This window comes from Domibacillus epiphyticus, assembly GCF_001975785.1.
Taxonomy (GTDB): domain Bacteria; phylum Bacillota; class Bacilli; order Bacillales; family Domibacillaceae; genus Domibacillus; species Domibacillus epiphyticus.
In genome coordinates, this window is the sequence record NZ_MSFI01000026.1 from 57,672 (window position 1) to 115,206 (window position 57,535).

The 57,535-nt window shown below is 42.5% G+C and carries 60 protein-coding genes and 1 riboswitch (2 of these 61 only partly in view); of the genes, 19 read left to right on the forward strand and 41 right to left on the reverse strand.

Annotation, left to right across the window (positions count from 1 at the left end):
• Positions 1 to 42, forward strand: the end of a protein-coding gene (locus tag BTO28_RS14505) for a potassium channel protein (RefSeq protein ID WP_076767531.1). The gene continues 1,014 nt to the left of window position 1, outside the view; 42 of the gene's 1,056 nt are visible here — the last part of the coding sequence; its start codon lies beyond the left edge, outside the window; it ends in the stop codon at positions 40 to 42.
• Positions 43 to 214: 172 nt separating this feature from the next.
• Here the strand turns inward: BTO28_RS14505 and BTO28_RS14510 are convergent, their stop codons facing one another.
• From BTO28_RS14510 to BTO28_RS14520, 3 genes are read right to left on the reverse strand one after another with little or no spacing between them, the layout of a single operon-like run.
• The gene (locus BTO28_RS14510; protein ID WP_076767532.1) at positions 215 to 1,327 is read right to left on the reverse strand and encodes a cupin domain-containing protein; all 1,113 of its coding nucleotides are present in this window, start codon (positions 1,325 to 1,327) and stop codon (positions 215 to 217) included.
• 18 nt (positions 1,328 to 1,345) lie between these two features.
• Positions 1,346 to 1,828 carry a DinB family protein gene (locus BTO28_RS14515; protein ID WP_083711645.1) on the reverse strand — a complete coding sequence of 161 codons (483 nt, stop codon included), beginning with the start codon at positions 1,826 to 1,828 and terminating at the stop codon, positions 1,346 to 1,348.
• A gap of 5 nt (positions 1,829 to 1,833) precedes the next feature.
• A complete protein-coding gene (locus BTO28_RS14520; protein ID WP_076767536.1) occupies positions 1,834 to 2,772 on the reverse strand; it encodes a fumarylacetoacetate hydrolase family protein in 939 nt (312 codons plus the stop codon).
• Between the two features lie 167 nt (positions 2,773 to 2,939).
• Here BTO28_RS14520 and BTO28_RS14525 point away from each other — a divergent pair, with 167 nt between their 5' ends.
• Positions 2,940 to 3,698: an IclR family transcriptional regulator gene (locus BTO28_RS14525; protein ID WP_076767538.1), complete on the forward strand. Its 759-nt coding sequence runs from the start codon at positions 2,940 to 2,942 to the stop codon at positions 3,696 to 3,698.
• Here BTO28_RS14525 and BTO28_RS14530 read toward each other — a convergent pair.
• Entirely contained in the window at positions 3,695 to 4,861 is a 1,167-nt protein-coding gene (locus tag BTO28_RS14530; RefSeq protein WP_076767540.1) for an MFS transporter, read from the reverse strand. The two genes, BTO28_RS14525 and BTO28_RS14530, sit on opposite strands and share 4 nt — an antisense overlap.
• 122 nt (positions 4,862 to 4,983) lie before the next feature.
• Between BTO28_RS14530 and BTO28_RS14535 the strand changes: the two genes are divergently transcribed.
• The gene (locus tag BTO28_RS14535) at positions 4,984 to 6,267 is read left to right on the forward strand and encodes a phenylacetate--CoA ligase family protein (RefSeq protein ID WP_076767542.1); all 1,284 of its coding nucleotides are present in this window, start codon (positions 4,984 to 4,986) and stop codon (positions 6,265 to 6,267) included.
• Positions 6,268 to 6,366: 99 nt separating this feature from the next.
• On the opposite strand, the gene BTO28_RS14540 is transcribed toward BTO28_RS14535, so the two are convergent.
• Both BTO28_RS14540 and BTO28_RS14545 read right to left on the reverse strand, forming a co-directional pair.
• Positions 6,367 to 6,918 carry a hypothetical protein gene (locus tag BTO28_RS14540; protein WP_076767544.1) on the reverse strand — a complete coding sequence of 184 codons (552 nt, stop codon included), beginning with the start codon at positions 6,916 to 6,918 and terminating at the stop codon, positions 6,367 to 6,369.
• A gap of 20 nt (positions 6,919 to 6,938) precedes the next feature.
• A complete protein-coding gene (locus BTO28_RS14545) occupies positions 6,939 to 8,168 on the reverse strand; it encodes an FAD-dependent oxidoreductase (protein ID WP_076767546.1) in 1,230 nt (409 codons plus the stop codon).
• Positions 8,169 to 8,388: 220 nt separating this feature from the next.
• On the opposite strand from BTO28_RS14545, the gene BTO28_RS14550 reads away from it, so the two are divergent.
• Positions 8,389 to 9,153 (forward strand): IclR family transcriptional regulator, encoded by a 765-nt coding sequence (locus BTO28_RS14550; protein ID WP_076767548.1) that lies wholly within the window; start codon positions 8,389 to 8,391, stop codon positions 9,151 to 9,153.
• 44 nt (positions 9,154 to 9,197) lie between these two features.
• Here BTO28_RS14550 and BTO28_RS14555 read toward each other — a convergent pair whose 3' ends face one another.
• The 5 genes from BTO28_RS14555 to BTO28_RS14575 form a co-directional block, all read right to left on the reverse strand.
• A complete protein-coding gene (locus BTO28_RS14555; protein WP_076767550.1) occupies positions 9,198 to 10,787 on the reverse strand; it encodes a class I adenylate-forming enzyme family protein in 1,590 nt (529 codons plus the stop codon).
• 17 nt (positions 10,788 to 10,804) lie between these two features.
• Positions 10,805 to 11,221, reverse strand: coding sequence for an acyl-CoA thioesterase (locus BTO28_RS14560; protein ID WP_076767552.1), 417 nt, complete (start codon positions 11,219 to 11,221; stop codon positions 10,805 to 10,807).
• 12 nt (positions 11,222 to 11,233) lie between these two features.
• The gene (locus BTO28_RS14565; RefSeq protein WP_076767554.1) at positions 11,234 to 12,082 is read right to left on the reverse strand and encodes a fumarylacetoacetate hydrolase family protein; all 849 of its coding nucleotides are present in this window, start codon (positions 12,080 to 12,082) and stop codon (positions 11,234 to 11,236) included.
• Between the two features lie 18 nt (positions 12,083 to 12,100).
• Complete coding sequence (locus BTO28_RS14570; protein WP_076767556.1) at positions 12,101 to 13,219, reverse strand: cupin domain-containing protein; 1,119 nt, start codon at positions 13,217 to 13,219, stop codon at positions 12,101 to 12,103.
• 228 nt (positions 13,220 to 13,447) lie between these two features.
• Positions 13,448 to 14,908 (reverse strand): aldehyde dehydrogenase family protein, encoded by a 1,461-nt coding sequence (locus BTO28_RS14575; RefSeq protein ID WP_076767558.1) that lies wholly within the window; start codon positions 14,906 to 14,908, stop codon positions 13,448 to 13,450.
• A 268-nt stretch (positions 14,909 to 15,176) separates the two neighbouring features.
• On the opposite strand from BTO28_RS14575, the gene BTO28_RS14580 reads away from it, so the two are divergent.
• Positions 15,177 to 16,112, forward strand: a complete 936-nt coding sequence (locus BTO28_RS14580) for an aldo/keto reductase (protein ID WP_076767560.1) — start codon at positions 15,177 to 15,179, stop codon at positions 16,110 to 16,112.
• Positions 16,113 to 16,233: 121 nt separating this feature from the next.
• On the opposite strand, the gene BTO28_RS14585 is transcribed toward BTO28_RS14580, so the two are convergent.
• From BTO28_RS14585 to BTO28_RS14595, 3 genes are all read right to left on the reverse strand, one after another.
• Positions 16,234 to 16,689, reverse strand: coding sequence for a CPBP family intramembrane glutamic endopeptidase (locus BTO28_RS14585; RefSeq protein ID WP_076767562.1), 456 nt, complete (start codon positions 16,687 to 16,689; stop codon positions 16,234 to 16,236).
• Between the two features lie 130 nt (positions 16,690 to 16,819).
• On the reverse strand, positions 16,820 to 17,329 hold the full coding sequence (locus tag BTO28_RS14590; protein ID WP_076767564.1) for a DUF2812 domain-containing protein: 510 nt from the start codon (positions 17,327 to 17,329) through the stop codon (positions 16,820 to 16,822).
• Positions 17,319 to 17,666 carry a PadR family transcriptional regulator gene (locus BTO28_RS14595; protein WP_076767566.1) on the reverse strand — a complete coding sequence of 116 codons (348 nt, stop codon included), beginning with the start codon at positions 17,664 to 17,666 and terminating at the stop codon, positions 17,319 to 17,321. Before BTO28_RS14595 ends, BTO28_RS14590 begins: the two co-directional genes overlap by 11 nt.
• A 205-nt stretch (positions 17,667 to 17,871) precedes the next feature.
• Between BTO28_RS14595 and BTO28_RS14600 the strand changes: the two genes are divergently transcribed.
• The gene (locus BTO28_RS14600) at positions 17,872 to 18,093 is read left to right on the forward strand and encodes a hypothetical protein (RefSeq protein ID WP_233129894.1); all 222 of its coding nucleotides are present in this window, start codon (positions 17,872 to 17,874) and stop codon (positions 18,091 to 18,093) included.
• 196 nt (positions 18,094 to 18,289) lie between these two features.
• On the opposite strand, the gene BTO28_RS14605 is transcribed toward BTO28_RS14600, so the two are convergent.
• From BTO28_RS14605 to BTO28_RS14640, 8 genes are all read right to left on the reverse strand, one after another.
• Entirely contained in the window at positions 18,290 to 19,264 is a 975-nt protein-coding gene (locus tag BTO28_RS14605) for a bile acid:sodium symporter family protein (RefSeq protein WP_076767571.1), read from the reverse strand.
• A gap of 91 nt (positions 19,265 to 19,355) precedes the next feature.
• On the reverse strand, positions 19,356 to 19,967 hold the full coding sequence (gene wrbA / locus BTO28_RS14610) for an NAD(P)H:quinone oxidoreductase (protein ID WP_233129895.1): 612 nt from the start codon (positions 19,965 to 19,967) through the stop codon (positions 19,356 to 19,358).
• Between the two features lie 132 nt (positions 19,968 to 20,099).
• Entirely contained in the window at positions 20,100 to 20,501 is a 402-nt protein-coding gene (locus BTO28_RS14615) for a DoxX family protein (RefSeq protein ID WP_076767575.1), read from the reverse strand.
• Between the two features lie 66 nt (positions 20,502 to 20,567).
• Complete coding sequence (locus BTO28_RS14620) at positions 20,568 to 21,506, reverse strand: ring-cleaving dioxygenase (RefSeq protein ID WP_076767577.1); 939 nt, start codon at positions 21,504 to 21,506, stop codon at positions 20,568 to 20,570.
• 45 nt (positions 21,507 to 21,551) lie between these two features.
• Positions 21,552 to 21,950 carry a DoxX family protein gene (locus tag BTO28_RS14625; RefSeq protein WP_076767579.1) on the reverse strand — a complete coding sequence of 133 codons (399 nt, stop codon included), beginning with the start codon at positions 21,948 to 21,950 and terminating at the stop codon, positions 21,552 to 21,554.
• 274 nt (positions 21,951 to 22,224) lie between these two features.
• Positions 22,225 to 23,670 (reverse strand): SulP family inorganic anion transporter, encoded by a 1,446-nt coding sequence (locus BTO28_RS14630; protein WP_076767581.1) that lies wholly within the window; start codon positions 23,668 to 23,670, stop codon positions 22,225 to 22,227.
• A gap of 197 nt (positions 23,671 to 23,867) precedes the next feature.
• Positions 23,868 to 24,536 (reverse strand): response regulator, encoded by a 669-nt coding sequence (locus BTO28_RS14635; protein ID WP_076767583.1) that lies wholly within the window; start codon positions 24,534 to 24,536, stop codon positions 23,868 to 23,870.
• On the reverse strand, positions 24,529 to 26,136 hold the full coding sequence (locus BTO28_RS14640; RefSeq protein WP_076767585.1) for an ATP-binding protein: 1,608 nt from the start codon (positions 26,134 to 26,136) through the stop codon (positions 24,529 to 24,531). The genes BTO28_RS14635 and BTO28_RS14640 overlap by 8 nt, the downstream gene beginning before the upstream one ends.
• 127 nt (positions 26,137 to 26,263) lie before the next feature.
• On the opposite strand from BTO28_RS14640, the gene BTO28_RS14645 reads away from it, so the two are divergent.
• Both BTO28_RS14645 and BTO28_RS14650 read left to right on the forward strand, forming a co-directional pair.
• Complete coding sequence (locus BTO28_RS14645; RefSeq protein WP_076767587.1) at positions 26,264 to 27,319, forward strand: DctP family TRAP transporter solute-binding subunit; 1,056 nt, start codon at positions 26,264 to 26,266, stop codon at positions 27,317 to 27,319.
• Positions 27,320 to 27,450: 131 nt separating this feature from the next.
• A complete protein-coding gene (locus BTO28_RS14650; protein WP_076767589.1) occupies positions 27,451 to 28,710 on the forward strand; it encodes a dicarboxylate/amino acid:cation symporter in 1,260 nt (419 codons plus the stop codon).
• Positions 28,711 to 28,766: 56 nt separating this feature from the next.
• Here BTO28_RS14650 and BTO28_RS14655 read toward each other — a convergent pair whose 3' ends face one another.
• From BTO28_RS14655 to BTO28_RS17730, 5 genes are all read right to left on the reverse strand, one after another.
• On the reverse strand, positions 28,767 to 29,309 hold the full coding sequence (locus BTO28_RS14655) for a GNAT family N-acetyltransferase (RefSeq protein WP_076767590.1): 543 nt from the start codon (positions 29,307 to 29,309) through the stop codon (positions 28,767 to 28,769).
• 723 nt (positions 29,310 to 30,032) lie between these two features.
• Entirely contained in the window at positions 30,033 to 31,484 is a 1,452-nt protein-coding gene (locus BTO28_RS14660) for a nicotinate phosphoribosyltransferase (RefSeq protein ID WP_076767593.1), read from the reverse strand.
• A gap of 2 nt (positions 31,485 to 31,486) precedes the next feature.
• Positions 31,487 to 32,038 carry a cysteine hydrolase family protein gene (locus BTO28_RS14665; protein ID WP_076767595.1) on the reverse strand — a complete coding sequence of 184 codons (552 nt, stop codon included), beginning with the start codon at positions 32,036 to 32,038 and terminating at the stop codon, positions 31,487 to 31,489.
• A 21-nt stretch (positions 32,039 to 32,059) separates the two neighbouring features.
• On the reverse strand, positions 32,060 to 32,824 hold the full coding sequence (locus BTO28_RS14670; protein WP_083711651.1) for an NUDIX domain-containing protein: 765 nt from the start codon (positions 32,822 to 32,824) through the stop codon (positions 32,060 to 32,062).
• A 105-nt stretch (positions 32,825 to 32,929) separates the two neighbouring features.
• Entirely contained in the window at positions 32,930 to 33,061 is a 132-nt protein-coding gene (locus BTO28_RS17730; RefSeq protein ID WP_269843879.1) for a hypothetical protein, read from the reverse strand.
• 85 nt (positions 33,062 to 33,146) lie between these two features.
• Between BTO28_RS17730 and BTO28_RS14675 the strand changes: the two genes are divergently transcribed.
• On the forward strand, positions 33,147 to 34,097 hold the full coding sequence (locus BTO28_RS14675; protein WP_076767599.1) for a LacI family DNA-binding transcriptional regulator: 951 nt from the start codon (positions 33,147 to 33,149) through the stop codon (positions 34,095 to 34,097).
• Positions 34,098 to 34,171: 74 nt separating this feature from the next.
• On the opposite strand, the gene BTO28_RS14680 is transcribed toward BTO28_RS14675, so the two are convergent.
• From BTO28_RS14680 to BTO28_RS14690, 3 genes are all read right to left on the reverse strand, one after another.
• Complete coding sequence (locus BTO28_RS14680) at positions 34,172 to 34,996, reverse strand: aldo/keto reductase (protein WP_076767601.1); 825 nt, start codon at positions 34,994 to 34,996, stop codon at positions 34,172 to 34,174.
• Positions 34,997 to 35,072: 76 nt separating this feature from the next.
• Complete coding sequence (gene crcB / locus BTO28_RS14685) at positions 35,073 to 35,384, reverse strand: fluoride efflux transporter CrcB (protein ID WP_076767603.1); 312 nt, start codon at positions 35,382 to 35,384, stop codon at positions 35,073 to 35,075.
• Complete coding sequence (locus tag BTO28_RS14690) at positions 35,381 to 35,749, reverse strand: fluoride efflux transporter FluC (RefSeq protein WP_083711653.1); 369 nt, start codon at positions 35,747 to 35,749, stop codon at positions 35,381 to 35,383. The genes crcB and BTO28_RS14690 overlap by 4 nt, the downstream gene beginning before the upstream one ends.
• 106 nt (positions 35,750 to 35,855) lie before the next feature.
• Here BTO28_RS14690 and BTO28_RS14695 point away from each other — a divergent pair, with 106 nt between their 5' ends.
• Positions 35,856 to 36,239: a VOC family protein gene (locus BTO28_RS14695; RefSeq protein ID WP_076767608.1), complete on the forward strand. Its 384-nt coding sequence runs from the start codon at positions 35,856 to 35,858 to the stop codon at positions 36,237 to 36,239.
• A gap of 24 nt (positions 36,240 to 36,263) precedes the next feature.
• On the opposite strand, the gene BTO28_RS14700 is transcribed toward BTO28_RS14695, so the two are convergent.
• A complete protein-coding gene (locus BTO28_RS14700; protein ID WP_076767610.1) occupies positions 36,264 to 37,004 on the reverse strand; it encodes a YwaF family protein in 741 nt (246 codons plus the stop codon).
• Positions 37,005 to 37,438: 434 nt separating this feature from the next.
• On the opposite strand from BTO28_RS14700, the gene BTO28_RS14705 reads away from it, so the two are divergent.
• From BTO28_RS14705 to BTO28_RS14715, 3 genes are all read left to right on the forward strand, one after another.
• A complete protein-coding gene (locus BTO28_RS14705; RefSeq protein ID WP_076767612.1) occupies positions 37,439 to 38,737 on the forward strand; it encodes an ammonium transporter in 1,299 nt (432 codons plus the stop codon).
• A 73-nt stretch (positions 38,738 to 38,810) separates the two neighbouring features.
• The gene (locus tag BTO28_RS14710) at positions 38,811 to 39,791 is read left to right on the forward strand and encodes a DUF294 nucleotidyltransferase-like domain-containing protein (protein WP_083711655.1); all 981 of its coding nucleotides are present in this window, start codon (positions 38,811 to 38,813) and stop codon (positions 39,789 to 39,791) included.
• Between the two features lie 6 nt (positions 39,792 to 39,797).
• Entirely contained in the window at positions 39,798 to 40,499 is a 702-nt protein-coding gene (locus BTO28_RS14715) for an exonuclease domain-containing protein (RefSeq protein WP_076767614.1), read from the forward strand.
• A 46-nt stretch (positions 40,500 to 40,545) separates the two neighbouring features.
• On the opposite strand, the gene BTO28_RS14720 is transcribed toward BTO28_RS14715, so the two are convergent.
• Together BTO28_RS14720 and BTO28_RS14725 are read right to left on the reverse strand one after the other, a co-directional pair.
• Positions 40,546 to 41,157, reverse strand: coding sequence for a YczE/YyaS/YitT family protein (locus tag BTO28_RS14720; protein WP_076767617.1), 612 nt, complete (start codon positions 41,155 to 41,157; stop codon positions 40,546 to 40,548).
• A 6-nt stretch (positions 41,158 to 41,163) separates the two neighbouring features.
• Positions 41,164 to 42,405: a multidrug effflux MFS transporter gene (locus BTO28_RS14725; protein WP_083711657.1), complete on the reverse strand. Its 1,242-nt coding sequence runs from the start codon at positions 42,403 to 42,405 to the stop codon at positions 41,164 to 41,166.
• Between the two features lie 142 nt (positions 42,406 to 42,547).
• Positions 42,548 to 42,658: riboswitch (TPP riboswitch) on the forward strand.
• 61 nt (positions 42,659 to 42,719) lie between these two features.
• Here BTO28_RS14725 and BTO28_RS14730 point away from each other — a divergent pair.
• From BTO28_RS14730 to BTO28_RS14755, 6 genes are read left to right on the forward strand one after another with little or no spacing between them, the layout of a single operon-like run.
• A complete protein-coding gene (locus BTO28_RS14730; RefSeq protein ID WP_076767619.1) occupies positions 42,720 to 43,805 on the forward strand; it encodes a LuxE/PaaK family acyltransferase in 1,086 nt (361 codons plus the stop codon).
• Positions 43,802 to 45,253 carry an acyl-CoA reductase gene (locus tag BTO28_RS14735; protein WP_076767620.1) on the forward strand — a complete coding sequence of 484 codons (1,452 nt, stop codon included), beginning with the start codon at positions 43,802 to 43,804 and terminating at the stop codon, positions 45,251 to 45,253. The genes BTO28_RS14730 and BTO28_RS14735 overlap by 4 nt, the downstream gene beginning before the upstream one ends.
• 11 nt (positions 45,254 to 45,264) lie before the next feature.
• Complete coding sequence (locus BTO28_RS14740; protein ID WP_076767622.1) at positions 45,265 to 46,011, forward strand: ABC transporter ATP-binding protein; 747 nt, start codon at positions 45,265 to 45,267, stop codon at positions 46,009 to 46,011.
• A complete protein-coding gene (locus BTO28_RS14745; RefSeq protein WP_076767624.1) occupies positions 46,008 to 46,763 on the forward strand; it encodes an ABC transporter permease in 756 nt (251 codons plus the stop codon). The genes BTO28_RS14740 and BTO28_RS14745 overlap by 4 nt, the downstream gene beginning before the upstream one ends.
• Complete coding sequence (locus tag BTO28_RS14750; protein ID WP_076767626.1) at positions 46,760 to 47,773, forward strand: ABC transporter substrate-binding protein; 1,014 nt, start codon at positions 46,760 to 46,762, stop codon at positions 47,771 to 47,773. The genes BTO28_RS14745 and BTO28_RS14750 overlap by 4 nt, the downstream gene beginning before the upstream one ends.
• Before the next feature lie 12 nt (positions 47,774 to 47,785).
• On the forward strand, positions 47,786 to 48,553 hold the full coding sequence (locus BTO28_RS14755) for an SDR family oxidoreductase (protein ID WP_076767628.1): 768 nt from the start codon (positions 47,786 to 47,788) through the stop codon (positions 48,551 to 48,553).
• Between the two features lie 77 nt (positions 48,554 to 48,630).
• On the opposite strand, the gene BTO28_RS14760 is transcribed toward BTO28_RS14755, so the two are convergent.
• From BTO28_RS14760 to BTO28_RS14795, 8 genes are all read right to left on the reverse strand, one after another.
• The gene (locus tag BTO28_RS14760) at positions 48,631 to 49,887 is read right to left on the reverse strand and encodes a YeeE/YedE family protein (RefSeq protein WP_076767629.1); all 1,257 of its coding nucleotides are present in this window, start codon (positions 49,885 to 49,887) and stop codon (positions 48,631 to 48,633) included.
• 199 nt (positions 49,888 to 50,086) lie between these two features.
• On the reverse strand, positions 50,087 to 50,617 hold the full coding sequence (locus tag BTO28_RS14765) for an isoprenylcysteine carboxyl methyltransferase family protein (RefSeq protein ID WP_076767660.1): 531 nt from the start codon (positions 50,615 to 50,617) through the stop codon (positions 50,087 to 50,089).
• Positions 50,617 to 51,705, reverse strand: coding sequence for a type III polyketide synthase (locus BTO28_RS14770; RefSeq protein ID WP_076767631.1), 1,089 nt, complete (start codon positions 51,703 to 51,705; stop codon positions 50,617 to 50,619). Before BTO28_RS14770 ends, BTO28_RS14765 begins: the two co-directional genes overlap by 1 nt.
• 56 nt (positions 51,706 to 51,761) lie before the next feature.
• Positions 51,762 to 52,478 carry a hypothetical protein gene (locus BTO28_RS14775; protein WP_076767633.1) on the reverse strand — a complete coding sequence of 239 codons (717 nt, stop codon included), beginning with the start codon at positions 52,476 to 52,478 and terminating at the stop codon, positions 51,762 to 51,764.
• A 138-nt stretch (positions 52,479 to 52,616) separates the two neighbouring features.
• Complete coding sequence (locus BTO28_RS14780; protein WP_076767635.1) at positions 52,617 to 54,302, reverse strand: methyl-accepting chemotaxis protein; 1,686 nt, start codon at positions 54,300 to 54,302, stop codon at positions 52,617 to 52,619.
• A 177-nt stretch (positions 54,303 to 54,479) separates the two neighbouring features.
• Positions 54,480 to 56,390: an ABC transporter permease gene (locus BTO28_RS14785; protein ID WP_076767637.1), complete on the reverse strand. Its 1,911-nt coding sequence runs from the start codon at positions 56,388 to 56,390 to the stop codon at positions 54,480 to 54,482.
• Entirely contained in the window at positions 56,377 to 57,141 is a 765-nt protein-coding gene (locus BTO28_RS14790; RefSeq protein WP_076767639.1) for an ABC transporter ATP-binding protein, read from the reverse strand. The genes BTO28_RS14785 and BTO28_RS14790 overlap by 14 nt, the downstream gene beginning before the upstream one ends.
• 89 nt (positions 57,142 to 57,230) lie before the next feature.
• Positions 57,231 to 57,535: the 3' end of a sensor histidine kinase gene (locus BTO28_RS14795; protein ID WP_076767640.1), read on the reverse strand. Its footprint extends 706 nt past the window's final position; the window shows 305 of its 1,011 coding nt (coding positions 707-1,011); its start codon lies beyond the right edge, outside the window — the gene reads right to left on this strand; its stop codon occupies positions 57,231 to 57,233.

Below are 57,535 nucleotides of genomic sequence, written 5' to 3' on the forward strand. Positions count from 1 at the left end.
AAAGAAACGATTTCTAAAATACATCCAGATGTATCACGTTAAATACTAAACTTGTTAAGCCAGACTATTTCATTCCAAAACGGTTATTGAAAGGAATAAGTATACAAATACACGTACCTGCATTCTTTTATTCCCGCACAAAAAGACACCTGCTGCCATGATTCTGCAGCAGGTTAAAAAATGAATCTAACAGAGGTAAAACGATGCACGATTCTTACACAATAACCGGTTTAAATTCACCCGTTACTTCCTGGTAGCCGTTGTTCGTATCAAGCTCTTGCTTGCGCTCAAGGCCAAAGCGCTCTAGAATTGGCAAATCGTTTGTCTGGAACAGATAACTTTCCTGTTCAGCCACGTGTTCATGCCACGCCCAGTTTGGCACGACGAAATAATCACCTTTTGACCAGTCAAAGCGAACACCGTTAATAATCGTGTATCCTGAACCTTCATGCACATGGTAGATCGATGCATGCGTGTGACGATGTGCTTTTGAATGGAAGCCTGCCGGCAGCATTTGCATCCAGGCTGCGATCGTCGGACATGCCGTTTCACCGTTGGATGGATTAATAAACTCCACCGCATATCCATCAAAGGCATCCGGTTCAAAACGGCTTAAACCAGCGAGTGCCGCTTCTGTTTGCGCCCATTTATACGAGCCAACCGGCGCTTTTTTCGCGTATCGGTCACCAATTGGACGAACCATGCCGCCTTCATAATGCTGTGCTGAAAAGTTATCCGGCAAAGATGGCTTTTCCAATTTATCAGGATACGGCTCAAAAAACGTTCCGCCAAGATAATAAACCGTTGGAATGTCCAGGCAATCCATCCAGATCATCGGTTTGTCCCCTGTATGGCCATGTCCATGCCATAAACCATTCGGCGTTGTTAAAAAGTCACCTTTTTCCATAAACATTCGCTGGCCATCTACAATCGAGTAGGCGCCTTCCCCTTCCATAATAAAACGAAGGGCATTTTGTACGTGACGATGAGACGGTGCTTCTTCACCAGGCAAAATAAGCTGAACCGCCGCGTAAAGCGTTTGTGTTGTCGATGCCCATCCCCACGGCTTTCGGTAGTTCAAGCCTGGATTTTGGAGATAAATCGCCCGTCGTTCACCGCCGCGGTCCGGTGTGAAAATTTCGGTTGCTTCCATCAATTTTTTGTGAAGAAGATCGTATTTCCATAAATACGCCTGCGCATGCGGCTCCGGCGTATGCTTCATTAAATCTGGAATCGCATTCCAGAGAGGTCCGAGATGATACTGTTCAATATCACGGTTGAAATCCTGGACGATTTGACTGTCAAAAAACGCATTTTTTTCCGCCATACAAAATCGCTCCCTTTCCTATTGTCGCTTCGATAAATTACGTTGAATTTGACCTTCATGTTTATTGACATGCTGATCGATTAAATGGTCAATAATAAATGAAACAGGTTTTGTGCCGAAGTTAGGATTTCTGCTTGGCGCCTCAGCTTCCAGCTGCTCGGGAGTTAAGTTTGCGATCCCGTCTTTTACTAGCTGCTTCACATCTTCCAGCTTTTGAATCATCTCGTTTACACTTATCGCATCTACCGTCTCATGGCTTACGGCTTGGAGCCGAGGCTCATGCAGATGATTTCTGCCCCACTCTTTACCTGGAGTTTGAACAAGCTGGTTAATCTCGCCTACCCAATAAGGCAGTGCTTCGGCAACGTGGGCCAGAATTTGCATAATGGACCACTCTCCCTCAGCTGGTTTCCATCGTATCGTTTCTTCTGATAATCCTCTAACGGTTTCGATAATACGATCGATTGACTCACTAGTTGAAATAACCGCATATTGTGCCATACGTATTATTCTCCTTTTACAGAACGCACTTTATTTTCTAAAACACCGACTTTATCGATTTCAACGCGGACCACATCGCCGTCTTTTAACCATACTTGCGGATCCATTGCTTGAATGACACCGCCAGGAGTTCCTGTAATCACGACATCGCCAGGCTCTAATGTAGCAATACTAGATAGGAATGATACTAAGTACGGCACCGAGAATACTTGGTTAGCTGTGTTTGTCCGTTGACGTTCCTCACCATTTACCGTTAGGACCATTTCTAAACCGGAAGGATCTGTAAGTTCGTCTGATGTAACCATCCATGGGCCCATTGGCAAACTTCCATCTACCGTTTTCCCTTGCAGCCATTGAAGAGTGCGGCGCTGGAGATCACGATATGTCACATCGTTTGCTACTGCATACCCTGCAACATAGTCAAGCGCATTTTCTTCTGGAACATTTTTCGCACGTTTCCCAATGACGAATGCGAATTCTGCTTCATAATCTAATTGTTCTGAAATTGGATAAAACGGAATATCATCTTGAGGCCCAATGACCGTGTTATTAAACTTAGCGAAAACAACTGGATGAGATGGAAGCTCACGTCCCATTTCAAGAATATGTTCGCGGTAGTTGTGACCGACAGCAAAGATTTTTCCTGGCTTTGGTACAGGAGCTCCTATTTTCACCTGTGATGTTTCAAATACGAGCGGCACCTCGCTATCGCTGTTTTCAAGCGCATATGCAACCGCTTCCTTTGCATAGCTCAAACTTTCCGAACCGCCTTGCAAAAAGCCATTCATATCAGCAGGCACATACGCTTCCGCAATTTGAGCAGCACGAATTTTTCCTTCAGACTCAAGCTTTGCTTTAAACGAAGCGTGTAAATCTACTACTTTTTCTCCTTCGAGAGCCGCGATACGCGTCACACCATTATGTGTAAATGTCGCTAATTTCATTTTCAACACTCCTTCTTTGTTCCACTTTTAGATAACAATGTTCCTTATTTATAAAAAATTTAACGTATCCGCTTACATTTGTCAATATTCAAATAATATTAATTTTTGAGTTGGACAGCATTCTGAAGATATGCCATGATAATGTGAAAAAACGTAAGGAGTCTCCTATGGATACAAATAAACCAATGCCTGTTATCGGATCTCTGCAGACCGGCATTCAGATCATTGATACATTAATTGAGCAGGATCGGCCGCTTAAGTTTACAGAAATTCAAGAATTGACCGGTATAACAAAAAGCAATCTATATAAATATTTAAATACATTAACCATGCTTGGTCTGCTGTACCGGGACAAAAAGAAAGGAACCTTTTCCCTCGGCAGCAAGTTGATCGAATATGGAAACGCAGCGATTGGAAGTGAAAATGTCATCAGCCGTGTTACACCGTACTTAAAAGACATAAGCCGCCATACTCAGCTAACTGCCCTTTTGTCTGTATGGACACACGACGGACCGGTTATCGCCAATATTTGGAGTGCCAGCTACGGATTAAACATCGGTGCACAGATTGGCACAAAACTCCCGCTGCTGTCTTCCGCTGGGAAAATGATGGCCGCTTTTCAACAGTCGCCGGATGTGAATGAGTGGAAAATAAGTGAGCTAAAAAATCTTACAGATGACAAAAAAGAACGTTTTGAACGAGAGCTTGACACGATTCGAAACACGTATTTCTCTTATGCAGGCGAGCCGCTCGTTGATCATGTCTCATCGTTCAGCGTCCCGATATTAAATTACAAAAAAGAGCTGGTTGGAGCCATTACCGTCGTTGGCTTCAACCAGCTCATTCCTGAACATCCAGAAACGGATATCAGCCAGTTCGTTTTGAAAAATGCGTTTGAACTGTCCGAATCATTCGGCTGGCATTAAGCAGCCTGTCTCTGCCCCGCCTGCTTTTGCGCCCGCCAGTATAAGGCAAGTCCTGAAATAATATAAATGGAGCAGCCTATGTACAATGTACCGAGCTCCATAACTCCAGCCAGTGCGCCGGCTAAAAAAGAACCAATGCCGATACCAAGGTCAAAGATTGAAAGAAATGTAGCTGTCGCCGCCGGACGGCGTTTCGGTATACAACGCTGGACCGCAATCGTTTGAAAGCTTGGGAACAATGTGCCCCAGCCAATCCCAATACAAGCTGCTGCTATAAAAAAGACAATCGTACTGTTTGATAAGCCGAGCGTTAACATGCCGATTGCAAAAAGGACAATAGCCGGGAAAATAATGGAGTTCGCTCCATATTGATCGAACCATCTGCCAGTAAAGGGGCGCGTCAGCAGCAGTACGGCGGCGTATACAGCAAAAAAGTAGCCTGACTCATCACTCAATCCCCGCTGTGCAGCGAAAACTGCCATAAACGATAAAATAGATGAATAGGCAACGGCAAAAAAAGCTCCTGTTATCGCAATAGGAATGGCTGATTTTTCAAAGACGGCTTGCTTCTTTTCCACATTAGATTCTATTTTTGGTTCCTCCGGCAATCCTGTCAGCCAGCCGAGCAACAGCGCTGCGAATGAAAAAATCGCCCCGATCCAGAACATCACTGCAAGACCATAATCTCCAAAGATTGTCAGTCCCAGAAAAGGGCCCGCCACCATCGCCAGGTTGGCCGACATAATGAAGTAGCCCATCCCTTCTCCTTTTCGCGCATCTGGTACAAGATCAGCCACAATAGAACCAGTCACCGTCGTGGCCATACCGAACCCAATCCCATGTAAAAAACGAAGAACCAGCAATGCAATGACCGAATCAAACCAGCCATATAAAAATGATGCTGCAAAAAAAATAACGAGCGATGCGATTAAAATAGACCGTTTACCGAACTTCATCATCCATGAACTAACAAACGGCCGGATGACAATGGCCGCTCCAAGAAAAAGAGTCGTAAACAGGCCTGCTATTGAACCGGGGGCATGAAAGTGATTTAGTGCGGCTGTCGGAAGCGTTACAAGCAAGTAATAATACGTCACAAAGAGAAAAAAATTAGCCGTACACACCATGAGAAAAGGCCTTGTCCATAATCGTTCTACTTTCATTTCACTGATCTCCCTTATAAAAAAATATATAAAAGTTCCATATAGAGGAACTTGCTTATTCTTTAAAACGCTTACAAAAAATATCATATTGGGTAACAAAGCAGGAAGGGAGATTCTTTTCAATGACTACACTTTATAAAGTACATGAACTAGACACCCCGCTTCAAGATTACCAGATGCAAAAATTAAATCAAATGCTCGTTTTTGTAACGCAGTATAACGAATTTTACAAAGAAAAATTATCCGGATTTTCACTGCCTGTCCGGACACAGGCTGATTTAGCCAGACTGCCTTTAACGACGAAGCAGGAGCTTGTCCATGATCAAAAAATGCACCCACCCCTAGGAAAAAACCATTCATATCCTGTTAAAAATTACATTCGCTACCACCAAACATCAGGTACATCAGGGCGTCCATTAAAAATTTTAGATACATATGAATCCTGGTCGTGGTGGGAAAAATGCTGGAAAGAAGTATACCGTTCAAGCGGTGTAACAAGCAGTGACCACGTGTTTCTCGCCTTTTCATTCGGGCCGTTTATCGGATTCTGGGGCGCTTTTGAAGCGGCGAAACAAATCGGTGCACTCGTCATTACAGCCGGCAGCCAGACATCAAAAGAACGGTTGACAAGCATGATTGAAAACGACGCCACTGTTCTTTTAGGCACTCCTAGCTATGTACTTCATTTAATTGAAACCGCTGCTGAAATGGGCGTTGATTTAAAGGATACGGCCGTTTCTAAAATTATTACGGCAGGTGAACCCGGCGCTTCTGTTCCGTCCATTCGCAGGCAAATTGAAACCGCATGGGGCGCCACTCTTTATGATCACGTCGGCATGACGGAAATGGGCGCTTATGGCTATTCATGCAGTGCGCAAAATGGCATACACGTAAATGAGAGCGAATTCATTGCTGAAATTATTAACCCGGAAACACTTGAACCTGCTGCTCCAGGTGAAAAAGGCGAACTCGTTTTAACAAACCTTGGCCGCTATGGATACCCTCTTATTCGCTACAGGACTGGAGATGTTGTGTTAAACGTAACAGAGTCTTGCGAGTGTGGCAATCCATTTACATTTTTGCCAGGAGGCATCATTGGCCGTGCCGATGACATGGTTGTCATCCGCGGAATCAATATTTATCCATCATCAATCGAATCCATTGTCCGTGAATATGATGAAATAAAAGAATTCCGTATCGTGTACTTTACAATAGAAGATATGGACCAAATTAAAGTACAGATTGAGTCCTCCGATGAAAATGTATCTAAGAAACTAGCTGTCTGTCTGCGTGAACGTGTCGGTCTCCGTATTGATACCGAGATCGTACCGGAAAACCATCTGCCCCGTTTTTCAATGAAAGCGAAAAGAGTATTGGATGAGCGGACTGAAAAAGTCATACAATAATGCAAGGATGAAAGGGGATGTTCTACAGAGGAACATCCTTTTTTATGATAAAAAAGCCTCAAAAGTCCATTGTTTCCCGACTTTTGAGACTGTCTTTCTTTAAAGTAGATAAAAATTATTCCCTTGTGGACCAAGCGGAAGATGCCCCGCTTCAAGCAATTGGACAATCGGTTCAAACGCAGAAAACTCATCCGCAAGAACAGCCGAGCACGCCATTACACTTATATACATCGCATGTCCGATTAAATATTGAATCGTTTTTTCATCCTCAAATGTGGAAAATGCTTTTTTAAACGCGCCATGAAAAACAGCTTCTGGAACGATTTCAACTGTTTTTTCAAGCAATGCCTGTTGATCTTGTTGATCGATTTTCGCTTTCAATTGATCCGGCACCTCTTTTACTACATCCCAGAAGACACTGTCTGAGAACGAAAGTGAAGGGACAATAGATGGCACCTGTTCTTTTGCCAGCCATTTCAACTCATATTCTGTAACACCGAGCGCTTTCATAAATTGATGGACATAATCAGCAGCTGTGTCTTCAATGACGCCGGCCTGGCTATACCAGTCAATCGATGTTAACCGTTCGATCATTTCATTTACTTCCCGCGCTTTCGTTCGATTTTTTTCTTCATTGATCATCACTGCCATCCTATTCCTCACCTTTCTATTTAGTATTTTGTTGTTAATTCAGGCGGACCAAATTTCGGTCCATATGGACCTTCATCAAGCCACCGTCCTAATCTCGGTACAATAGATGCAAGAGAAGCAGCAACCGCGCGTTTCATATCAATCTCCGGTGCATCTCCCTGCAAGTGGTGAAGGGCAGTCGTCGAACCATCTCGATTCCAGTTCGCCGCAATTCGCCGCTCTGCTGCTGCCGCACCGATCGCTTCACGGCGCTCTTCTTCGGTGTCAGCATGCAATGCTTTTTCAATACCCCGAATGGCAATTAGCGCATCAGGGACACCAGAGTTCAAACCGCGGGCTCCAAATGGCGCAAAGAGGTGAGCGGCTTCACCAGCAAGCAAGATGCGGTGCTTTTCATCCGTAAATGAATCGGCGACAACTTGATGGAACCGGTAGGAAGAGACCCATGTTATACGGTCTGCATATTTAGGATCCATTACTTTCGGAAGCCATTTTTTCACCCCTTCAGGGCTCGCAAATTCATCGAGATCATCATCTTCTAGCAGCTGCAAATCTACTCGCCAGCCACCTTTAAACGGAACGTGCATGACATTGCGGCGCCCCATTGCCGGATGGTGATAATGAAACACTCGCTCAAGCGGAAGCGGGTTTTCCTCGTCTTCTTTTACATCGACAACGAGGAATGTGTCATTTGTGCGCGGCCCTTCAAACTTCAACCCGGCCTGCTCGCGAACAATAGAACGTGCGCCGTCACAGCCAATGATGTACTGTGCTTCCCATACATCGCCATTTTCAGTTGTTAATGTGACACCATTATCTTGGATGTCGAGCGTTTTGACAGGAGCTCCCCACACAAACTCCACACCTGCTTCAACACACGCATCGTAAATATGCTTTTCAATATTATCTTGATGCAGTGATGTGAAATGTGGAAGTTTATTAGGATCTTGGTTGTTTGTCACACCGTAATTTTTCACATATACTTCTTTTCCTTTATAAAGCGTCCGTTTAATCGGCCAGATAACACCGTTTTTCGCCAGCTCGAACCCGAGTCCTTTTGACGTCTCTTCTAAAAGTTTCAATGTTGCACTGTGCAAGAAAATGGCACGGCTGCCTGGACGCGGACGGTCTTTCGGATCGGCTTCAATAACCACACAGGAAATTCCCTTTTTCTGCAGCGCGAGTCCTGCTGTCAAACCAACTGGACCTGCCCCTACGACGATCACATCACGTTTATTAACATTTCCCATAAGAAATAACTCCTTTTCAACTTTTTGAAAACGTTTTATTAATTGAATTATAATCGATCATTTTCATTCAAAAATACTTAATGATTCCTCTATATGGAATAATAAAAAATAAATATCACTGTAACGGAATTTTCAAAATATAGAAAAAATAATCCGTAAATGATAAAATATACATAATAAACTTTACTGGAATGAATGATAAAAAAGGATGGGTTCGTCTATGACTGAAGAAAAAAAAACAGTACAGATTCAATCTTTGCTCGTTGGTTTTTCCATTATTGATCTCGTGGCGAGAAATGGAAGCCCGATGAAATTCAACGACATTCATCACTATACTAAAATAACAAAAAGTAATTTATATAAATATTTAAATACACTCACGTCTCTCGGTGTTCTGCACCGCGATCAAGAGTCCGGTCTTTATTCATCCGGCAGTACTTTGATTGAGTATGGAATGGCTGCCGTCAACCAGGAAGATGTTGCATTAAAAGTGACTCCTTATCTGGAAGAAATAAATTTACTTTCGAAAGAAACGACATTACTTGCCGTGTGGTCACATGACGGGCCGATGATTATTAAAATGATCCACAGCAGGGCCGGTTTAAACCTCGGCGGACAGGTCGGCACACTTTTGCCGATTCATTCAGCCGGCGGCAAATTGTTCGCCGCTTACAAAACCGGCGCGCTTTTCAATGATTGGAAAGAAAAACAAACGGCTGGTCTTTCAAAAGAAATGAAAAATCAGCTGGATGAGGACATGAATCGTATTCCGTTAGAGGGAATCGCATTTGCGAGAGATGCACTCGCTCCATCTGTTGCATCTGCTGCGATTCCTGTTTTCAATTATGAACAAACCATCATTGGTGCAGTAATTATTGTCGGTTTTTCTGACAATATTCCGTTGCAAACAGACGAACCATTGGGCAGGTCGCTTCTTGAAAAAAGTATCGAAATTTCCCGTCAGTTTGGCTATAACCCAAAATAAAAAAAGCTCGAAAGCGGATAAATATAGCTTTCGAGCTTTTTCATTCATTCTTTTCCAAGCAGTTGTGCTTCTGTACGCAGCGGTCCTTTTACTATTTTACCGGATGGTGTTGCCGGAAGTTCTTTTCTCATTTCTACATATTCCGGAATTTTGTATTTCGCAAATCCCTGTTCAAGTAAAAATGATTTCACTTCTTCAAAAGACCATTCCTCTCCGTCACGCAGAGAGATGTATGCACAAGCGCGTTCACCGAGGCGCGGATCCGGTACACTGACGACAGCAGCCTGTCGCACTTTCGGGTTCATCAGCAGCGCTTCCTCAATTTCTGATGCATGAAATTTTAATCCGCCGCGGTTAATCGTGTCTTTTGACCGTCCCGAAAAGTAAATATAGCCTCCTTCGTCAAGATATCCCTGATCACCCGTTAAAAAGTAACCGTTTTCATTAAAAGCCATACGAGTCGCGTCTGGATTTCGATAATATTCTACAAACAAACTGTCACCCTTAAAGGCAATTTCCCCGATTTCATTGTGCGGCAGTACATTGTTCTCTTCATCGACAATGATGACTTCCCCTGTCGGACAAACACGGCCGATCGATTCCCATGCTTTTGACGGATCATCCTCGGGACGTGTAAATGAACCGGCACAAACCTCTGTCATTCCCCACTGTGCACCAACATTGCAATGCAATACATCCCGTAAATCTTTAACCATTTGGGATGGAATTTTTGTCCCGCCAGTTAGCACCAGCCGAAGCTTTACGCCGTCCGCAGCTGCACCGGCTGCCTTTATATAATGTAAAACATCAAGCAAGTGAGCTGGTGCCGCGATCAAAAACGTCACCAGTTCATGCCGAAAAATATCAATTAACTCTTCCACCCTGTATTCGCCGTACAAATAGTGCTTAGCCCCTTGATGAAGGCCGATCATAATCATTGGCAAAGAGAACATATGGCAAAGCGGCGTTAAACTTAATATGGTATCTTGTTCGCTCACTTGATATTCATAACCATTTCGTAAATGTGTGGCCACAAACGTACGGGAGGTGTGCAAAACGGCTTTCGGGTTTGACTCTGTCCCTGACGTAAACATAATGAGCGATGGGTCGTCCAGCCCGGGCTTTTCTTCAAAAAGATCTTTATCAGCCACACCTTCTGGATCGTCTTCAAGAAAAGTAGAAAACAGGATGCTTTCTGTATGTTCCGCTCCTCCAGCGGTAATTACGTGCGACAAATGAGGCAGTTTTTCTTTTACTTCATACGCCAGTGCTTCAAAGTTAAACTTACTAGTTGAACCCTGGACGATAATCGCCTTTGTTTCACAATGACCAAGCATATACGTTAATTCCTGGCGGCGGTAATTTGGACTGAGCGGATTAAAAACAAGCCCGATTTGCGCTGCCGCGAGATGAGCAAGAACAAATTCCATACTGTTTGGAAGCTGGACAGCAATGACATCCCCTTTACGCATGCCCATCTTCCAAAAATGCTTTGCCACCCGTTTTGAAAGCTGTTCTACTTGATTAAAAGACAGCGTATGTACGCCATCTGTAAAGGCCGTACTCGCTCCATATTCCGCAGCGGCCTCCATCAACAATCCGTCAATTGTCACCGGTAATTGAGTCTTCACCATGACATCCCCCCCCACGATCATTGGCTGCCCGGTCCGTGTCCAAGTGCAGCCCGTACATCATTCGGAATAGGAACTGCTTTTGGCTTGCCGCTTTCCGTTGATGTCCACGCTCTCACTTCATAACCGGCTGCAGCAGTATGGTCTCCTTTTTTAAACACGTGCTCGATTTTTAACACCTTTTGGTTCATTCCAACCACTTCAGAATGAACCTCGACGATATCTTCAAAAAATAATGGTGACTTAAACTGGCAGAATGTTTCAAGAAGCGGCAGAATAATATGCCGCTCTGATTGAAGTTTTGATACAGGCAGGAGTGCCGCACCAATTAATTCATGTGCCGCCTGGTCCATCCACCGGTAAAAATTTGGATAAAACACAATTCCTGCCGCATCCGTATCACCGAATACGACTTTGATGCGATGTATATTTCTCATAAAGACATCCCCTTACGCTTCTCCAGCCAGTTTAACATCCACGGAAAATTCACCGACTTGATCAATTTTAATACGCACGCGGTCTCCGGGTTTAATAGGTCCGACGCCTTCCGGGGTACCGGTTGCGATTATGTCGCCTGGCAGCAATGTCATATTGTTACATGCGACTTCAAAGCATTTATAGCAGTCGTAGATTAAATGTTTTGTACTTCCATCCTGTCGTACTTCATCATTAACCCAGAGCGTCATTGCCAAGTTATTCGGATCATCGATCTCATCTGCCGTCACAATCCACGGACCAATAGGTGTAAATGTATCAAACGACTTGCGCCACGTCCGTTCCTCATTGCCGCGGATTGAAATATCAAGAAGCGCAAAGTAGCCAAAAATATAGTCTTTTGCATCGCCTTCTTTGATGTTTTTCGCTTTTTTCCCTACAATATAACCAAGTTCCGCTTCATGATCTGTACGGCGGTCACGATACGGAAGTAAAATAGGATCACTCGGACCTGACAACGATTCAGGGGATTTTAAAAAGAGCGCAATTTCTTCAATTGTCCGCGGTGCATTATTAAACATTTTATTCATTTCTTCCTGGTGCTTCCGGTAATTTACCGGCGCAGCCCATATTTTACGAGTACTTGGAACCGGCGATTTGAGTGTCACCTCGCTCAACGGATAGGACATTCCTAAAACCGCTTCCTTTTCGATCGCTTCTCTCAACTCATCAAATTGTTCAATGAGCGATAAGAATGATTCATGAGGACGTGCGGAATCCCATCCTGCCGCATTTGACACATCCGTAACGCGGCCGTCTTTCACAATACCGAGTAGATCTTCATTAAAAATAGCAATCTTCACAGCGCTTCCCTTCCCCTCTTAAACGTCTGTATTCGGTACAAATGTTGATTCGATTCGTTGATGCCCGTCATTTTCTTTATATTCTTCGCTGAATTCAAGTTCCAACTTTTCCATCACTGGTTTGTCATTGAATGAAAAGAGATAAACATCATCCGATCCCGTATTTACATGCTCATGGCGGCTCCATGGCGGCAGAATGAAAAAGTCTCCTTTTTCCCATTCAAACTTCTGGCCGTCAATAACGGTATAGCCCGTCCCTTCCAGAACATGATAAATGGCGCTGTGTACATGGCGGTGCGCTTTCGTGTACTGACCAGAAGTTAATTTTTGCATCATCGTGCCAATGCGAGAATCTGCCGGACCGCCCGTTGCCGGATTAATATACTCGATCGCATATCCGTCAAATGGGTCAATGTCCCCTTCCGTCATTTGATCAAGCAAATATTTTACCCGGTTAAATTTATAACCGAATATCGGTGATGGATAGTCCGGAGCTGCAGGTTCATTTAATTTTTTAAATGCACCCATTGAAAATTGCTGCGTCGAATAATTTTCCGGCGCCTCCATCGGATAGGATTCTTCTTCATACGGCTCAAAAAAAGAAGCCGCAAGAGTGCGAACAAGACCTACATCTAGACCATCCATCCAGAACATCGGCTCTGTTCCTTCATGTTTATGCTCATGCCACGTCCACGCCGGCGTCAAAATCATATCGCCGCGCTCCATGTATGTTTTTTCACCGTTTACTGCCGTGTATGCCTGTTCTCCTTCAATAACGAATCGGATAGCGGACTGAGAGTGATGATGCGAGGGCGCACTTTCCCCAGGCATTAACAGCTGAATACCGGCATAAAGCGTATGTGTTCCGTACCCGATAAGTCCTCTTTCAATCAAGCTCGGGTTTTGCAAATATACAACGCGCCGCTCCGCATCTTTTCCCGGCTCCAAAAGATCACCGGCTTTCAGTGCATACGCGCGGATCGTCTCCCACTTCCACAAATAAGGTTTCACATCATGAACCGGTTCTTTCGTCACCATATGGCCAAGGTCATACCAGAGCGGTCCGAGATGTTCTTTTTTCATCCCTTCATAATACTGATCCAGTTCTTCCTGTGTGAGCACTTCTTGCTTCGCCATGTGAAAATCCCCCTTTTTCGTTCAAAATAAATGTAAGTGTAATCATAAATATCTAAATAGGTAACTAAATTATCTAAATAGATAATATAATGTAAATCCCAATATTGTCAATAGTCTGAATTATTCCTATTTTTATGTATTAAAACAATGCTTTCCCTTTTAATGATTTGATTTATACAGAAAAAAACCTGCAAATTTTTGCAGGTTTTCTTGTAGAATTTATATCTTTTAAAAAGGAAATTGTCTCGGTGTTGTTTGGACAGATACCCATTTTGTAACGGTGAATTCATCCACAACCCATGGATTTCCAAATCGGCCCATGCCGCTTGCTTTGTTCCCGCCGAAAGGAATATTTGGTGCATCGTTAACAGTCTGATCATTAATATGCGTCATGCCTGTATCAAGCTGCAAAGCAAACTGTTCGCCTTTTTCAAGATCGCTCGTGAAAATAGCAGAACTGAGACCCGCTTCTGTATCATTTGCCATTGTGATTGCTTCTTCGTCACTGTCCGCCTTAATGATAAGGGCAATTGGGCCAAATAATTCTTTTTGTGCCAGTGCTCCATCATTTTTCACATCAGTGAAGATGGATGGTGTCAAAACGTTGCCTTCACGTTTCCCTTCAAGCGCAACCGTAACACCTTCTTTTTTCGCTTCCTCAATAAAACCAAGTGCTTTTTCAAGCTGGCGCTCGTTCACAAGCGGTCCAATTACCGTATTCGGGTCCTGTGGATTTCCGGCAGGAAGTGCTTTTGTCCGCTCGACAAACTTGTTTACAAATTCATCATACTTGTCTTTGTGCACAATAATTCGGTTAATTATCATGCAGATTTGACCTTGGTGGATAAATTTCCCAAAAATTGATGCGTTTACAGCCTGCTCAACATCTGCATCAGATAAGACGATAAACGGACTGTTTCCGCCAAGTTCAAGCGCTACCCGTTTCAAATTGCGTCCAGCAATCTCACCGATATGACGGCCCACAGCTGTTGAACCGGTAAAGCTGATTAAACGAGGAATTGGATTTGTTAACATGTCGTCACCGATCTCATCGACATCGGTTAAAATCATATTAAAGACACCAGCTGGCAGACCCGCATATTCAAATGCTTTTGCCAGTACTACACCACCGACAAGTCCGACTTGAATATCCGGCTTATGGACAACTGCGTTGCCGAGAGCAATTGCCGGGGCAATCGTCCGCATTGATAAGTTCATTGGAAAGTTAAATGGTGAAATCGATAAAATGACGCCAAGCGGCAGACGGTAAATGCGGTTCACTTTGCCTTCTACCCCAGTCGTTACTTCACGCACTTCCCCGACTTCACCTGCATAGTTTAGTGCTTCTTCAAGCACTTCAAGCGCTAAATGAAGCTCGACATTTCCTTTCAAAATTGTTCCGCCCGTTTCCCGGCTTACGAGCTGTACGATTTCTTCACGGTTTTCTTTCAAGTACTCTGCAGCTTTTTCAATAACTTTTTTTCGTTCCTCTACTGACGACTTCGCCCATTCTTTTTGGGCAGCAGCGGCTGTTTGAAAAGCATCTTCCATCTGTTTTTTTGAAGCAATTTTCACTTCCGCAATGACTGAATTGTCATAAGGGTTTAAGTCGTTGTATACACGGCCGCTATCCCCTTCTACCCATTGCCCATTAATGTAGCTTTTCGTCATTGTTTCAAACTTTTGCATGTATATTCTCCTTTCAATTCTATAATGTAAACGATGCCATTTTATATACATAGCTAACTTAATAATCTATTTTGATAGTAATATAGACACTCTAAAAAAGTCAATAAATCGTCCTGGAAAACACAACGTAGACCTTGACCTCCGCCCATGGATACAGCTATTCGCCACTCCTCCCTGCACCCGTGATAATATATGGTCATCTTTTTTGACCATGAAATGCTGATCCTGTAAAGTGAAAGAGAAGGAAAAATAAGGAGGAGGGATATCGGTGCAATATACGAAACTAAAGAAAACGAATCTTAACATTTCGAGAATTGGTCTCGGCACAAATGCAGTCGGCGGTCATAATTTATTTGATAATTTAAATGAAGAAGACGGCAAAAACTTTGTCCGTGCGGCAATTGATGAAGGCATTACTTTCATTGATACGGCTGACATATACGGCAAAGGCCGCTCCGAAGAACTTGTTGGAGAAGTCATAAAAGAAAAACCGCGCAACGAAATTGTCCTTGCAACCAAAGGCGCCAACGAATGGTTCCCGGATGGGTCCGTTGTGAAAAACAATAATCCTTCTTACTTACGAAAAGCATTTGAAAACAGCTTAAAACGATTAGATACCGATTACGTTGACCTATATTACATTCATTTCCCTGATGGCAAAACACGGGTAAGCGACGCTGTTGCAGAACTGGTTAAGCTGAAAGAGGAAGGAAAAATCCGTGCGATTGGCGTATCAAACATGTCAATTGATCAGCTGAAAGAAGCGAATGCACACGGCGACATTCATGCGCTGCAAATGGCGTATCACATGTTTGACCGCTCCGTTGAAAAGGATGTATTGCCATACTGTATTGAACATGATATTTCCTTTGTTCCATACGGACCACTTGCATTTGGCTTGCTCGGCGGATACTATACGAAAGACTTTACATTACCTGCAAATGACTGGCGCAATTCCGTTCCGCTCTTTGCAAAAGGAGAATTTGAAAAAAATCTCACGAAGGTGGAACTGTTAAAGGAATTTGCAGCTAAAAAAAGCACAACGATCAGCCACCTCGCTCTCGCCTGGCTTCTCGCACAAGATGGCGTCGATTCCGTTATTCCAGGCGGCAAACGTCCGGAACAAATTCGTGATACAGCAAAAGCAGCTGGCGTGCTATTACATGATGAAGATTTGAAGAAGATTGATGAGATCTTGGGATAATATGAAGAGCAGCCGGTTTGAATCTGGCTGCTCTTTTTAACTATTTATTTCTGTTAGGCAAAAGTCTTAACGGCATTCCTGCTGGTAAAATGCAAACCGTAAATCAATTAAGATATGTAAATTAATCGGGATCAACAGGGAACCGGTTTCCATATAAATTCAGGCTATAACGAACCCCATCAATCCAGTCAACATGACGTTTTCTCCATCCCAGGTACAGGTGGATAATGCCAAAAACCGCACTCGACAAGATGACTGCTCCCACTACTGACAAATTAAGCTGCTCCAAGTATGTCATCATAACCCCTCTGAACATCACTTCTTCACAAAATCCAGCTGTTACAGCAACTGAAGCAAATAATAAACGGTCTTTCGTATCTTCAGGAAGCATACACTCAATCGCTTCCAGCTTTTCCCCGCAGGCATCACTATGATTAAAATCGTCGCATTTACCAGAAGACCACTTCATCATCACTGCATTGAGGAAAATTGACCCATCCGGCATCGAAAAGCCTAATAAAGTGAATGGTTTGTCTGCCGAGCCCAATAACCCACAATAAGTGCCGTCGTTTTCCATTGGTGAAAAATAATCTGCGCATACATTTTCTTTTTATTTATTTTTTAGCCGCATTAAGTCGTTTCATCCAGATCCGACGGCTAAAAGAAGAAAAAAGATCGTCATTAAAATCCTCGAAATATCCTCCTGCTTAAAAATTTATTTTTCGTTTCAGACAAAAGAATACATACGTATATATTGCAACTCCAATGACGTATATACCGAGTTGTAAAAATTGAAGATGTAGTCCCCTCCAGTTGATAACTAAATTGATTTGAGCGACAGTCATAATGATAAAAAGCCATATATAAAATCGGAACATTCGCTGGAACGCTTCTTTTGTAGATTCCCTGTCTGAATAAATCTTTTTTATATGTGGCTTGTCTGCTGGTGTACGAAAATAATGAAATATATTGATAAAGCTGTCGACATATTCCCAGCCGCTGTCTTCATATAGCTGCAAATAGTCTTCGCGGTTTTCTTTTTTCGTCTCACGGAAGTCAATTTGATACACGTACGACTCATCATGATTTTCATCAAAAAAATAGAAACCAAAACGGTACTTTTTAAAATGAAGCCCCTTTTTTGACATGTCTGTAAGCCATTCAGCTTCTTTTTCCACATTCGAAGCGAGAAACAACTTGAATTTTTTAACTTCCATCCTTATCACCTTCCCATTGTGACATAATACCGCGGGCGTGTTCGACAAGCGAAGTGAGCCGTAAGTACTCAAGTTGGAGCACCTCTTTCCCCTTGTCTGTCAGCTTATAATATTTACGCCGATCCGCTTCCCCTACGTCTGTTTTCGCAATAATGCCCTGCTTTTCCAATTTGCTTAATGCCCCGTACAGCGTCCCAGGCCCCATCGTTACATCCCCACGGCTGATTTCTTCAACATCCTGCATAATCGCATAGCCATGCCGCACTTCCCGGAGTGAAAGCAATATATAATACGTCGCCTGCGACAGCGGCAAATAATCTTCATTACGTTTCATCATTTCTTCACCTGCTTTACCATATCGACACGCGATATATCGTATATCGATATACTAGCAGATTTTCGGAATAGGGACAACCCATATTTTAACAGTTATTCCTTTTTTATTACTGAAATGCCTTCCACTGATCTCTCCATATGGTATCAGGTAAAAAATTGTACTTTATGTGCTAAACTAATAGAAAAAACTTGAAAGGATGGACAATTTGAAACAATTTATTTTTGTCATACCGGTTATGGTCCTCGTTTTTTCGATTGCGACCTGGATGCTTAATAAAGACTTTGCGATGATTGACGTGCAGACTCGCGGGCTTATTGCCGCCGGTGCTTCTGTTTTCTCAGGCATTATTTCTTTTTTTCTCATGAAAGGGGATGCTGAAAACATTGCCAATGCACACCGGGAAAGGCAAGATGCCAAAAGAAAATGAAAAAGAAGGAGAGGTCTAAAGACCTCTCCTTCTTACTTCGCTGGCCGGATTTTCTGATATTGGGCCGGATTTCTTGTTCTTTTGGCCGGTATTTTGGGAATCCGGTCTTCATGAACAGATTCCGGCTTTGCCATCGAAAAATCGGCCCAAATGGTGCACAATCCGGCTTTCCATGGGAAACCCCCTTTATTCACTTTCATTTCTCATGTACTACGGACCGTTTCCGGAATACGCTTTTCTCATAAACTAGTGTAATCAAATAGCCATGAAATGCTGCAAGGAGCTGCTGAAACAGCATGCAAATGACAACGGGCACGGCAACCTGAGGCGGGAAAAAGTTAACGGCTAGAACCGCTCCAGCGCTAATATTGCGCATTCCACCTGTAAAAATCAGCGTGATCACATTTTCTTTCTTTTGTTTCCATAAAACTGCGATGACCCACGAGAAAAGATAACCGGATAATACAATGAGCAAGACTGTTCCTAAAATCTGCAAAAACTTCAAATCGATATTTCGCAAAAAAGGAGACACAACTGAACTATTAATCGCAATGACAGCAAGCAATGTCATTTTCGAGAATGGCGCCAGTTTTTGACTGATGTTAATGGATCGATCTGATTTTAGCCACTCGTTCACCGCCATTCCGAGTAATGATGGCACGACAATCATCCAGACCAGTCCATTCATGACGTCAAAAAAGTTCATCTCCACTACACTTCCAGCAAGAACAGACAAACTGAACGGCACGATAATTGGAGACAGCATTGTATCAATTAAAATAATCGCCAGAGCAAGCGGCACGCTTCCTTTATTCATCGTCACCCAGATCATGCTTGTAATTCCCGTTGGTATAACAACCGCCAGAGTGAATCCTGTTACGGTCAATGGATCATCTGGAAAGAAGAAATGACCGATTTCCCATGCCCATAAAGGGGTAATGACATGAAGAACGGTGAGTGCAAGAAGGATTGGCAGCGGGTGTGAGATTGTGTGGTGAAGCATTTTGAAGTTGGAATTTAAGCTGCCGGCAAACGTCATAAAGGCAAATGCCCACGGAACAATAAACCCCCACGAATCCAGCAGTCCTGCCGCAACCACACCCGTTATGACACTGATCGGCGTCAATATCGGCATCCACCTTCCAAGCAGCACGTTCAGTTTGTGCAACATAAAACAGGACTCCATTCGACTTTTTTATACATATTGTACCATTTGGAAAACAAAAAAAGCGAACCGGCCTAATACCGATCCGCTTTTATCATTACTGGTTCCCTTTTTTCACCCATTCCGCTACTGTCACCGTACGCTTTGCCTGGTGTTTAACAGCATCCTGCACATCCTCCACCATGTTTCCGTCCTGATTTACGCTGACACTTGTGCCATATGGATTCCCTCCGGCCGCGAATGTCACCGGGTCTGTGTAACCAGGTGATGCAATGATAGCGCCCCAATGGTACATGGACGTGTAAAGTGATAAAATTGTTGCTTCCTGTCCGCCATGTGAATTTTGTGCTGAAGTCATCGCGCTCACTACTTTGTTTGCAAGCTTCCCATGGAACCAAAGTCCGCCTGTTGTATCTAAAAATTGTTTTACCTGCCCCGGCATATTTCCAAAGCGTGTCGGCACACTGAAAATGATGGCATCTGCCCATTCCAAATCATTCAATGTCACTTCAGGAACACCTTTTGTTTCATCAGCGTGCGCTTTCCATGCTGGATTCGAATCAATTGCTGACTGAGGAGCGGTTTCAGGCACTTTTAAAACTTTTACTTCCGCGCCTGCTGCTTTAGCCCCTTCTTCTGCCCATCTTGCCATTTGATAGTTCGTCCCAGTAGAGCTGTAATACACGACCGCTAATTTGACGTTTTCCATTGTTTGTTCCTCCTTGTGATTAGATGATCTTCCGAATAGCTTGTTTAAAAAACCCAATTATTTCACCACCAACACCCGAATTTTAAGGCCTTTCCAAAATTTCCGCTCCAGCCTTCAGCCCTTGCTTAGATCTCATTTATCTTTTCCCAGGAAATGAGCCGCTGAGAATAGCTTGCTTCCATTGAGTACAAGATATACTGCAATGGCTAGTAATGCTAAATCAAATTCATATCCAGACACTTGTCCGTTACCGAGAAAACCTGCAGCCAATTTTACTTTCAGCGTTGCAACAAGTAAAATAAGAGCAAGCAAAGCTGAAACAACTTTTGTGCCTATACCAAGAATTAAGGCAATACCGCCCGCCAACTCAATTGTTGCTACAATGTATGCTAAAAAGCCCGGCAGGCCGATACTGTCGAACCAACCTGCAGTATTTCCAATTCCCCCTTGAAACTTAACTAAACCATGTACAAAAAATATAATACCCAGCGTTACTCTTAAAATAAGCGCGCCTACTTCATTTTTTTCTGCCATTCTGCACACTCCATCTCAATATTTTTACTGCATTAATGAAAAATCTCTTCACGCATCTTTTATTTTTCAGTCCAATTCTCTAACTTCAACCGGAATCAATATGTTTTCAAGCTTCTCTCTGTGAGATTCGTATTGAGCCGGCAGTTTCAAACTTTCTCCCATCGTCTCCAGTGACTCATCATGCGCAAATCCTGGCGGGTCTGTTGCAATTTCAAATAAAATTTCCCCATGTTCTCTAAAATAGATGGCATTAAAGTAATTTCTGTCCTGAACAGGGGTCACTCCATACCCATACTTCTCTACATGCTGTTTCCAATCTAATTGATCATGATCATCATCTGCACGCCAGGCAATATGATGAACAGTTCCCGTTCCCATTTGGCCGCGTCCAGATGATGTGGTCTTTAAGTCGATAACATTTCCGATTTCACTTGAAGAACGAAAACGAACCAAATCCCCTTCTTTTCCGCCCATCTCAAGTCCCATTACTTTTTCCAATAATGCAGCGGTTTTGCCAGGCTGTGCGGACAATAACACGGCACCGCCAAATCCTTTAATCGCCACTTCCGGTGTCACACCGCCAAATTCCCACCCATTCTTTTCTCCTTCTGCCCGTGCTACCATATCAATCTGCAGGCCGTGGGGATCGCTGAATGCAAGGTATTGTTCACCAAACCGTTCTGTCTTTTGAAAAGAAATATTGAATGAATCCAGTCTTTTTTCCCAAAAGCCAAGGGCTCCCTCCGGCACAACGTAAGATGTAACACCTACCTGGCCATCCCCGATTGTGCCGCGTTTAGCACCTGCCCAGGGAAAGAAGGTGATAATCGTTCCAGGTTTTCCTCCTTGATCGCCGAAATAAAGGTGATAGGTACCCGGGTCATCAAAGTTGACCGTTTTTTTTACCAAACGCAGCCCTAATACACCTGCATAAAAATCTACATTTTCCTGTGGATGTCCAACAATCGCTGTAATGTGGTGAATACCTGCTGTTTTTTTTGCCATCTTTTCTTCTCCTCTCACATAGAACTTGTTTTTACCCCATCATTTTTAGAAAATAAGAGCGTCCAGTGCAAACTGCCCTGGTCCCGTCATCGCGATACCAATTGCGGCGGCAATCAAAATAACATTATATTCATACCCATTTTGTGTACTCCAGAACCCGTTTGCACCGTGTACTTTGACAATTGCAATAACCATTGTGGCAGCAATCAGCACCCCGGCAAGCGGTGTTAATAAACCCAGGGCGAATAATGCACCTCCTGCTAGTTCAGTAAAACCTGCAATGAAAGCAATCTTTACACCAGGCTTCATACCAATGGAATCAAACCAGCCGCCCGTTCCTTTTAAGCCATATCCGCCAAACCAGCCAAATAACTTTTGCGCTCCATGTCCAACAAACGTAAGCCCTATAACCAATCGAATCAGTAACAATCCTGCATCTATCATCTTAAAATTCCTCCTAATATCTCGAATTAATATATCTTTAATTAAAGATATATACCTAAAAAAATTTTACAACTTTTAAACTTTAACTCGTACTCCTATCTTCTTCTGATTGAGGAACGTTTCGATTAACGCCTTCAATCGGGCACTTACGATTCATCACTTCCTTAATTTATCTCGATTTAAATTATCTTTAATTCGAGATAATAATAGCACGCGCATTTTTTCATGTCAACACAAAAAAACAGCGAGTCATGATTGACCCGCCGCTGTTACTTTATTGAATCCCGACTTGCTGCATAAGCCGGGCGCTTTGTCCGTTCAATCCAACTAACTGAACCGGCACACTATTTTCCTTATACTTCGTGATCACTTTTTCAATTGCTGCAACACCTGAGTCGTCCCATATATTCGCAGCGGTTAAATCAATCACGACACGGTTAACATCTTCTTTGTAATCAAATTCATTTAAAAAGTCCGTGACGGATGCAAAGAAAATCTGTCCTGACACACGGTATATTTTTTCATTAGCATTTCTTGTTTCATTCGTAATATCCAGCTTGGATATTTTCGCTGCAAAAAACAGCGCGCTTAAAATAATGCCGGCGAACACACCCTGCGACAAGTCATGCGTCCAAACAACAACTGCTACCGTGACGATCATCACGATAGTATCCGTAACAGGGACTTTACGGACGGAGGTAATTGATGCCCAGTCAAATGTGCCGATTGACACCATAATCATGACACCGACTAGTGCAGCCATCGGAATTTGAATGACAATATCACTCAGGACAATAATTAACAACAGCAAAACAACACCCGCTGTCAAGGTCGACAGCCGGCCCCTGCCGCCGGATTTCACATTGATGACAGACTGTCCAATCATCGCACAGCCCGCCATACCGCCAAGGAAACCGGTCGCAATGTTCGCAATCCCTTGACCACGTGCTTCTCTGTTTTTGTCACTTTCTGTATCCGTCATATCATCCACAATGGATGCGGTTAAAAGAGACTCAAGGAGACCGACAATAGATAAAGCGAGTGCCGTTGGAAAAATAATGGATAACGTTTCAAAATTAAGCGGCACGTCCGGGAAAAAGAAAGATGGAAGTGTTCCGCTAATATTGCCCAGGTCTCCGACAGTTCGTAAATCAAAGCCGGCAAACACCGCTATAACGGTCATGACAACAATGGCAACAAGTGGTGATGGAACCGCTTTGGTTACGCGCGGAAGCAAATAAATAATAGCCAATGTAGCCGCGACGAATACGTATGTCATCGTTGAAATCCCGATAAAATGCGGTACTTGCGCCATGAATATTAATATGGCCAGAGCGTTCACAAAGCCTATCATGACCGAACGCGGGATGAACTTCATAAATCGGGCAATTTTCAAATACCCGAATGTCACCTGCAATATGCCTGTTAAAATGGTCGCTGCAAATAAGTATTGCAGTCCATGATCTTTTACAAGCGTCACCATGAGAAGCGCCATCGCACCGGTCGCAGCTGAAATCATAGCAGGACGCCCGCCCATAAACGCGATGACCACTGCCATTGAAAACGAAGCGTATAATCCAACCATTGGATCTACGCCTGCGATAATTGAAAATGCAATCGCTTCTGGAATGAGCGCGAGTGCAACGACAAGACCGGACAGCAAATCGCCTTTCACATTCCCGAACCATTCTCTTTTTACTTTTTGTACTGATAAATCCATGCTTCACCTCATTATATATGTATCACTTTCGACTCTCACGAAAGATCTCTTCGGATTTTACAACGTCTTTTATCCTATCATAAAGTACATTGTTTGAACATCCGAGGAACGGCTTTTGTCTAAAGTGTAAAAACAGAGATCAGCAGGAAGAACAAAACATTAATGGTTGAGTTTTGTATAAGTTTGGACTCCTTCTTTCAATACAATATATACCGATTCATCGGCCGCCCGATACCGCCATACTGGATGTCGATTTTCACTTTCCCTCTTTTTTCAAGGTAATCAAGATACCGCCTTGCCGTGACTCTTGCCGTGCCGACAACTTCCGCAACTTCTTCAGCAGAAATAGGTTTGTCCATCTTAGATAAGCAGGTGATAATTTTTGCTAACGTAACCGCATTTAATCCTTTTGGCAAATCGTCTGGTTCATCTGTATCCTTCAGGAATAATATATCATCCAGTTCCCTTTGGCTGATGGTTCCTTTGTCGTTCAAACGTTTTCGGAAGGAGAGATAATTTTCCAGCGCTTGTTTCATCCGCTCAAATTTAAATGGTTTCATTATATAATCAAACGCACCGTGCTGGAAGACCTGGCGTACAGTGTCTATCTCACTAGCAGCTGTAATGGCAATGACATCCACCCGATGCCCTTCTTTCCTCAATTGATGCAATGTTTCAAGACCGTCCATTACTGGCATATATAAATCAACAATGACGAGATCAGGAGATAATGTCCGAATGAGCTCCATTCCTTCTTCCCCATTGGCCGCCAGCCCAATAATCTCAAATCCATCTACTCTGTTAATAAACTCTTTGTTTACTTCCTGAACCATTAAGTCATCTTCAATCAGGAGCACTTTAATCAACTTGTCCACCTCTATTCTTGTTATGATTCATTGGAAATGTAAGAATGAAAGTCGTTCCTTCCCCAGGGATAGACTCCAATTGTATTTCCCCACTTCCTTTTTCGACAATTTGTTTCACTAAATAGAGCCCGATCCCTCTGCCTGTTTTTGCTTTTGTGGAAAAACCTTGATTAAAAATAAATGGTTGTTTTTCTTTTTCAATTCCAGGACCATTGTCTTCAACTAAAATCGACAGCACCTGTTCTGTTTGCTGAATGCTAACATAAATCTGATTGTCTTCACTTTGCTTTTGAAATGAATCAAACGCGTTTTCAATCAAGTTCCCGAGTACAAGGACAAAATCATGATGGTCTAAATACAGGGGAAATGTCTGCAGTTTACTATGGCGGTCAATAATAACTTGAATCCCCAATTCTTTCCCCCGGCTGACTTTGCTCAACAATAGACCGGACAGACTGTCATCTTTAATATTTTTACTTAAAAATCGGGTCAGCTCTTCCTGTTCTTCCGAAACTTGAAAAACATATTCAAGCGCTTTTTCTCTGTTCCCAAGCTGGATCAATCCAGCAATCGTATGCAATTTGTTCATATGTTCATGATTTTGCACCCTGAGTGCACTGACAAATGCCTTTACTCCTGTCAGCTCTTCCGCTAGCTGCTTTACCTGTGTACGATCCTGAAAAATGGCAATGGCTCCGACCGTTGAGCCTGCTACTCGAATCGGCACCCTATTCGACAAGATGGCCAGATTCCGAATTTGCATGTTTTTATTGTAGATAGGATGATCCAATTGTAATACTTCCGGCAATTGTGTATCCGGAAGCACTTCTCTTATTTGATGCCCAATCACATCCCCTTTAACACCCAACATTGCTTTTGCCCGATCATTAAAAATCGTAATTCTCTCAAATTTATCGATCGCGATAACACCCTCATGCATAGCGTTAAATGTTTCTGTCCGCTCCACAACAAGCTGCGCAATCTCATGCGGCTCCAGCTTAAACATTTGCTCCTTTAAATGCCGGGCCAGCAAATACGCGCCCAAGCACGATATTAAGAGCGCCAGAATCGACGAAACGACGATTTCCATCTTCACAGACAAAACCGTTTCCATTACTTGTGGCAGCTTATAACCTGCAATCACGACGCCCACTTGATTGTGTGCTTCGTCTAAAATCGGAACAAAGGACCGAATGACCGTGCCGACTTCACCTTCTCCTTTTGCTGTATAAGAATGCTCAGCGAAAGCCGGCCCTTCATCCTTTCCGTTCGATACGGTCCCAATTTTGCTTTGTACAGGGTGAGTTAATCTCACACGATCCATATTGAGAACAACAATATAATCTGCTTTATTTATTACACGCAGCTCTTCAACTGCGTCCGCTGCTCCATCCGGAACACGGTTTGAAGAAGATAAGCTCTCTGCCAAGCCAGGAAGTTCCGCCACTGTCCTAGCCGTTAAAATTGCCGTATCCCGCAGTTCACTTTCTTCTGTTTCAAGATAATTACCGGTCAAAACGATTCCGAGCACGAAAAAAGAGAACATGAGAATAAACACGATAAGTCCAGTTATTTTCCATTGTATAGGGACCCTTACCATAAACCACGCCGCCATTCTCAAAAAATAATAGTATGATTTTATTTTACCATGGAAGAGAAAAACAAAAACGCTGCAGAAAAAATGATATGATAAAAACATAGAACCAATTAATGCACAGGTGATGCTCATGACAAAATATATCGGTTTTTGCCTAACGATTCTTTTGCTGCTTCTCGGATTTTATTTTTACCAAAACAATCTGGACAACGAACGGCAAACGCTTTCCTATGATGATGAACAGGAAGGTCTTGAAAAACAAATTACCATTCATTTCTCTCACGTCGTCGCAGAAAATACACCAAAAGGGCTCGCTGCTCAAAAATTCGCAGAACTGGTCAGTGAGAAAACGAATGGACAGGTGCAGGTCCACATTTTTCAAAACGGTATTCTTTATTCTGATGACGATGAATATGAAGCACTGCAAAGGGGAGATATCGAAATGATTGCTCCTTCGTTTTCAAAGATGATTGACACTGTACCAGAGTGGAAAGTGCTTGATCTTCCATTTATTTTCAACCGAAACAGCCAGGTGGAAGCCGTCTTGGCCGGACAAACAAGTGATCATCTCCTATCTATGATAAAAGATAAAAAAGTAAAAGGATTATCTTTTTGGAGTAATGGTTTTAAACAGATGACGAGCGATGGAACACCCCTTCTTGAACCGGAACATTTTCGCGGCCAGACATTTCGTGTGATGCCGGGGCCTGTCATTGAAGAGCAGTTCCGGCTTTTAAACGCTCGGACAGTCGTAATGCCTTTTACCGAAGTGTATCAGGGACTCGGAACGAGAGAAATCGACGGTCAGGAAAATACCATTTCCAATATTTATTCAAAGCGTCTGTATCGGGTGCAAAAACATTTAACCATCAGCAATCATGGGTATCTCGCATATGCCGTAATGGTGAATCAAAAATTTTGGAACGGTTTACCTGAGGATATTCAGGAGAAAATTCAAGAAGCAATGCGTGAAACAACACTCTGGAATATGAAAGAAGCAGCGAAAATGAATGAACTGCAGCTTCAAGACATAAAAGAGAATTCCACCATTCAAATGTATCGCCTAACGGAACAGCAAAAGAAAGAGTGGCTGCAAACATTTCAACCGCTATATAGAGAAGTTGAAGAAGAGGTCGGCCGTGACTTAATCGAATTAATTCAATCCCCTCCTGATGAAGAGCGCTAATAAGCGCTCTTTTTTTGACCAAAAAGACCAAAAGAACCATTATTACCAAAAATACTTATTATGCAAATTGTCTGTTAATATTTTGTTAAGGAATTGAAACCGCTATCAAATAAATGTAAGGAGGTTTATCTATGCGCAGAGCATTAAATAATTTAACCGTACGTGTAATCATAGGTATTATTTTAGGTATCGCTGTTGGTATTGCTTTCCCGGCTTTCGGAGAGGACTTGAAAGTTCTAGCGGATGTATTTATCAAAATGATTAAAATGGTCATCGCACCAATCATCTTCCTCACTGTTGTCATCGGAATTGGCAGCATGGGTGATTTGAAGAAAGTTGGGCGGATCGGAGGAAAGGCTCTTCTTTACTTTGAAATCGTAACAACATTTGCACTAGCGATCGGGATTATTGTAGTAAACATTCTTCAACCTGGTGCCGGATTTAATACATCTTCCGTTGAAGGCGGAGATGTATCTGAATACACAAAAGGTGCGGAAGAATCAAGTCATGGATTTGTTGAATTCTTTGTAGGGGTTGTACCGGAAAATGCGATGGCTGCAATGGCTGGCGGAGACTTGCTTCCTATTTTATTCTTTGCTATTTTCTTTGGTCTTTCACTTGCCTCTCTTGGAGAACGCGGTAAACCAGTCGTTGATTTCTTCGAACGATTAACGGATATTTTCTTTGGCATCGTTAACATGATTATGAAAGTTTCGCCGATTGCCGCTTTTGGTGCAATGGCGTACACGATCGGAAAATTCGGTCTCGGTTCACTCGTATCTCTTGGACAGCTTATGCTCGGTGTATATATTACTTGTGCACTATTCGTTATCGTTATCCTTGGTGGAATTGCTAAACTTTTCGGCTTCAATATCTTTAAATTTATCGCTTATATTAAAGAAGAAATTTTACTCGTTTTAGGTACATCTTCTTCAGAATCTGCTCTTCCAAAATTGATGCAGAAGCTTGAAAATTACGGCTGTTCTAAGCCGGTTGTCGGATTGGTTGTACCGACAGGCTATTCGTTTAACCTGGATGGTACGTCGATCTACCTGTCAATGGCTGCGATTTTTATCGCACAGGCTTACGGAGTTGATTTAACCATCTGGCAAGAGCTTACATTGTTAGGTGTACTCATGCTGACATCTAAAGGTGCTGCAGGTGTTACAGGTTCCGGCTTTATTACATTGGCTGCGACACTGGCTGCTTTCCCAATGATTCCTGTAGAAGGTATTGCCTTGCTTCTCGGTGTTGACCGTTTCATGTCAGAAGCACGCGCAATTACAAACCTAATCGGAAACGGCGTAGCTACTGTTGTCGTATCTAAAATGGAAAAAGAATTCCACCCACCGGCAGATCTGCACGCTGCTGAGACTAAGGTGGCCAACTAACTGAATAAATAAAAGCGCCAACGTCGTAAAATCGTCGACGTTGGCGCTTTTTTATATTACTTTTCATTATTATATTCAACGACCCAGCAATCATTAAATTTTCCCTCATGCCATTCGTGCTCAGGGAGAAGTTTTACCTTTTCAAAACCGCACTTTTCATAACAGCGGATCGCCCGTTTATTCCATGATTGCGGGTTCATGACTATTTTGCCTGCCTGCTTCTCTTTCGATAAATATTCAACAATTGCTTTCACTAGGACTTTTCCAATTCCTTTATTCCAGTATCCTACTTCACCAATTAACTGATCTGTTCCGTAAATAACCGCCTCATCACCTGTGTACCCATACATTTCTCTTTCCTGTTCATCAAGCAGATAATATTGCGCATAGCCGATTTCTGCTCCGTCAAATTCAATGATGCACCGCGTCATATCTTTTTCTTGATTATAAAAATGGTCCTTTACTTTTTCCAAGTCAAATGAGTTGTCCCTGCCTTCATAAAATTCCAGAACCACCGGGTCAGACAGCCATTTTACAAGTAATCCCTGATCTTTCTCCATTAGTGAACGAATTCTCAGCCTGCCCTTTTGAAATAGCATTTCGTCTCCCCCAATCTCAAATGAGCTTTATATAAAAAATACCTAATATTCTGATTAATGTAAACGTATTCAATTAAAAATATGATATTTTTATCATTTCTCACGTTTACAGACAACTAGCACAAAGCAAAATTAAAATAAGGGACAGTCATAAAAGGATGAACTTTTCTCTTTACGGTAAAATATTCAATATTATTCATGTTATTGTATAATATAGGAAAAAATGCTGTCGAAAATTGTTTCATGTGGAACATTTGGAGGTTACGGTCAGATTTTTTCCGAAAATTATTTTTTATAAGACCAACTGGACATTATTTTTCGCTACATATCAGCGCTTTTGCTCATGTAGAAGAATGTTACGCCGAATGATACAGCTGGGCGTCTCGCAGCACGCTCGACTCTTTTTAACAGATCGAGTGAAATTATTCGCCAGCTAACCTGTAATGGGCATGATTTATATCATATTCCAAAGCATCCGGACTGGACAACATATCGTGATGCAAAATGCATTTGCTGAAAAAGGCATTCTCCTTGTCGCCAATCATCGAGATTTATTCCTTTATGTCCAAACTCGATGAACCGATCCCGGAAAATGCCCGATTATTTATTATTTGCGATGATGAAGCACACAGCCATCTTTAAGCCAGATAAATCTATTATAAACGGAATAGAAATTTGGCCCTAAATTTTTTACTGCATTTATTACAGGCCGATTTTTAGCAATCATCGAGCAGACTGTGGCAGCATTTCTTCAATTTTACGCATTTTGTGTTCCCAGCACGCTGGACTTAAATCTACTGGGTACTCCTCTGGATTAACCGGCCGCTTATATTCGTCCCAGAAAACAGACAAACTGCTTTCGACATGGCCGCGAATATCTTCCAATGACGGCCGTTCATAGACTGCTTTTCCATTCACATAAATATCTTCATGCAATTCACGTGCAGTAAAATTCGTCACGAATTTACTGATATACGTATGAACGGGATGAAACATTTTTAGTTTTTCTTCATTCTGTGGATTTTCACCTTCCAGCGCGATATAGTCGCCTTCTGCTTTGCCGTTTGCATTATTGATAATCCTATAGACATTTTTTTTGCCTGGGGTCGTCACTTTCTCCGGATTTCCAGATATTTTAATTGTATCGACCATTTCGCCATTCTCATTTTCAATTGAAACAAGTTTATAGACTGCTCCAAGGGCCGGATGATCGAATGCGGTAATCAGTTTCGTTCCGATTCCCCAGCTGTCTATTTTCGCTCCTTGCGCGTACAAACTCATAATCGTTTCCTCATCCAGGTCATTCGATGCGATAATTTCCGCATCTGGAAATCCCGCTTCGTCCAGCATGGTGCGCGCGTTTTTTGACAAGTACGCAAGGTCTCCGCTGTCCAGGCGGACGCCTTTAAAGTTAATTTTATCACCAAATTCTTTTGCAACACGGATCGCATTTGGTACACCAGAACGCAGTGTATCATAGGTATCAACGAGAAATACACAATCCCGGTGGGTCTCGGCATATTTTGAAAACGCCACATATTCGTCTTGATATGCCTGCACCATTGCATGTGCATGCGTACCAGATATCGGAATGCCGAATAATTTTCCTGCACGGACGTTACTCGTGCCCCCAAAACCGCTAATATAAGCGGCACGTGTGCCCCAGATAGCCGCTTCTGTCTCGTGCGCCCGTCTTGTACCAAATTCCAGCGCTGTGCCCCCACCGATAACCTGCATCATGCGGGATGCTTTCGTCGCAATTAGCGTTTGATAGTTAATGACATTTAACAGAAGGGTTTCGAGGAGCTGCGCCTGAGCAAGCGGTGCTTCAATTCGCATCATTGGCTCATTTCCAAAGACAATTTCCCCTTCACGCATCGAGCGAATCGTGCCGGTGAAATTCATCTGTTTTAAAAATTCAAGGTAATCTTCCTCATAGCCTTCTTCCCGCAAATAGTCAATATCGCTTTTTGTAAAGCCGAACTGCTCTACAAATGACATCACCCGTTCAAGTCCGGCAAACACACCGTAACCATTTCCGAACGGGAGCCGACGAAAATAAATATCAAATACGGAATTTCGGTCATGGATGCCGTCCCGCCAGTATGTTTCCACCATATTAATCTGGTATAAATCCGTATGGAGCATAAAGCTGTCATCACTGTGTCTTCTCATGTTTACTCCCCCTTTTCTGCACCCAGCGTGTTCGTAAAGTGGCCGAGCGCCCATTTATGACCGCCTTCATTAAATGAAGCAACCGCCTTCTCATAAATGACGATGTCATACCCTTTGTTATACGCATCAACCGCTGTATGAAGGATGCAAATATCCGTGCAGACGCCAACGAGATGTACTTCTGTAATGCCACGTGTGCGGAGTTTCATGTCTAAATCCGTTCCGGCAAACGCGGAGTAACGTGTTTTGTCCATATAATACACATTGTCCCGCTCTTTAGTTTGCTCATATACATCTTGAAGCTTGCCGTATAATTCACGTCCTCTTGTCCCGCGAATGTTGTGTGGAGGAAATAACTTCGTTTCTGGATGATACGGATCGTTTTCATCATGAACATCAACCGCAAACACAACATAATCCCCATCATTAATAAATTGCTTGGTCAGCCGCACAATTTCATTTTCCAGCAATTGTCCTGGTTCACCGCAAGTTAATTTTCCATCTGCTGCAACAAAATCATACGTATAGTCAATATTGAGAAGTGCTTTTTTCATGTCAAACCCATCCCTTCTTATTTATCCGTAAATAGATTCAATTACATCAATCCCGTTAAATTTATAAAGACGTGACGGCCGGTACGAATGGCGTGTCGTTTTTTTCGGCTGTCCAGCTGCATCGAGTGCAAGTTCTATAAATGGCAGCTTTGGGGCTTTTGCAAAAAAAACTGGATCAGACGCAATTTTCGGATCATTCGTAACCGTTAACAACACCCGCTGTAATTCCGAAAGTGTAAATTCCTCCGGCAGAAAGTTTTTCGCTGTTGTTGTCCGGATCATCTCCGTACGGATTATGGCGAGTGCGTCTGTAATAATGTCACGGTGATCAAACGCGAGATCAAGATTCATCACGTCATCCATACTGAATAATTTTACATCCGCAGCATCATCTGCTGCACGCCTGTTCACAAGAGAGGATTCCGGTACAATCGCATAAAACGCATTAGAGATAATCCAGCCACGTGGATCACGGCCGTTTTTGTCGTAAACGCCAAAATGACGAATATGAAGCCCGGCAACACCTGTTTCTTCGTTTAATTCACGCACAGCAGCATCAATCCCCGTTTCATCAGGATGAATAAATCCACCAGGGATTGCCCACTTCCCGCCTTCGACATTCGGGTTGCCCTCACTGTCCGTCTCCTTACGCTGAATGAGCATCATATGGAGCGTCATTTCCGGTGGTGCTTTTTTTTCTTTTTTCTCGGATAGAATCGTAAAGACCGTAATGTCTGCGGTATAGCCATCTGGTGTCACGTATTTTGAGGAATCATAAGCTTTCATTAAATCCCACCAACTAATTATTAATTTTATAATTACTAATTATATTAGATGCTCTTTTATTATTCAAGAAAAAAAACCGGCTTCACTTTGCCGGTATATAGATTATTATTTGTGTTCCCTGTCGAAAAATTCGTCAAACGGCTTTATTTCAGCTTTTTCCCCTCTTGCATTTAATGCTGCTCCCGCAAAAAGCACTTCCACCAGACAAAGCAATATCAATACAAGTATCCCAAACATTATTTGCCACCCCTTCTTTCATTTTCTAAAATGTAAAGTATGAAACGCATTTCAGATCAAGTACTTATTTAAAAGAGGGATTAAAATGGGGAATATTCACGATATCGCCCGGCTCGCCGGTGTTTCAGCTTCAACAGTCTCACGTGTTTTAAATAATCATCCATATGTAAGCACAGAAAAAAGACAGGCTGTTCTGGATGCCGCGGAACAGCTTCATTACGAGAAAAACATTAACGCTGTTCATTTGTCTCGCGGGAAAACGGAGACCATCGGGGTTATTCTCCCGTATGTAAACCATCCGTATTTCGGTACAATTTTAAGCGGAATTGCAGCAGCAGCTGAAGAAAACGGCTTCAAACTTATGATTGTTCAAACAAAATATGATGTTAACCAAGAAATCGATGCCCTTAATATGATGAAACTAAAACAGGTTGACGGGCTGATCATCACATCACGTGAATGCCCAATTGAAATGGTGGAGGATTATAGTACGTACGGAAGCATTGTTTTATGCGAAGCATGGACTGGCAGCCAAATGTCTTCTGTTTACATCAATCACTTTAAAGCCTTTAAAGAAGCTATTACCTTTTTAAAAGACAGGGGACATTCCAAGATTGGATATACAATTGTCCGTGTTGACGGAAAAAGCAGCATCGCCCGGAGGAATGCGTACGAAGAAGTGTTTCACTATGTTCGGGATGAATGGGTGTTTGACAATTCGCTTACGATTGAAGATGGTGTTCGTGTTGCCGGGGAATGGAAAGAACTCGAAAAACGGCCGACGGCGATGCTCATAACAAATGATTTCGTCGCCGCTGGATTTATACTTGAATGCCGGCGGCTTGGATTCCAAATTCCAGGTGATGTTGCGGTTATCGGTTTTGATAACCATCCAATCGCTGCTCCTCTCGGTATTACGACAATTGATCTTCCACTACAGCGGCTTGGTGAAATCGCCTTTCAACAGGCGATTTCACCAACAGAGATTACTCACCAAGAAGTACCATTCACAATCGTAAAACGGGAAAGTGTATGAACAGGAGCAGCATTTAACGAGAAAGATTAATTCGAACGAAAAAATTGCCGGCATCGAGCCGGCAGTTCACTTTATTATTTTCTATTAAACTCAGCAGGTACTGGACCTGTGCGTTCACCGCTGTCCAGCGCTGTGATTTGATTCATTTCATCCTGTGTTAATTCAAAATCGAAAACATCGAAGTTTTCTTCAATGCGTGATGATGTTACTGATTTTGGAATAACAATGGAATCGTTTTGCAAATGCCAGCGAAGAATAACTTGTGCAGGTGATTTCCCATGCTTCCCAGCAATTGCTTTTACTGTTTCGTTTTCCAGTACAACACCACCCTTCATAAGAGGGCTCCACGCTTCAATGTAAATGTCGTTCTTTTTGCAAAATGCTTTCAGTTCCTTTTGAACGAGATGTGGATGGCATTCAATCTGATTCAACACTGGTTTTACATCACATTCATCCAGCAGACGCCGCAAGTGCTCAATGTCAAAATTACATACACCGATTGCTTTTACGCGTCCGTCCGCATACAATTTTTCAAGCGCCTTGTATGTATCAACATACGTATTTTCAGAGGGCATTGGCCAGTGAATTAAATACAAATCAATATAATCAAGACCCAGTTTCTCAATGCTTTCATCAAACGCTTTTAACGTTGCGTCATATCCTTGATCGGCATTCCATACTTTTGTCGTAATAAACAGCTCTTCACGCGGAATACCGCAATCTTTAATAGCTTTGCCAACACCGCGTTCGTTGCCGTAAATTGCAGCCGTATCAATGGATCGATAGCCCGTTTTGATCGCTTTTAATACAGCCGGTGCCGCTTCGTCATCATTTACCTGCCATACACCAAAACCAAGCTGTGGCATTTGAATTCCGTTATTCAATGTAACAAATTGCATTTTCCCGCTTCCCTTCCATTTATTTCTTACTCAGAAAGTATAGCATAGCTCTCACGAAAATTTCCTTTTTGTCGACTTACAATCCGAGCCAGGCACCAAAAAAACCGGCGCCGCACGTAATAATCACATAAAATATCGCTTTTCCCACTTCCATCTTCCTCGCTTCAAGCATCCAAGTCGAAAACGTCGTAAACGCTCCAAGAAACCCGGTCCCGCAAAAAAGCATCCAGTCTCCTTCGACCCCGCTTTCTATAAGAATGCCAAGCAAAAAGGCACCAATGATATTTACAAACAAAGTCCCAAACGGAAACGATGATGTATTGAAACGCTGTCCGATCCAAAAGCGCGCAATTGCTCCGAAAAAACCGCCTATTGCGACAAATATCATTTGCTGTTCCCCCTTCCCTCACCTAGCCGGACAAACAGCAGTCCTCCCGTAATGCTCAAAGAAAGATACAGCAAACCTACAGCTATTTTTCCTGACTCAAATAATGCAATCGTTTCGACGCTGAAGGCCGAAAAAGTCGTAAATGATCCAATGATGCCGGATGTGATGGCTTTTTGTACATTAGTTGGTACGAAGGAGCCCATTTTACAGCTAACGTAAGGCAGTAAAAAACAGCCGGCATAATTGGCGAACAGCGTTGCGGCCGGAAAAGATCCATACCACCACATTTCTGTCATGACACTGATCCCATATCTCAACATAGCCCCGATGAAACCGCCAATTCCGACGAGTAAGTATACGTTCACGAAGAATCCTTCCTTCTCATTCATCATCTTCTTAATGATTGTTTTTCATAGCGATTTTGTCAAGAAGTGCTCATAATGAAATAGAAAAGGAGGAAGATAAAGATATATGGGGATTTCAAAACTCGAACATGTCGGCATACAAGTAAAGGATTTAGAAACAACTATTCATTTTTATACTAAGGTACTCGGCCTGGACCTGCTTGAAAAGCAAGGTCATCCCGATCCGAATTTAAAAATTGCGTTTCTCGGTTTTAAAAAGTCCGATGAAACATTGATTGAATTAATTGAAGGGTACGATCCAAATCTTCCGGCAGAAGGAAAAGTGCATCACATCGCGTTTACGGTCGATAACATTGAACAAGAGATTGAACGCGTTAAACAGCATAGCGTCACATTTGTTGATGAAGGGATCACGACTCTGCCAAATGGAGGGAAATACATCTTTTTTTATGGTCCGGATGGCGAATGGATCGAGTTGTTTCAAAAATAAAAGAGCGAGGTCCTCTCGCTCTTTTTACGCCCTCCGCCGGAAATTCTTTTCCACCGGTTCTGCCGCTTCTCTTTTTCTTAACAGCAGCCAGATGACAATGCTTAAACTAAATGCAAGCAGTTCTAACGAAGCAATATACCATGGGTAAGGTCCAAGCAGATCAAGCAGGCTGGCGCTTTCAGGCTTACGGCTTAAGTACATATAATTTCCGCCCGTCAGCTTGTTCACGATCATCACAAACGGCATTAATACATTCAAAAATATCATTAATTTGACTATAGAATACATTGTCGGTCTAAACCCCTTTACCCATGTAAAATAAAGCGGGATGCTGAACACAAAAATATGCACGATAAAAAAATGAAAAAAGCGAAAATGAGGAAAATCATATTTTAATTCTGGTGTTATAAGGGCCTGCGATGCGCCGAGCAGTCCGGTGAACAGCAAAATCTCATAAACAATTTTCTTTTCGGTAAACAATAAAAACACACCTAAAAACAGGCTGATACTGCACAATTCAAGAGGAATCGCGTGACTAGTGTACCAATTTCCGTTTACAATCATCCAGATGTGATACACCGCTTCAATCAATAACAAGAAAACTGCCGTACCGACCTCCACTTTTCTTAACCCGGTTAATTGCACACGTTCCTTATATTTATAAAGGAAACAGATGAGAAAAATGACAAATGCTAATACGCTAATGTGGCTTGCCGAAAACATGCTGAAATCATACCGTTCATAACTCTCTCCAAACCAGTTCATCCCAAACTCCTTTCCATCCTTTATTTAACCGTGCAGCAGGACAGACAAAAGCAGTAATAAGACATAAAATATTTTTCCTCTTCATGATGATTCAAGATTAAATCCTCCCCTAGTTTATCATACAAAACATGAAAAAAATCCCTTTTTCGTCATCGTTAGAACACGAAATCTCTTATGTATATTCCATAGGATTTTTACAATTTTTCATTTTATCAAAATACAGTTATAAACTCGCCTTCTATCTTATAAACCGTACATACAGCATGATTCATAAAAAAACGTCTGCTTTTCTTTATGTTACTTTTTATAACATAAATTTAAAAAATGTTCAGAAAACTATTGACGTATCTTTATTTTCCACATAATATAAACACATGTTATATTATATAACATAATAAAGTTACTAAAAATAACGTTCGAGAGGGGTTTTGGAAATGGAAGATATGTTGTATTTAATGAACAGTCTCTGGGTTATGCTTGGTGCCATTTTAGTTATCTTTATGATTGCTGGATTCATTATGCTGGAAGCAGGATCCACACGTATGAAAAACGCCGGACATATCGCCGGCAAAACGGTATTTACATTCGGTCTAGCATCCCTCGTTTTCTGGGCAGTCGGATTTGCATTTATCTTTGGTGACAACGGAAACTTTTTCGTCGGATTATCGCACTTCTTTTATTCTGGTTATCAGCTTGAAGGAATGTCATTGTCCTCATCTGTATTCTTCGTATTCCAGCTGGCATTCGCAGGGATCGCGATCACAATAGCGCTAGGCGGGTTCGCGGAACGTGCAAAGCTTTCTGTTTACGTTCTCTTTACTATTTTGTTCTCCTCAATCATTTATCCGGTCGTTGCGCACTGGATTTGGGGTGGTGGTTGGTTAGCCGAGCACGGAAAACAAGATTTCGCCGGCTCAACAGTTGTTCATTTAACAGGTGCAATGGCTGCACTTGCTGCAACAATTTTGCTTAAACCACGTATTGGCCGTTTCAACAAAGACGGTTCCGCTAACGCCATCCACGGGCACAACCAGGTTTTTACATCTCTAGGCGTTCTTATTCTGTGGGTAGGCTGGTTTGGTTTCAACGCTGGCAGCACGGTGTCAGTAGATGGCGGATTCTTTGGTTTTGTAGCATTGAACACGAACTTAGCTGCTGGTGCAGGGGCAGTTGCTGCATTGATCCTTTCATGGGTTGTGCTCGGCAAGTCTGATATTCCAACAATTTTAAACGGTGCTCTTGCGGGACTTGTTGCTATAACTGCATCTTGTGCATTCGTTGACACATGGGCATCGGTTGTGATTGGGTTAATTGCCGGCATTCTCGTATTCTATGGAGCGCGTTTAATTGAAAAAATGGGAATTGATGATCCAATCTTCGCTCTATCTGTTCACGGTATTCCGGGTATTTGGGGCACATTATCGACTGGATTTTTCGCTACACCGGAACTTGCAACGGTTGGTCAGCCCGGTCTTTTCTACGGAGGCGGCTTCACTCAGCTTGGAGTACAGGCAATGGGCGTTTTCGTCAGCGGAGCATTCGCTTTCGTTGCATCATTTATCATTCTCTTTATTATCAAGCGAGTACTTGGCGGATTACGCGTTTCGGAAGAAGAAGAAATTATGGGACTTGATATAAGCGAACATGGAAGCTATGGCTACCCGGAAGTGTTTGCGGACAGCACACAAAAAATGACGTTAACAAAAACATCAACAGATCACATCGCACGCTGAAAAATAAAAAGAAAACAAATACGCAAAGCGGCTCCGCTTTGCGTATTATTAGGTAAAAAGGATGTGAACCGTTTTGACAACGCGTGAACAAACCTTTGCGGACATCCGCCAAGAAAAGGATTCAATGATGGATCAGCACCTCCACTCGACACAACGGCTAAATGCGTTTCACGATGATATTATGAGGCAAGTGTTTTGCGCTGCTTTACGAAAACACGAAGAAAATTTTGGACCTCCCCCTTGCCCATTTACCCTATTTTTACTCGGAAGTGCCGGTCGATTTGAACAGGGGACAATCAGTGATCAGGACCACGGAATGGTATATGAACTTGATTCAGAAGAAGCAGCTGATTATTTCATTACACTCGGTCAGACATTTTCAGACGGATTGAACGCAGCCGGGTATCCATACTGTGAGGGCAAAGTCATGAGCTCGAATCCTGTCTGGTGCAGATCTAATGCTGCATGGAAAAAACAAATTGACGCATGGATCGAAGCGGAAACACTCGATACGATCCGCTCGCTTCACATGGTTTGCGATGCACGGGTGCTCTATGGTAAAAAAACGTCCATCTCTTCATTAAAAAAACAAATCACGACGGCACTGAAGAAAGACCAGCATTTATTGAAGCGTTTTTTTGAGAACATTCAATTTATGAAAAAATCTGTTGGCCTGTTTGGACAAATATTGACCGAGCAGAATGGTCACCATACGGGGGCACTCAATTTAAAGCAATCGGCATTTCTACCATATGTTAATGCGATCAGAGTGCTGGCGATCAAAGAAGGAATCGAACCTTCTTCGACATTAATGCGAATGAAGGCATTGAAACAGATCCCTGAACATGCCGGGCGGGTAGAGGAATACGAGGAGGCATTCCGTTCATTACTGGATTTCCGACTCCGCGCGCTGAAAAATTCTCCTGATTATGACAGTTCTCACTACATTAATATTGAGATGCTGGGACCCGCTCGAAAACGAGAGCTCCGTCACATTTTAAAAACAGCTGGTCAACTTCATCATTATGTTCAGCGATTTGTAGAAAAAGGATGATGAATAATGGGTTTTAACGATTTCATGAAAAATTTAAGTGGAAATCGCTTTACTGGACTGCAGGGAGGCCGTCACGATATAGCATTTATGAGAAGTCTACAGCGTGATTTACGGACGAAGCAGACAACATCAATTCCCCTTAACGAATTGAAGGTGATTGTCTTTGATCTGGAGACAACCGGCTTTTATCCTGACAAAGGGGATCAAATTTTGTCAATCGGCGCCGTTAAAGTAACCGGGAGCCGTGTGGAAGACGAATATTATTCAGCGGTCCGTTATGAACAGATACTTTCCCCATCGATAAAGGAACTGACCGGTCTTGATGAAGAGGAGTTAAAACAGGCGCCAGAGCCTGCAGCTGTTCTGGCGCAGTTTTTTAAATTCAGCGGCACTTCCCCACTCGTTGCCCATCACGCTAGCCACGAAAAAGCATTTATGCAGCATGCGAGCCGAAAATATTTCCGCACCCCCTTTTCCCATCGGCTGATTGACACATCATTCATGTACCGGATTGCTGAACCGGACAATCCGCACATCCGTCTCGAAGACTGTTGTAAGCATAATCAAATTACTGTTATCGGCCGGCATCATGCACTAGGCGATGCCCGGCTCACCGCAGCACTATGGGCAGTCTACATTGAAAAATTACAAAACATAGGAATCAACACTCTTTCACAAGTATATGAACGACTCGCCGCCATTCGCTAGCCGAGGTTTTAAAGAAAAAAGCTGTTCCAATGCGGAACAGCTTTTGTTATATCGATACATCATGTATGACAATAAATTTTTTCACACACCGATTTACAATCGAAATAATTCGGCCCAGCGTTAACGCAATAATGACTGTCCCGACACCCACCGGACCCCCGAGGAAAAATCCGATTGCCGCACCGCTTAATTCAATGACCATTCTAGCCGTACTAAAGCTCCATCCAAAAACATTGTTGAGCGCAATCATCAGGCCGTCCAGCGGGGTTTTTGGCAGATTAGCTTCTACATAAATGCCGATACCAAGACCCACAGTTAGAACGCCTAGCCCAAATGTAAACCACTGAATGCTCACAGAAGAGGTAAAATCAATGTCTTTTAAAACGACGTAAAACCAGAAATCGAGTAACCAGCTGCGGAGTATGATGGCAAATATCGATTCAAATTGAAATCGGGTCCGGTCAATCATTGCTGTAATCGCGACCACACACCCTTGTGCAATAATCGACCACATGCCAATTGTTAAGCCAAAGTGAAGCTTTAACCCCACTGCGACAGCATCCCAAGGACCCGCTCCAGCAGCTGAATGGACAACAAGAGCGATGCCGAGTGCCGTGATCGCCAAGCCAGCAAAGTAAACCGCTATTCTTCTCCCCATTAACGTTTACCTTTTCCGCCTGACTAATATTACGTATGCAGCAACAGCCGCTAAGTGACAAGTTGCCATAATGATTCCCATCGGAAGAGGGGTGCCGCTTCCAGCAATTCCAGCAAGTGGTGCGACCGTTGCACCGAAAATGTAAGGCATTAAGCCGAGCATGGCTGATGCGGCGCCAGCTGTTTTTTCTTTTCCCTGCATCGCCAATGAAAAGCAGGCTGTTGCTACAATACCAACACTTGAGACGGCGAAAAACAAAGGAATCAAGACAGCCAGCAATGGCGCTTTAATGGAAAGCATCAACAGCATCATACTGCTGCCGCCAAGTGCAAGAGTTAAGCCCGCCACAAGGAGTGTTGATTCTTTCACTTTTCCTGCAAGACGGCCCGCTGTTTGCGAGGCAATAATGATTCCAACACCATTGATCGCAAAACAAAGACTGAATCCCTGTGGAGACAAGCCGAAATAGTCCTGCAAAACAAACGGTGAACCTGATATGTATGCAAACATTCCACCCATAACAAACCCCTGTGCCATGCAGTACCCGATAAACACTTTATCACCGAGAAGGGTTTTGAATGTCATAAGCGTATTCACCAAACCACCTGCCGATTTCCGATCATCCGGCAATGTTTCCGGCATACCGAAAAATACCGCAATGAACATAAAAGCGCCAATCGCCGCCAACACCCCGAAAATTCCGTTCCATGACACAAAATCCAATAGCTGTCCACCGGCAACCGGCGCCACAATTGGCGCTACGCCATTGATTAACATTAAAAGCGCAAAAAACTTTGTCAATTCTGGCCCGGCGTACAGATCACGCACAATCGCCCGCGCAATCACAATCCCTGCAGCAGCTGAAGCACCCTGTACGAATCGCATCGCTATGAGTCCCCAAATAGATGGGACAATCATACATAGAACAGAAGCAATCGTAAACACCGTTAGCCCAGCCAGAAGCGATCTCCTTCTCCCTTGCACATCACTGAGCGGACCCATCACAAGCTGACCTGCAGCGAGACCAATTAAAAATGCTGTTAAACTAAGTTGCGCGATCGATGCTGTCGTATGCAAATCATTTGCTAAAATCGGCAATGAAGGCAAATACATATCAATGGACAATGGTCCGAACGCCGACAACGAACCAAGAAGCAGCGCCAGCCATAAACGCTTTGAACGGCTATGAACCGGCTGACTTTCTAACACAGATTCTCTCACAATTCTTCCCTGCCAATCTATTATCATGATTTTCCCATCATACACCTTTTTGATTAAAAAATAAAAAATAGCCTATTTTCTATCAAAACCTTCCTGATTAAATAGAAAAGTCAGAACAAATTGAGAAAATCTATTGCATTCTATTTTCAGAAAGAGTAGACTTTGGTCAAAAAGATTCGTCGGGAGTCTGTGGAATCAGACTGAGAGTACAACTAATCTGTTGTAGACCGTTATAACCTGTTGGGTAATGCCAGCGTAGGGAAAGTGATGAAGAATATTGAAGAATATTTTACACTTTGCTTATGCAAAGTGTTTTTATTTTTTCTAGGGGAGGATAAAAAATGAATCAGCAAGAAATCATACAGCTCATTTCTCAGTTTATGCAAGAAGAACATTCCGGAGAAAAAGAGTTTAATGAGCTGGCTTTACAATTATTTTCTTATCAATATCAAAACAACCTTCCTTATCGAACCTTTTGTATGCAAAAAGGAAAAACTCCGAGGATGGTAAAGACGTGGAAAGAGATCCCTTCTGTTCCTATCAATGCGTTTAAGGAAGCTGCGTTAAGTTGTATCGATCCAGACACGGCGGAAGCCATTTTTATGACAAGCGGAACCACAAAAGGTATAAGAGGGAAGCATTATCATCCAAGCTTGCATGTTTATGACCAATCGATGGTGTTGAACTTTAAGCAGAGGTTTATGAAACATACAGATAAAATTCGCATGGGCGTCCTCTTCCCAACAGAAAAAGCTATGCCCAATTCCTCTTTGGCCCATTATTTAGCGTTGGCGGCGAAAGAGTTTGGCACGGAGAATAGCCACTACCTTATTAACGAAAATGGGATTGACATGAACCATTTGCTGAAAGAGCTGCACCATGCCGAAGAAACAGGAGAACCGTATGCATTGATCGGCGCAAGCTATAGTTTTGTTCATATGCTCGATGAGTTAGCAAGTATGGGGAAAACTTTTACATTGCCAAAAGGAAGCAAAATTCTTGATACGGGCGGTTTTAAAAATCAATCGAAAGAACTGGAATTAGATGAATTTTACCGGTTGTTATCTGCCACTCTCGGTGTCAGCCGATCGGATTGCATCAACATGTACGGCGTAACAGAGCTAAGTACACAATTTTATGATGATGGAAATGAATCGGTTCCTTCTATAAAAACAGGTCCCCACTGGATACGTACAAGGGTGATAAATCCTTTAACAGGTGAAGAGGTGCCGAAAGGAGAACGTGGTGTTCTTGTTCACTGTGATTTAGGCAATTTCAATTCCGTTACGACGATTCTTACAGAGGATGCAGGAATCGAGACCGAGAATGGGTTTATTCTTTTAGGCAGAGTACAAGGAACCGAAGCAAAAGGTTGTTCCATTGCTGTAGAAGAATTTTTAAAGGCGACAAAGGAGATCTCAGAATGAAAGAGCTTGCCGGTTATCTTCCCTGTATAGGAGAAGAAGAAGTTGAAACAAAGATTTTAACCTTTCAAAAAAACGGCAAATCAATCGAAGTGGAGGTTCCACTCCTTACAACAGAGCAGATGAATAAGGTAATCGAAACAGTAAAAAAAGCAAGTACTGACATTTTAAAATCCTTTTCCACATCTGAGATTGTCACCATCATTGACCGGGCAATTGAACGGTTACTCGACCGCAATTCCCTTTACCGTCAAAAAGCGGAAGAGCTTTTGCCGATAGTGACTGGCTATGATGAAGAAATAATCCGTCTCGGTCTTACAGCTTATTTAAAAACTTTTCGAAAGCATGAACTGCAACGCTTTCTTGTTGAGGATTTAGGAAACCCTGTGCTGCTCGATGATTTCCAGCCCCGTGTAAAAGGAGGATTCTCAAAAGCAATAGGTCCCACTCTCATTACGCATATATGGTCTGGGAACGTCCCTGCTTTGCCTTTGTGGAGTTTGATCTCCGGATTGCTTGTCAAAGCAGGAAATATAGGAAAAGCCCCTAGCAGCGAACCGCTATTCTCCAGCTGGTTTGCTCATTTGCTCGTAGAAGTAGAACCTAGACTAGCTGACTGTTTCGCCATTGTTTGGTGGAAAGGCGGTGATGAAGAACGGGAAGCCTCTATCTTTGAACAATCAGATGTGGTCGTTGGATATGGAGGCAATGCGTCGCTGCAATCTCTTCAAAACCGAATGCCCGTTACAACCCGGTTCTTGCCCTTTGGCCATAAGATTAGTTTTGGAGTTGTCTCTCAATCAAGCCTTGATTCGAGAAAGGCGTGGAAATCCGTACATCAAGCGGCTCTTGACGTCATTCGTTATGATCAGCAAGGCTGTTATTCACCACATATATTTTATGTTCAACATGGCGGCAATGTCTCTCCTAGAGAATTTGCGAGGCTTATGGCGAACGAACTGGAAAATTTCCAAAGAAGATTTCCACGTCGGGATCTTTCTATAGAAGAGTCCGTGTCGTTGTCATCATGGCGGCAAAAAGAAGAAATGACAATCCTTGCTCACCCTCAAAATGAAATATTGGGAAATGAGACGAATGACTGGACGGTTGTGTATGAAGAACATAACATACACTTCGCACCAAGCAGTTTGAATCGTGTGATCAAAGTGATTTCTTTTGAAAATATAGAGGATATCCTTTCTTCCATTTCACCTCACCGGTCTTATCTGCAGACCGTGGGTATCGCTGCAGACCCAAAAGAACTGTTTGAATGGGCAGACTCATTAGGGAAAATTGGTGTAACGCGCATTACCGCCTTAGGATCGATGACATCTCCTGAAGCTGGCTGGCATCATGATGGACGCTTTAATTTACTTGATTTAGTAAATATCGTGGACATCGAATCTTCAGCAAAAGAATCGAGCGAACAATTTGCCCCTTATGTGGATTAGGAGGGACCAGAATGTCATTTTTAACAATTCAAGATGGAACATATGGGTATGAAGGAAATACTCCCATCATCAAAAAGATTAACTGGACGATTGAAAAAGGGGAATTCCATTGTTTAGTCGGAAAAAGCGGCTGTGGAAAAACAACATTATTAAAACTTGCCTCTGGATTGCTTAAACCAGACACAGGGAATGTCTATTTCCAGGGAAATAATTTAACTGAACCTTCTCATGAATGCGGATTTGTGTTTCAATCTCCTACCCTACTAGAATGGAAAACAGTAATGGATAATGTACTGCTCCCTGTTTCTCTAAAAAGGAAGATAACGAAAGAAGACAGGAAACATGCTGCCTCATTATTAGACATGCTTGGACTGTCTTCACATCTTACTCAGTATCCGCAGCATCTGTCAGGAGGTCAGCAAAGCCGTGTCGCAATTGCAAGAGCATTGATTCAAAAGCCTTCTATGCTTTTTTTGGATGAACCATTCGCAGCGTTGGATGCTATCACAAGAGAAGAACTGCAAGAAGATTTATTAAGAATTTGCCAGGCGCAACATACGACAGTGCTTTTTATTACGCATGATATTTCAGAAGCCGTCTACTTATCTGATCGCGTTGCTGTCATGGATCAAGGGAAAATCATTTATGATGTAAATGTGGAGCTCTTAAAACCACGTACGATGAAAATGAGATATGATCCATATTTTAATGACCTTTGTTTAAACATTCGTCAGGTAATGAGTGGTGAACAATCATGAAAAACATTCGAGTCTATTCATTCCTGCTCTTTCTACTATTGATTATTTTGTGGGAAGCAGCCGCTGGAAATATGTCAGAGCTTATATTGCCTGCCCCTTCTGTTATTTTGTTTACGCTGTTTGAAGGGCTGTCAAGCGGCTATTTTACGCCCCATATTGTTCGTACGACACTGGAAATCTTACTGGGTCTGTTCGCGGGAAGCCTTTTTGGATTTGTCATCGGCATACTAATGGGAGAAAGCGTGTTTTTACGAAAGCTTCTTTTTCCTTATGTCATTGCCAGCCAAGCGGTTCCTAAACTTGCACTGGCACCGCTTTTCATTCTCTGGTTTGGGTTTGATATGACATCCAAAGTCGTCATTACAGCATTGATTTGTTTTTTTCCGCTACTGGAAAATACAGTTACATCTATTCAATATATTGATAAGCAAAAAATAGAGTTATTTCGGATGCTGAAAGCCAGCCGATGGCAAACATTAATTCATTTGAAAATTCCTGCGGGCATGCCTGGGATTCTGGCAGGACTCCGGGTTGCTGTTGTACTGGCAGTCGTAGGAGCCGTGGTTGGTGAATTTATTGGGGGCAGTGAAGGACTAGGAGCAGTGATCATTGCATCTCAAGGCATGATGGACACGCCATTGATGTTTTCCTCTTTAATCTTACTAACGCTTATTGGCATGCTGCTTTATCAGCTAGTGAATGTACTAGAAAAACGTTGGTCAAAACCCTATATGAAGGAGCCAAAAAAATGAATATCAAACATGTATTTGCGCTATTATTCGTTTTCACATCCATCTTCCTTGCTGCCTGCAGCGAAAAGGAAGAAAATAAAGAAGGATCTGAATCAAAAGAACAGCAGGAACTGAAAGTAGCAAGCTGGAGCCAGCCCATAACGGAACAAACAAATTTATTAGTCGATGAGGAAAAAGGATTTTTTAAAGATAAAGGACTAGATCTTACAGTTATCCCTGGTGCAGGCGGAGGAGATGCGATTAAAAATATTTTATCCGGACAGGCAGACATTGCATTTACCGATCCGGGTTCACTATATTTTGCACTCGATAAAGGAGAAAAGTTAAAAGTTCTCTATAATGTCTATCCACAAAATGTGTTTAATATTGTGTCTTTGAAAGAGAAAAATATTACAAAACCAGAAGATTTAAAAGGAAAAACTATCGGTGTGTATAGCCTTTCCAGCGGCACCCGCCAAAACCTGCTCGTAGCGTTAAATCAAGTAGGCCTGTCAGAAAAGGATGTTGCCATTGTTGAAACAGGCCTTTTAAATTTTGCTCCATTAATGCAAGGACAAGTTGATGCTACAGCGGCAACTGATACAGGATTGGTCATCGGCAAACAAAAAGGATTAGGAGAAGTCAATGTATTAGAAGTAAAAGACTACTTGAATATTCCAAGTGATGTATTTGTTGTGACTGAGAAAACATTTGAAGAGAAAAAAGAAGAATTAACGAATTTTCTAGAAGCATATCAAGAAAGCGCACAATGGATGATTGACAATCCGGATGAAGCGGCATTACTAGCAAAGGAATATGCAATTGACGGAAAAAATGAAAAACAAAACTTAGAAATTATCAAACTTCGAAATGCATCCAGTATCTCGGAATTAACAGAAGCGCAAGGATTAGGTGCACTTGATGCTGACATCCTCCAGCAAGGAGCGGACACCTACCAAGAACTTGGCTTAATCGAAAACCGCCTGAATATGAAAGAAGTTGTAAATGGCGAGCTTATTCCTAAACCGTAATGGAGGACGAACATGGGAAATTTCAAAGGAAAAGTAGTTCTCGTTACAGGCGCAAGTCGGGGGATTGGCGCATCGATTGCCCTCGCTTTCGCCGCTGAAGGTGCATCCGTCGTCGTCAATTATGTGAAAAATAGAGAGGCAGCTGAAAAGATTGCTGAAACCTGTATAGAAGTTGGCGGAGATGGATTTCCTATACAAGCAGATGTCACTTCCGAAAGTGACGTAAACGAAATGGTGAACCAGGTGATCCTGGAGATGGGGAAAATTGATGTTGTGGTAAACAATGCGTTCAAACCGTATGTTTTTAATCCGGATGAGCGTAAACTGGCTTGGGAGTTAAAATGGGAAGATTATCAGGAACAAATCGATGGAGCTGTACGTTCTGCCCACTATATGTGCCAGGCGGTTTTTCCAATGATGAAAAAACAAAGCCATGGAAGCATTGTAAATGTCATTAGTAATTTAGTTGAAAGACCTATTGTCCCTTATCATGAATACAATACCGCTAAAACAGCACTTATGGGCTACAGCAGAAATTTAGCTGCAGAGCTTGGCCCCTTCGGAATACGAGTGAATTGCGTTGCACCAGGACTCGTATACCCAACGAGTGCAAGCAAACACACAAAAGAAGAAATGAAAGAACTGATTATAGCCCAAACACCTCTTCGCCGAATTGCCCTTCCTGAGGATATTGCCGGTCCTGTTTTATTTCTCGCTTCCGATTGGAGTAAATTCATGACGGGACAAACCTTATATGTTGATGGCGGTTTTGTCATGTAATGGAATCGGCTTTCTAATGAAAAAGAACTTATCCCTTCATTTGGGATAAGTTCTTTTTTTCTAAATCTATCATCTGCTTAACAGATAGAATCTGTTGATTTAGGATTTTTCAACCCGAAAAGCGGCCGTATGAATAAAGCAGCGAATGTACCAAGCATCGCCATCACCATCCATACCCATCCATGCAGGCTGAATGATGCAATCCCGCCAAAGTAAGCTCCAATGTTACAGCCGAATGCAAGACGGGCTCCATACCCCATCATGATCCCGCCGACGATCGAAGCTGCTGCAACTCCTGGCTTGATTTTCCCAGGCTTAAATGTTCCCTGCGCAGCAGCTGAAATAAAGGCACCCAACATGATGCCGAAGTTCATGACGCTTGTAGAGTCAGCCAAAACCGTTTGTGTCAGAGCGGCACCGTTCGGTCCTGAAAAATAGCCCCATGTTGACACATCGATGCCTGTTGCCATAAGGGCTTTTCCTCCCCAAAGAGCAAAGGCTGATGTGATGCCCCAAGGATTCCCTCTAATTGTTAACGTCAAGGCGTTTAATACAGCTAAAACGATTGCTGCTGCAAAAAGCGGCCAAGAACCGCGGATCACTTTTTTCCAACCCGTTGTTGTTGGCAGTGGTTTCATCATCGGAGGATTTTTCTTTTTCGCAATTTGAATCGTTACCCAATAAATGACCGCAAACAGCACCATTTGAACCAACCACGCACCAAAGAAACCAAGATCTGTTGATTCTGCCAACGAAATTGGCGGCAGCGCAGGCGTATCTTCCATCCAGAATGTGAAATGATAGGCGCCAAGAACGGAACCTGCAATAAAGGATAGGAGCGTCAAAATCATTGATGAAGAGCCGCCCCCAACGGAATACAATGTCCCGGAAGCACAGCCGTTCCCAAGCTGCATACCGATTCCAAAAATAAATGCCCCGAAAATCACACTAATACCGACAGGCGAAACATACCCGGCCGGTGTTACACCGGTAAAGCTAAATCCTGTACTTAGTATAATCGCAAATAGCGTTGTTGCGATTGCAAGCATCAGCATGTGAGCCTGAAGACCCTGTACATTCCCGACTGACATGAGCCGGCGAAAGGCAGAAGTAAATCCAAAACGCGCGTGAAGCAGTGTTGCACCAAGCAACAATCCAATAATATACAAGATTCCTTGAGTCCAGTTTGTCGTTGTGACAATTGCAAATAATAGAATAATTGCTGCAAGAAGCCCTGCAATTACCAGTGGTTTTTGCATCGGACTAAGTTCTGTTACGACCGTAGTCGGATTGTATTTGAATTGTTTTGGTGTATTTACAGTAGTTTGTGCCATATTATACACTTCCAATCCTATGAATTTAGTCAGGTTTTTTATTTTAAATGAAACTTATTAAAATGTAAAATGATTAAATATTTAGATTTGAAAGTAAGTTTCATTGTATGGTTAGTTGGAGATTTATTGATAAAAAAAGGAAAGAGACCTCTTAGTATGAGACCTCTTTCCTTTGTGATTGATACTTATTTAAATCATGTCAGCCTTTGCGAAAAATTTCATTATAATCTGTTGCCTTCATCAGCGCTTTTTCTTCAGTTGGAATGCGGATCGATAACACGATTGCATTTAATACTGAAAAAACAAGTGCCGTATAGTATGCCTGGAACAAAAGAGGCAAAACAAGTATTTCAGCAGCGACAATAACATAATTCGGGTGCCGAATCCATCTGTATGGCCCACGCTTTACTACTTTTGCTCCCGGTAAAATTATAATTTTTGTATTCCAGAAACGGCCAAGGGAAAACAAACTCCACACTCTGCCCGCCTGTGCGAATAAAAATAGGGTGAGCAAAAGCGGCCACCATGGGCTTAGTGACCTTTCCATCATGACCACTTCAACTGCTAGACTAATGAAAAAACAAATATGAAGCGCAACAATAAGCGGATAGTGCTCCGCTCCTGCTTCGACCGCTCCTTGTTTGCGCATCCACTTTTCATTACGCCTCGCAATGACCAGTTCCACAATCCGCTGCAAACAAACAATTGTGATAATGAACAAAAAGATTATCATTCTTCACCCTTCCATTTCAGCAGCACTAACTCACCGCAAAACCCCGGTCCAAGAGCAGCCATTAGTCCGTAATCTTCACTGTGTACTTCATTTACCATAAAACGTTCCAGCACGTATAAAACAGTTGGCGAAGACATGTTTCCAAATTCAGAAAGAACATTTCGGGCATGCTCTGTTTTTTCGTTTGATAAAAATAGTGTATCTTCATATGCATCCAGCACTTTCTTTCCGCCAGGATGTGCAACAAAATGGGCAATGTCTTTCATTGAAAGGTGTTCCTTTTGTAAAAATCCCTCAACAAAGCCGCCAAGCCAGTTACGAATGATAGATGGAATATCACGGGAAAAAATAACATGAAGACCGCTGTCTTTCATGTCCCATCCCATTACATTTTCCGAATCCGGCAACAGCTTCGACTCTCCTTTCAAAATCGATGGTGTAAGCCGGTTCGTCTGTACATTTGCGTGATCACCAGTGATCAAAGCACAGGCAGCTCCGTCCGCAAACAACGATGTGCCGATTAGATTACTTTTTGAACGGTCGTTTCGTTGAAAGGTTAAGCTGCATAATTCTATAGAGATAACGAGTACTTTCGATTCTGGAAACGCAAGACAGTATTCATAAGCACGGCTGACGCCTGCCGCTCCTCCCGCACAGCCCAGGCCCCAAATTGGAATACGTTTTGTATCCGCAGAAAATGGCAGCCGGTTCATTATTCTTGCTTCGATCCCGGGCGTTGCCATGCCGGAGCTTGAAATAAAAAAAATCGCATCAATCTCTTTAAACGCCACTGGCTGCTGTAAAAACCGAGCATTCCTTAAACAGTTTTCAACAGCTTTAATGCCATACTCTGTTGCGAGCTTAATATATAAATCATTCCGTTCCTGCAAGCTATGTTCACGTTCATACCATTCAAGCGGCATCGAGAAATGCCGTGTTTTAATTTCCCCATTTTGAAAGACGGAAAGCAGCCGCTCAATATCCTGGAAGTCATCCTTAAATAAATTACGGGCAAATTCCATTGTCTTTTCCTGCTTCAGTTTATTCGGCAGGCGAACCGTGCTGACAGATACAATCTTCGGCATGCTTTATCCCACTTTTCTTTTTTCCTATTGTGCCCTTTTTTTAACTGAACCAAACATTACATAATCAGAAGGACCGTATAAATCATTAAACCGATCAAAAAAGCAGGAAAGCTGCTTTCCCTCTCTTTCGGAATCTCTTCCTTCAGGACATTTAAGACAAGTGCTCCTGCCAAAAAAGCAAATAATGTGGAAATGAGTGCCTCATTCAGCTCCGTTATGGCCCCGATTCCCCACCCGATTAAAACGCCGATGCTCAGTAACCAGCGGCCATATCGATCATAAATATCTTGATGGGTTTCCCTCATACTTTGATCCATCATGACAAAGTGAACAGACAACGCTAAAAAGTAAAAGACCATTCCAGCAAAATGATCGAATTTATCCTGAATGATCAAATAACCGATCAACATGTTGTAAAAAAAGAATGTCACAATATGTACCCAAAAAACACCCGATCCCTTATGAGATGGTTCCTGTTTTACCTTTTTCGTGACCGCACTTTCAAGACCATAAAACAACGTTAAACCGAATAAAGCAGCCAGGTATGCATGATTTTCAACAAACGGCAACATGCCGTTGCTTTCCCTTTCCAATATTTGCTGATGTGTCATTAAATCAGGCAGTAAATGGACAAAGACATAGGAAACTGCGACGCCTCCCGCAAATGAAAGAAACCGGCTGCGGTGTTCCGTTCGAACAAACGTCATGTATTTTGAAGATAAATGAATAATGGAAAATCCAATGGCAAACAACAAACTAAGCCAGAAAAACATCCCGGTCCCTCCTTTGCTTGCTAAAATTATTCCACTTTACCGTTTCCATAAACAATTTCTTACTATAGAAGAGGTTATAACCTACACAAAAAAACATCAGTCCCTGATCTATACAAAAAAGAGGGACTGATGTTGTACTTATATTTTAAATTGGTCAACCAGGTCTTTTAATTCTTCAGCTGTGTTTGAAATCGATTTGATGGAAGACGTAATTTCTTCCATTGATGCCAGCTGCTCTTCTGTTGAAGCAGATACTTCGCCAGTGCTTGTTGTGTTTTCTTGAGCTGTTGCAGCAATAATGTCCGCAGTTGCTTTAAACTTTGCCACATTATCCGTTATTTTCTGCATCACTGCTGACACTTCTTCAATTTGCGGGGTCATTTCGTTTGTCCGCTTCATAATATCTGAAAACTTCTCGGACGTTTCTTCGGATGTCTGTAAACCAATTTCGGCATTTTCTGATACTTTGCTCATAATGTGGACAGACGCCTGAGAATCTTTTTGAATGCCATCAATTAAGAGAGCGATTTGTTTCGATGACTGCTGCGACTGCTCAGCAAGCTTTCTTACTTCCTCCGCAACAACTGCGAATCCCTTTCCATGTTCACCTGCTCTTGCAGCTTCTATGGATGCATTTAGCGCAAGTAAATTTGTTTGATCCGCAATCCCGCTAATAATCGTTAAAATGTTTCCGATCTCTTGAGACCGTTCTGACAACGATTGAATCACTTGATTTGATTCAGTAATCGATTCATAAATAAATTGCATTTGCTGGACGTTTTTCTTGACGGAATGGACGCCATCTTCCGCCGCTTTGGACGTATCCTCTGAAAGGTTTTTAAGTGCAGTGGAGTTGTTATTAATCCCCGTGACACCGTTCTCAATATGATCAAGTAATGATGCGTTTTCTTGAATCTTCACCGATGAACTTTCTGTCCCGCTGGCAATTTGTTGAATGGCTGAAGTGACCTGTTCAGCTGCCTGCGTCGTTTGATTTGCACTCGCCGTTAACTGCTCCGAAGAGGACGCTAAGTAATGAGCAGACTCATTGATTTTCAAGATCATATTTTTTAATGATGCGGTAAAATGATTAAAGGAATTAGCCAGTTCCCAAAACTCATCTTTCTTTGTTAACCTGATTTGTTTTGTCAAATCACCATTGCCTTCCGAAATGTCTTTTAATTGTTCATTAAACATACGAAGCGGTTTCAAAATGGAAGAAATGATCAAAATGGCAAAAACCACACCAAAAATGCAGGAAATAAGAACGAGCGCTATTAAAATATATGTATTATGCTGGTTTTGACGATCCATTCGCTCTTGATCACCGGTCATTTCCTTTCCTAATTCTTCAATTAGTTCCTCAATCGCCGGGTCGAGCTGCTCTTTCCGAATCGTTCTTTCTTCTTCAAAATGAAGTTTGAGAGATGTTTCTCTCTTCGTTTCATAATTTGATATCACTTGCTCACTGACTGACCAGTACGTTTCGAAATACTCCTGGATCGCACGGATCTTTTCTTTTTCTTCCGCTCCAATCGCAATGGACAATGCCTTATTTAAACTTTCATTAATATCGGCTTTTTTCTCTTCCATCCCTTCCGGATATTGTGACTCGCCATTAATAAGATACGCACGCTCGTCATTCGACATGCCGGCAAGCCTATACTGAATGTGTTTAAAAAGCTGTAACAAGTCAGCATCAGCTTTCATTTCATCGTTTTGTTCATCTGTATCTTTAAATGTATAAATTGAAAATATACCGGTTACTGCCATCGCGGCTGTCAGAACAGCTGCCAAGATGATTAACTTTGACTTAATTTTCATTTTTTCCTCCTATTTAGTCATTAATTCTAATACTATTATACTAATAATTAAGTCTCATTAGTCAATGTTTTCTAACTTTTAATTACAATACTAGTTTTATAGATTCATAATATGAACATTTTTCCACAAAAAAACATCTTCAAATCGCTTGTTAAGCTTTTGAAGATGCCCTTTAATTTAAAGTACTTCCTTCATTATTTTTTGATAGTAACCGATTGTAAAAGCCGCAAAGATCGCATAAATGGCGGCATACAAAAGAAATGATACCGTGGCCGGCAAAACAATACTCGTTGAAAACAAGAACGGTGAAGCCGATTTAATAGCGAACATCCCGTGAAGGATTCCGATTGCAAGCGGCAGCCCGAAAATAAACAGCTGCTTCCATACAATGCTGTTCATCATATGCGGAATGGAAAACCCGAGTTGACGCAATGTTCGAAACGTCTGTCTTTCCTGTTCCGCTTCAGTCATCTGGCGGAAATAAAGAATACTTCCTGTCGACAATAAAAATACGAGACCGAGAAAACCCGTAATGAAAATCATCAGACCATTTGCTTCGAATTGTTGCGCCAGCATATCGTAGTAAACAGCTTGCTGCTGATCTTTTGGTATAAGATTTTTATATATAGCTGACGCTTTCTTGCTGTCTTCTTCCTGATCAAGTTTGAACACATTATACGATAATCTCTCAGCATTGGACGATATTTTATCATATGTGGAACGATCAACCGCAAGCTGATAAAAGGCCGTATCAGTATTCATCGCAAGCTTTTCTTCCACTTCTTTTACGGTGACATCAAGCTCATTATTTGGCAGCTTGAGCGTGACATCATATCCGATATTTCCATTTGACCCGGCCATATCGCTATTGGCAAACGTATCGAACAAAATCACTCCGCCTTCTGGATCAGAAACTGTCTTTCCTGTTTTTTCAAGAGAATTGGTTGTGAAAACAGATGCTTTCAAATCAGCCCAATAAGCGCTCATCTGATTCGGCAAATCGTCCACGCCAACTGGCATCTCAACCGCGTCTATTTTATGGTGATCAAACGAAATGCCCGCTTCTGTTAACTTTTCTTCAAATGAGACTGCCAATTCCATCTGATTTTTAAAGGCATAATCGTAAGGGAACATGCCGCGTGTCGAGTTATCTACTGAATAATACAGAGAATATGCTACTCCGATCATCCCAAGCGTCATCGCTGACAACGTCGTAATAAGCGTCAACGAACGAGCATTGCTTTTCATACGATGCATGATGGACGCGGCACCCAGCGTATCACGAAACGCAAGATGCCCATTCTTCTTCTTTCTCCATAAGTAAAGCAGCCATCCGACGGTTGAACGAAAGAAGAAAAACGTACCTAGAATTGTTGCGCCAAGCACAATAAAGGCGTTCAAAATAAAGTAAGTGTTCACCATCCTGCCTGAATGCCAATACCCAAATACAATCAATGCAATCCCAAGTATTCCACATATCAATTGTCCAAGTTTCCCAGGCTGTTTTGGCAATTCAGTTTTTCGTCTCGCAGTAAATAGATCCATTAGCGAATTTTTATAGACTATCCGGAAAGACTGAAGCGATGTGACTGCAACAAGCAGAATAAAAACAACGGCAGTCTGCGCAACTGCGGGGCCGGAAATCGTCAACTCAATAAACGCTTCCTTTCCCATTAGCTTGACAAGCAAAAGCAAAAATCCCCGTGAAACGACGATACCAGTTGCAATCCCAACTAAAAGTGCACCCACGCCAAGCAGCATATTTTCAGTCATGAGCATTCGTGCAACAGCACCTCGTGTTAGTCCGATCAGCTGATATAATCCGATTTCATTGCTGCGACGCTTCAAAAAAATCGAATTTGCGTATAAGACAAACACCGCGACGATTGCCAGTAATAAGTACGAAGCTGCTTTAAAAGACTGATCCAGTCGAAGAGACAACTCTGCCCCTTTTACAACCGCCTCATCATGCTGAAGCGTTGCAAAAACGAAATAAAGAATGACGCTGAAAATGAAAGAGAAAAAATACAAGTAGTAATGTTGAATATTTTTTCGCATGCTGCGACGAACAAGATCAAACAGCGTCATATCCATCACCGCCCAGTGCACTTTGAACACGCATAATGTTCTGGAAGAAATCTTTTCTATCTTTTTCACCGCGATACAATTCCGTATATAACTGGCCGTCTTTTAAAAACAGAACGCGGCTGCAGTAGCTGGACGCAACTGGATCATGCGTAACCATCATGATCGTCACATTCCGTTCTCGATTAATTCCTTCAAGGTTTCCAAGCAGCGATGATGCCGATTTTGAATCAAGCGCTCCAGTTGGCTCATCCGCAAAGACGAGAGATGGGTTGTTAATAAGCGCACGTGCTGCTGATGTCCGCTGCTTCTGTCCCCCTGAAATTTCATTAGGATATTTAGTAGAAAGCTCTTGGATTCCAAGTGCTTTTGCAATATCGACATACCGGCGTTCTGATTCCAGCCGGTTTTGCTTTCCAAGTGATAATGGAAGCAATACGTTTTCTTTAACTGTTAACGTATCTAACAAATTGTAATCTTGAAATATAAATCCTAATTTTTCGCGCCGGAAATTGGACAAATCACGGTCCTTCATACGCGCTATATCCGAACCGCCGACTTTAATGACTCCTTCTGTCGGCCGGTCAATTGATGCCAGTACATTCAAAAGCGTCGTTTTCCCGGCACCCGACGGTCCCATGATGCCAACGAATTCTCCTTCTCGTACGTCAAGATCAATGCCTTTCAACACTTGATACACTTGATTCCTCGTTCCATAAGATTTCCTCACCTGTCTCGCTTCTAAAATATTCATTTTATGCCTCCCTGTTTTTTCTGTCCTTATCATACTTTGTCAATCGCCGCCCAGTCGTTCGATTCACGTGACGAAACAGGGAGTAAACGTTACATTTTTGTCACTTCATCAAACATATTGCTCGGGAAATAGTGAATCGTTACCGTTGTACCACGTTTTGATTCAATATGAATAAGGTGGCCAAGCCTTTCTGCCACGGCATCCGCTAAGTACAACCCGAGCCCCGTTGCAGCATTTGATTTCCGTCCTGCATCACCAGTAAACCCCTTTTCAAATACTTTAGGCAGATCAGCTGGATTAATTCCATTTCCCTCATCTATAATCCTCAGCAGGATCCGGCCGTCTGACTCGTTTTCTCCCGTAATATGAATCTTACCGTCAACCGGGCTGTACT

Coding starts and splice junctions, on each gene's coding strand:
- crcB (WP_076767603.1), bottom strand. CDS start 35,384: ATGATATTTGTCGCAATAGGCGGTTTTTTCGGAGCAATTGCGCGCTTT.
- BTO28_RS14570 (WP_076767556.1), bottom strand. CDS start 13,219: ATGGCGAAGCAAGAAGTGCTCACACAGGAAGAACTGGATCAGTATTAT.
- BTO28_RS14630 (WP_076767581.1), bottom strand. CDS start 23,670: ATGGATTTATCAGTACAAAAAGTAAAAAGAGAATGGTTCGGGAATGTG.
- BTO28_RS14715 (WP_076767614.1), top strand. CDS start 39,798: ATGGGTTTTAACGATTTCATGAAAAATTTAAGTGGAAATCGCTTTACT.
- BTO28_RS14545 (WP_076767546.1), bottom strand. CDS start 8,168: ATGGGAAATGTTAATAAACGTGATGTGATCGTCGTAGGGGCAGGTCCA.
- BTO28_RS14615 (WP_076767575.1), bottom strand. CDS start 20,501: ATGGCAGAAAAAAATGAAGTAGGCGCGCTTATTTTAAGAGTAACGCTG.
- BTO28_RS14750 (WP_076767626.1), top strand. CDS start 46,760: ATGAATATCAAACATGTATTTGCGCTATTATTCGTTTTCACATCCATC.
- BTO28_RS14535 (WP_076767542.1), top strand. CDS start 4,984: ATGACTACACTTTATAAAGTACATGAACTAGACACCCCGCTTCAAGAT.
- BTO28_RS14745 (WP_076767624.1), top strand. CDS start 46,008: ATGAAAAACATTCGAGTCTATTCATTCCTGCTCTTTCTACTATTGATT.
- BTO28_RS14525 (WP_076767538.1), top strand. CDS start 2,940: ATGGATACAAATAAACCAATGCCTGTTATCGGATCTCTGCAGACCGGC.
- BTO28_RS14550 (WP_076767548.1), top strand. CDS start 8,389: ATGACTGAAGAAAAAAAAACAGTACAGATTCAATCTTTGCTCGTTGGT.
- BTO28_RS14540 (WP_076767544.1), bottom strand. CDS start 6,918: ATGGCAGTGATGATCAATGAAGAAAAAAATCGAACGAAAGCGCGGGAA.
- BTO28_RS14575 (WP_076767558.1), bottom strand. CDS start 14,908: ATGCAAAAGTTTGAAACAATGACGAAAAGCTACATTAATGGGCAATGG.
- BTO28_RS14735 (WP_076767620.1), top strand. CDS start 43,802: ATGAAAGAGCTTGCCGGTTATCTTCCCTGTATAGGAGAAGAAGAAGTT.
- BTO28_RS14770 (WP_076767631.1), bottom strand. CDS start 51,705: ATGCCGAAGATTGTATCTGTCAGCACGGTTCGCCTGCCGAATAAACTG.
- BTO28_RS14785 (WP_076767637.1), bottom strand. CDS start 56,390: ATGACGCTGTTTGATCTTGTTCGTCGCAGCATGCGAAAAAATATTCAA.
- BTO28_RS14705 (WP_076767612.1), top strand. CDS start 37,439: ATGGAAGATATGTTGTATTTAATGAACAGTCTCTGGGTTATGCTTGGT.
- BTO28_RS14730 (WP_076767619.1), top strand. CDS start 42,720: ATGAATCAGCAAGAAATCATACAGCTCATTTCTCAGTTTATGCAAGAA.
- BTO28_RS14760 (WP_076767629.1), bottom strand. CDS start 49,887: ATGGCACAAACTACTGTAAATACACCAAAACAATTCAAATACAATCCG.
- BTO28_RS14700 (WP_076767610.1), bottom strand. CDS start 37,004: ATGAACTGGTTTGGAGAGAGTTATGAACGGTATGATTTCAGCATGTTT.
- BTO28_RS17730 (WP_269843879.1), bottom strand. CDS start 33,061: ATGTTTGGGATACTTGTATTGATATTGCTTTGTCTGGTGGAAGTGCTT.
- BTO28_RS14595 (WP_076767566.1), bottom strand. CDS start 17,666: ATGATGAAACGTAATGAAGATTATTTGCCGCTGTCGCAGGCGACGTAT.
- BTO28_RS14660 (WP_076767593.1), bottom strand. CDS start 31,484: ATGAGAAGACACAGTGATGACAGCTTTATGCTCCATACGGATTTATAC.
- BTO28_RS14675 (WP_076767599.1), top strand. CDS start 33,147: ATGGGGAATATTCACGATATCGCCCGGCTCGCCGGTGTTTCAGCTTCA.
- BTO28_RS14515 (WP_083711645.1), bottom strand. CDS start 1,828: ATGGCACAATATGCGGTTATTTCAACTAGTGAGTCAATCGATCGTATT.
- BTO28_RS14585 (WP_076767562.1), bottom strand. CDS start 16,689: ATGGAAAACGACGGCACTTATTGTGGGTTATTGGGCTCGGCAGACAAA.
- BTO28_RS14790 (WP_076767639.1), bottom strand. CDS start 57,141: ATGAATATTTTAGAAGCGAGACAGGTGAGGAAATCTTATGGAACGAGG.
- BTO28_RS14605 (WP_076767571.1), bottom strand. CDS start 19,264: ATGTTGCACAAACTGAACGTGCTGCTTGGAAGGTGGATGCCGATATTG.
- BTO28_RS14655 (WP_076767590.1), bottom strand. CDS start 29,309: ATGCTATTTCAAAAGGGCAGGCTGAGAATTCGTTCACTAATGGAGAAA.
- BTO28_RS14520 (WP_076767536.1), bottom strand. CDS start 2,772: ATGAAATTAGCGACATTTACACATAATGGTGTGACGCGTATCGCGGCT.
- BTO28_RS14555 (WP_076767550.1), bottom strand. CDS start 10,787: ATGGTGAAGACTCAATTACCGGTGACAATTGACGGATTGTTGATGGAG.
- BTO28_RS14560 (WP_076767552.1), bottom strand. CDS start 11,221: ATGAGAAATATACATCGCATCAAAGTCGTATTCGGTGATACGGATGCG.
- BTO28_RS14695 (WP_076767608.1), top strand. CDS start 35,856: ATGGGGATTTCAAAACTCGAACATGTCGGCATACAAGTAAAGGATTTA.
- BTO28_RS14625 (WP_076767579.1), bottom strand. CDS start 21,950: ATGATAGATGCAGGATTGTTACTGATTCGATTGGTTATAGGGCTTACG.
- BTO28_RS14650 (WP_076767589.1), top strand. CDS start 27,451: ATGCGCAGAGCATTAAATAATTTAACCGTACGTGTAATCATAGGTATT.
- BTO28_RS14670 (WP_083711651.1), bottom strand. CDS start 32,824: ATGAAAGCTTATGATTCCTCAAAATACGTGACACCAGATGGCTATACC.
- BTO28_RS14510 (WP_076767532.1), bottom strand. CDS start 1,327: ATGGCGGAAAAAAATGCGTTTTTTGACAGTCAAATCGTCCAGGATTTC.
- BTO28_RS14740 (WP_076767622.1), top strand. CDS start 45,265: ATGTCATTTTTAACAATTCAAGATGGAACATATGGGTATGAAGGAAAT.
- BTO28_RS14620 (WP_076767577.1), bottom strand. CDS start 21,506: ATGGCAAAAAAAACAGCAGGTATTCACCACATTACAGCGATTGTTGGA.
- BTO28_RS14530 (WP_076767540.1), bottom strand. CDS start 4,861: ATGAAAGTAGAACGATTATGGACAAGGCCTTTTCTCATGGTGTGTACG.
- BTO28_RS14640 (WP_076767585.1), bottom strand. CDS start 26,136: ATGGTAAGGGTCCCTATACAATGGAAAATAACTGGACTTATCGTGTTT.
- BTO28_RS14645 (WP_076767587.1), top strand. CDS start 26,264: ATGACAAAATATATCGGTTTTTGCCTAACGATTCTTTTGCTGCTTCTC.
- BTO28_RS14780 (WP_076767635.1), bottom strand. CDS start 54,302: ATGAAAATTAAGTCAAAGTTAATCATCTTGGCAGCTGTTCTGACAGCC.
- wrbA (WP_233129895.1), bottom strand. CDS start 19,967: ATGGAAAACGTCAAATTAGCGGTCGTGTATTACAGCTCTACTGGGACG.
- BTO28_RS14725 (WP_083711657.1), bottom strand. CDS start 42,405: ATGATAATAGATTGGCAGGGAAGAATTGTGAGAGAATCTGTGTTAGAA.
- BTO28_RS14665 (WP_076767595.1), bottom strand. CDS start 32,038: ATGAAAAAAGCACTTCTCAATATTGACTATACGTATGATTTTGTTGCA.
- BTO28_RS14720 (WP_076767617.1), bottom strand. CDS start 41,157: ATGGGGAGAAGAATAGCGGTTTACTTTGCTGGCTTGGCGATCACGGCA.
- BTO28_RS14680 (WP_076767601.1), bottom strand. CDS start 34,996: ATGCAATTTGTTACATTGAATAACGGAATTCAAATGCCACAGCTTGGT.
- BTO28_RS14755 (WP_076767628.1), top strand. CDS start 47,786: ATGGGAAATTTCAAAGGAAAAGTAGTTCTCGTTACAGGCGCAAGTCGG.
- BTO28_RS14775 (WP_076767633.1), bottom strand. CDS start 52,478: ATGTTTTTCTGGCTTAGTTTGTTGTTTGCCATTGGATTTTCCATTATT.
- BTO28_RS14590 (WP_076767564.1), bottom strand. CDS start 17,329: ATGGAAGTTAAAAAATTCAAGTTGTTTCTCGCTTCGAATGTGGAAAAA.